This is a genomic window from Colwellia sp. MB02u-6 (assembly GCF_014077095.1).
Taxonomy (GTDB): Bacteria; Pseudomonadota; Gammaproteobacteria; order Enterobacterales; family Alteromonadaceae; genus Cognaticolwellia.
In genome coordinates this window covers 461,371-519,041 of the sequence record NZ_JACGVG010000035.1, presented here as the reverse complement: position 1 = coordinate 519,041, position 57,671 = coordinate 461,371, and the positions used below count along the sequence as shown (strand labels likewise).

Here is a 57,671-nt window from a genome sequence, read left to right as displayed (position 1 = left end):
TATTTTACCCATAGGAAAAACTGGATTGGGTCAACACGACTATTAACTTATCCAGCGTATAACCTAAGCAGGTACTGATGAGTAAAATACCACTAGAAAAGAGTATGCACTGTAATAACCCATAGAGAGGTTTTTCTAACAATGGCTAATATGCTAGATATTTATTGTGGCAGCAACGCCTTAAAAACAATACAAGAACACGGTTTCAAACAAGAACTTTTTACCACTATGCTGGGCGCCAGTGGTGGGCCAAAATGGTTTAGCTTATTTGGCTTAGACAAGTACCTTTTTGGTGAATATTTTAAAGATCGCTGCACTGAATTAAATTTAGTTGGGTCGTCAGCAGGGGCATTTCGCTTTGCCGCCCTTAGCCAGCGAGATCCCGTTGCGGCGATTACGCGCTTAGCGACACTCTATTCACAAACCACCTATTCGGAAAAAGCCAAAAATAAAGAAATTACCGCCAAAGCAATAGCCCTACTTGAAGAAGTCTTAGGTGTTAACGGCAGTGATGAAATTATCAAAAATCCAATATTCAAAGCACACTTTATTGTCGCAAAATGCCATGGCTTAACTTCTTTTGAGCAAAAAACACCGTTAATGTTGGGGTTAATATCAAGCATGGTATTCAATCAAGTCAATCGCGGTTTACTTGCCAAACAATATCAACGCTTTGTTTACCATCATCCGACAAGCCAGTTAACGATTAATGATCCTTTTAATTTTAACACTCAATATCAAGCTTTGAATCACAACAACTTAACCACCAGCTTGCTTGCCTCTGGCTCTATTCCTGTTGTAATGGGCGGTGTAAAAAATATTGCTGGTTCACCAAAAGGCATGTATCGCGACGGTGGTATTATTGATTACCACTTTGATCTTGATATCAAACCTGCATCTGGCCTTACGCTGTATCCACACTTTTCACCAACACCAAAAGCCGGTTGGTTTGATAAAAATTTAGCCCGTAAGGTCAATACTGAGTATTACAAAAACACCGTAATGTTAGTGCCCTCGGCAGCCTTTATTGCTCAATTACCTTTTGCAAAAATACCTGACCGAAAAGACTTTATTAATCTAGCGCCCGCAACACGACTAAAATATTGGCAAAGGGTGTTAAAAGCATCAGAATGTTTAGCGGATGAATTTTCAGCATGCGTAGCTAGGTCAAACACTGAGCGTATTCAACTTATTGAATAAGCTTAATACTAAACGGACTAATTTATTCTGTTTAGTATTATTTGACCACAGCCATTGTGGCTATTTTATGGTCAGATTGAGTTAAGGCTGTGTTTTTTTTGGGATTTCTCGGATAAAATTTATCTGGTAAGCCATTTATGTGTTCAAAAAATCGTGTGTCTTTGTAAGGCAGCTTCATAAAACCAGAAATACCAATACCGGTAATCGTTGGTAGCAACTGTAATATCTCTGTCAAGCATTGCTTAAATTCTGCTTCTTTATCGTGATTTAATAACATTAAATAACTGTGAATTTTAAGGTGTCGTGGCAAGACCTCAAAAATAATACAACCTGTGTGATGGATCTGATTTAAACGCGCTAGCACCACCATTACTTCGTCGGGTAAATGTAAATATTCATCTGGATCGACACCATCTTCAAAGTAAGAGTGCAGTCGTGTTATATCGTCAATATCGGCAATGTCACTGACATCAAAATGGATAACTTGATTGGCTAAGGCTTGAAAGGGTTGCTGTTCATTCTCACGCTCAACATGCAAAGTATTTCTGGCATTGAATAAACAACTTTTAAAAACCCCAATTCTGAATATACCTTGAGCCAAGCGCACCATATTATTCACCGCACTTTGAAATGATGTTTTCAGTTTTGGATCAAATAACGATAAGTTTGAGTCAATATAGACGCCATTTTTTTCCCAACGTACCGCTAAGCCACCCACAACAGGAAAATTAGCTAGGCGGCTAACCGCAGCAACAAACGCCTTCTCAGTATCGCCCATGCCCATCAGAAAATTCTTAAAGTATTTTTCTAATTGCACATCGTCTATATCATTTAATTCGTCTACTTCGGCAGATTCTCGTAGGAAAGATTTACGAGAACCATAAACCACAGTATCCATATTTTTGTGATAACTTTTACACCACACAGGCACTAAAGGCTTAATTTCAACTAGCAAAGGCGGATCGGCCATCACGGTATTTTTTAACAGGGCTAAATGTTTAAAAAAATAGTCACCAGCTTTATTTCGCTGACTTCTGTCTTTGCTAAACATACCAGATAATATTTGCGCCAGTAATTTAGGCAAACCCAAAGATGAAGGCGTGATTACCGCACTACCATAGCGACAAGACTGACCAGAAGCTAAGGCATATAAGGTTGCTGCTAGCCCTTGTTCATCAAAACGGGGCGACGACATTTCACCGCTAATTTGCTCATCACCAATAAAGTAAACATCACCTAAGCGGGCATTACTATTTTGTAAATCACTGCTCATTAAATCCATGACATTATTAGCGGTAGATTGGCCATTAACATCAAGTTGGGCGGGTACTGAAGAGCCCCAATCGACTAGGTAGACTTTCTGAGTTTCAGGGTCAAAAACCACATTGGAAGGTTTTATGTCACCATGAACATAAGGTTTCCCCTTCTCGTGTTGACTAGAATCACGCAAATAAATAAGAATATCGGCAAGTTGCAAAGCAATTTTAACGATTAATTCACTCGGTAAAGGCCCTTCTTGATAGGATAACTTCTCAAGATCTATGCCAGGAGCTCGCTGCATATGGACAATTGATTGACGCTTTATCTTGTAATAACCTATGATTTTAGGAATACGTTCATGAGATAATTCTCGCTGAATATCGGCTTCTTCAGCTAAGCGATCTTGTACGTGTTGTGGCAAATTAATACGGGAAAACTTAAAGACTTGTGATTGCCCATGTTCGTCTTCACCGCCAAAGACAAAACCATAAGCTCCTTTACCAATAAGGGCGATATTTTGATAACCCAACAAAGTTAACTGCTGCTGACAAAGCTCAACCCATTGCTTTAACTTGGTTGCGTCTTCATGATTTAATAAGTAAATCGACTGTTCTTCAGCGATATAAAAATGCTGGAGTTTCTTTTCCGCCACTAGACTTCCTTAACAGTAAACATCTGGATCTAGATAAATTATCATTGAATTTAAGCTTAATTGATATCTTTTACCTGAGTTCTTGTGGCTAAAGTCACTCACACACATTGAGTTATTTAGATTTATCATTTATTCATCATAATTTTTAATAAAAAAAACCTGCGTAATGCAGGTTTTTTTAATCAAAATAATTTAACAAAACTTATGACATATGAACTAGCATATTGCTTGGCTCTTCAAGGAATGACTTCCATAAATTACAAAAACGAGCAATGGTGCCACCGTCAATAGTACGATGATCGCCAGACCAACTCACTTGCATAATTGAACGAGCTTCCACTTCACCTTTGTCATTAAAGCGTGGTAGTTTTTGTAACTTACCTAACGCAACAATGGCAGATTCAGGCTTATTGATAATAGGCGTTGCCACCGTACCACCAATGGCACCAATATTTGAAATAGTGATCGTACCACCTTTCAAATCAGCGGCTGGCACTCGACCTGAGCGCGCGTCATTGGTTAAACGGGTAATATCTGCAGCTAAGTCTAAAATAGATTTTGTTTGTACTTGTTTAACATTAGGTACTAACAAACCTACTTTCGAGTCAACGGCCATACCAATATTATGATCGTCAAAATAAGTTAACTCGGTACAATCTTCATTCACTTGCGTATTCACTAACGGAAATTGTTTCAACGCTAACGACATAGCTTTCATAAAGAATGGCATCATAGTTAATTTGATATCTTGCTTGGCATAAACTTCTTTCAGTTCACCACGCAATTTAATCAAATTGGTCATATCGATTTCTTCACAGTAAGTAAAATGAGGAATAGTCGATACTGATCTAACCATAGCTTTTGCCATCACAGCTTTTATACCGCGAATAGGTTCAACGCGTGTGCCACCAACAACACTAACGTTGCTCACGGCAGCAACGCTAGGATTAGTAGCCACTGCTGGTGCTGGTACTTTGTTAAAAGCTAAAACATCGTCTTTATAAACTCGACCTTTTTTACCACTGCCTGGTACTTGATGAATATTAACGTTTAGCTCACGCGCGACACGGCGCACAGCAGGACTCGCAACAGCTTTTTCATTCACTACTTTTGCTACAACCGCTTGAGTTTCAACAACCTCAGTCTTAACTGGTACATTAGTGGCAGCAGCTTTTGGTGCTTCAACTACAGCAGCAACAGTCGCTGGCCCAGATGCGGCAATTTCAACTGCAAATAAGGGCGCATGAACTTTGGCAATTTCACCTTTGGCATAATAAAGCTTAACCACTTTACCTTTATGCATAGCTGGAATTTGTACCAAGGCTTTATCGGTCATAACGTCAGCTATCGGTTGATCTTCTTCAATCAAATCACCTTCAGCCACTAACCATTCAACCAGTTCACATTCAACAATACCTTCACCGATATCAGGTAAAATAAAGTCTTCTACTTGAGTACCACTTGCAGCAATAGGCGCTGGCGCTACAGGCATTTCAGCGGCTATTTTTTTATCTAATATTGGTGCAACAGCACTTTGGGTTTCATCGCTACCTTCTGGTGTCATCGAAAATAGGGGTTGATGAACTTTCGCTATCTCGCCTTGTGCGTAATAAAGTTTGTCTACTACACCAGAATGCATCGCTGGAATTTGAACTAAGGCTTTATCGGTCATCACATCAGCAACGGGCTGATCTTCTGCAATCACATCGCCTTCAGCTACTAGCCATTCAACCAGTTCACATTCAACGATACCTTCGCCAATATCTGGCAGTATAAAATCAATGCTCATGCTTATAAATCCTAGTAGGTCATAGTGGTTTTAATTGCTTCAAAGATCTTTAAATGATCTGCAGCGTATTCTTTTTCAAGTGCTAATGGATAAGGTGTATCCATGCCACAAACTCGAGCAATTGGCGCTTCTAAGTGCAAGAAACATTCTTGTTGAATAGTCGCGGCAATTTCACTCGCAAAACCAGCGGTTAGAGGTGCTTCCTGACTGACAACAAAACGGCCTGTTTTAGTCACTGAGTTTGCTACTGTTTCAATATCCCAAGGCAAAATGGTACGTAAATCAATGATTTCACATGAAATACCGTCGCTTGTTGCCAATGCTGCTGCTTTCTCAACGATCTCAACTTGAGCGCCCCAAGCCAGTAGGGTGATATCACTGCCTTTTTGCACAACTTCAGCTTTACCTAAGGGTAGTTCGTAGTCTTCTTCTGGCACTTCGCCAACTGATGCACGATACAAACGTTTAGGCTCAAAGAATATTACTGGGTTATCGTCACGAATTGACGCCAGTAACAAACCTTTTGCTTGATAAGGATTACGGGGCACAACAACTTTTAAGCCAGGCGTATGAGCAAAATAAGCTTCAGGTGATTGGCTATGATATAAACCACCGGCAATACCACCGCCGTATGGCGTACGAATAGTCAGTTTACCAACATCAAACTCATTACCACTACGGTAACGAAATTTAGCTGATTCATTAACAATTTGGTCAAAAGCCGGAAAAATATAATCAGCAAACTGAATTTCAGCAATAGCGGTACTACCTTGCGCGGCTAGGCCATTAGCAAAACCAATAACACCTTGCTCAACTAACGGGGTATTAAAGCAACGGCTTTTACCGTATTTTTCTTGTAAACCACTGGTTGCACGGAATACGCCACCAAAGTGACCGACATCTTCACCAAAACAAACCGCACGATCATTTTCTGCCATCACGATATCGAGCGCGTCATTAATCGCTTGTAATAAATTGATTTGCGCCATTACTTAATTCTCCCTGCCGAAAACGGGTAAGCTTTAGGGTGTTTTTTGATATGTTTTTTAAGATCATCAAATTGACTTTGTAGCAAAGGCGGTACTTGGTCATAAACATCAGTAATGAGATCTTCTACTGGCGGCTTGTCAATTTTTTCAGCCACTTTAACCGCGGCTAAAACTTCATCTCTTAGCTTCTCAAACAAGGCTGTTTCTTGTACTTCGTCCCACCAACCTTGGGCAAGCATCCAGTTCTTCATGCGAAGAATAGGATCATGTTCTTGCCATTTAGCTTCTTCTTCACGTGTTCTATAACCTGAAGGATCATCAGACGTTGAATGCGCACCTAAACGGTAAGACATAGCTTCAATTAATACCGGCTTGCCTTCTTTTATGCCATATTCACGCGCCAATTGTACTGCAGCAATCACAGCTAAAATATCATTGCCGTCAATACGTATGGTTTTCATACCGTAACCCACACCACGTGAAGCAATACCATTACCGACATATTGTTCTTCTGATGGCGTTGAAATAGCATAGCCATTATTACGACAAAAGAAAATAACCGGTGCTTGATGAACAGCAGCCATGTTTAAGCCCGCATGAAAGTCGCCTTCAGACGCAGCGCCTTCACCGAAATAACAAATGGTAACCGCATCTAAACCTTGCAGTTTTTGACCATAGGCATAACCGGCAGCTTGTGGGATTTGTGTACCAAGCGGTGATGAAATCGTCATATAGTTCAATTCACGACTACCGTAATGAATTGGCATTTGACGACCTTTACCTAAATCTTTTTCATTGCTGAACATTTGGTTCATAAAGTTTTCAAGGCTAAAACCTCGAAACATTAATGCTCCCTGTTCACGATACTGCGCCATGATCATATCTTGATCTTTCAGGCCAGCGGCACCACCAACACTAGCAGCTTCTTCGCCAAGTGCTGTCATATAAAAACTGATGCGACCTTGGCGCTGTGCTGCCACCATACGTTCATCTAATACACGATGAAAAGCGAGCGTTTTATAGGTTTTAGTCGCCAATGCTTGATCTATATTTGGCATGGCAGCATTTTTATAAATGCTACCATCTTGTTTCAATATTTTAAGGATTGGAATTTCAACTGAATGACCATCAATAAAAGCGGGTTGATGTACAACCGGGCTTTCGCTATATACGTCAGTGTTCATAGCCTTCTCTTTTTTTATTAACCTTGGATATAAGGTGACATTACCTATTCTACCTTGGCTTTAATTAATGAAAGTATAGAAGCTTTCAACGCAAGATGAGTATTTATGTCATTGTTATGAATTGTTGGTTTTAATAATCGTGATCACTTTACCTTTACGTAAACTGAAACACAAGTCTAGTGATCAAAGTGGACTGTTTTACAAGCCTTGCAGCGAGCAGAATTCTTTACAGTTAGAATCGCTATAATCTAGCCTATTGTTCTAAGTCATTGATAAAAAATATTTTAGTTTGAGAAACTCAGTACCTAAATACCGAAGTTCATTTAGGCACTGGTTATTTGTTCCAGACATAACCTAAGTACCTAAATCCATTTAGGCACTGGTTATTTGTTCCAGACATAACCTAAGTACCTAAATCCATTTAGGCACAGGTTATTTGTTCCAGACATAACCTAAGTACCTAAATCCATTTAGGCAAGTGTTGTGGGGGTAACGGTTAGCATCGCACGTTGGCCAATAGCGACATTAGCATTAGGGAAAATAATCGCTTCGCCGTCTTGCTGAGTTTTAACTTCATTTTCACCGTCAATCGCTAGTACATGACCTTTAGGAAAGTCAGTAAAGTTTTCAACATCATCGGCGAAAGTTAACGAAAAATCTTCATGCTGGCGATCAATCACCTGTGATATTTCATAAAGGTTAAAGTCGCTGGCCTTATATGACATCAATTCTAGATTTTCACCTGAAACTAACTTGGTCAAAGTGTCTCTAACCTGAACAAACTGGCTCATATCATTCTCACCAAATGGACGCACTTTACCTAGCTCAACAGTAAAAGCATCAGCGCCAAATTCATGTGATGAAAAATAGCTAAAGGTTGTGGTTGGAGAGTGTGACAACAAAATAGTGCTAACACCGCAGGCATGAAGAAATTGTAACTGACTTTTTTTACGCGGCGCACCATGCAAAAAAGGGTAAACCGCAAATTTGTCACACTTTGAGCCACGAATAGCGGTATGTAGATCGTAATGACAACGGCTGCGTTCTGTACCTACTACTGAGTCTAATTTACTGCCTGCAGTAAAGAAGTCTCGCACCGTGTTTTCTAATAACAAAGCTCGATGACGCTCTTTATTAATTAACCCCGCGCCTTGCCCTTGGTCTTGTGAGTGGCCACCAGAAAATAAACGATTCAGGTTTTCTTCAATAAAGCGCTCAGCAATATTCATAGAGGCCGGATTACCAAAAATAAATAACACCCGCTCTGATAATGCCAACTCACCTCGGATCAATTGGCCAATAATATCGCTGCAAATTTCAATAGGTGCAGTTTCATTGCCATGGACGGCACTCGATAAAACAATATCTTGACTGCTGGTACGATTAATCGGTTCGAAGGTAATTAAGCCGGTATCTAATACCGTAACTTTACTCAAGGTTTGAGAAGCTTGATGTGTAACATCAAAACTAAAAACGCCTCCAGGTAATGACCATTCATTAGCGCGAGTCATTGAGAGAAAATCACCACTTTGTTGTAAAGTTGATGCGAAGGCATTGGTTGAACTTGAAAAATCACTCACGCGTTTTCACCTGTTGTCATAAAAGAGTTTAATTGAGTAGCGTAGATTGGAAACGGCAACGCTTATTAATTGCTGATTGCTAATTGCTAATTGCTAATTACTGATTACTGATTACTGATTAGGCGCTATTGTACTTGATTTGTAACTAAACGTCTTTGCGCTACTAATTTAATCTCTGACGTAGTCGTATCAATTACACCACGTCACAGTAATTAAGTTTACCATCATCTATTAACTATCTATTTGCCAATGTAGCAGAAAATGTAGCAGAAAATGTAGCAGAAAAAACAGGGCTAATTAGCACATGAAGTTATCGCTTTGTGCGCTAATTTATTTCATCAACTCAACACTGCAATTTTTTCGCCACTAACGATTTAACAGCTCAGCATTACTTGGATATTTTTTCAGTAACTCAACCAGTTTACTCGCACCTTCTGTGGGTTTAAGACCGGTAAATGCTCTTCGCAAGGTTTTTATCTTTTCGAGATCCTTAACATTTAACAGCAGCTCCTCACGGCGGGTACTACTTTTAGCCATATCCAAGGCGGGAAAAATTCTTTGTTGTGCCGCTTCCCGTGATAAAACAACTTCCATATTACCCGTGCCTTTGAATTCCTCAAATATCACTTGGTCCATCCGGCTGCCAGTATCAACGAGTATGGTTGCTAAAATAGTAAGCGAACCACCATGCTCAATCTTTCTCGCAGCGCCAAATAATTTTCGTGGTATTGCCATCGCACTAGCGTCAAGGCCGCCCGACATAGTACGACCACTGCTTTTTTGATTGGCATTATGTACTCTTGTCAGCCGAGTTAAAGAATCAATAACAATCATAACATCATGACCTTCACCCGCTTCCTTGCGCGCAATATTAAGCAGGTTATTAGCGACACGAACGTGTTGGTCATGGTTTTCATCCGTAGAGGAAGCATGTACTTGTGCCGACACGCTGCGCTTAAAGTCTGTCACCTCTTCTGGACGCTCATCAATAAGTAAGGCATAAAGCTTTATTTCGGGATAAGCTGTCGCCACTGCTTGGCAAACATCTTTTAAAAGCGTGGTTTTTCCGGAGCCTGGTGGAGCTACAATCAAACCTCGTTGCCCCCTGCCAAGCGGTGTAAACAAATCCATCGCTCGCATGGAAAGTTGCTCAGAGCCTGATGCTAGCTCAAGACACTGATAAGGATTAATGGCTACGCCATTTAAAAAACGCTTTTGTGGGTCATCACAAGATGCATCTTTAACTACTTCATCCACTTGTTTGGGGGCTTTTTTTCTTTTTACCGGTAATGTTAATATTTTTCTTGTCATGATATCGCTTTATAGCTCTGGAGAGTGGAGTGTTCTTTAATCTCTGTATTTTAGTCTAAGGCAATTAAGCGGGTATTATACCCATACAATATTAGCTACCTGCTTAGGTTTTGTTTTATCAAAATAGCTATTAACCCACTAGCGAAAATTGATGAATATTTTCAGCGGTTATCTTTAAAATCAAAATCTATATTAAGCTTAAAGCACTATCGCTCTACTCACCCTACTAGTAACGAAATAGCCATAGCGTTGTAAATTAAAATAAAAAATTCTGCTGTATTATTACAGAAAAGCGTTTTTTTTAGCGAACGTTTTATGTCACCAAAATAAATTAAGCGCTAAGGTAGTATTTTTATAGCGGCTAACTTTCGTATTAAAGTCATGGTTAGATGGAGCCAAGTTGAAGAGCAATTACCAGCAGTTTTGATAATTTATGCCATCATTATCAATGACTATTTTATCGCTTCACTTTACTCATTGGATATAAATAAATATCAGCGGCATAACTGTTAATTTTTAAGGCCAGTTTGTATTGTTCAGGATTACATTAAAAAAGCTGAACTTAATATCGTAATGGCTTTAATTTGCTCACAAAAGTCAGCAACAAAGGATTGAAAAATTCAAATCTCATTTCTGATGGCAATAAAAGACTTAACGCTTTATTTCTCGAAATTTAGGTATAGGTTTAACTTCATGCTTTGCCAATAAATCTGTTGAAAAAGAAATAACTTGACCACGTCCAGTGGCTTTAGCAAAGTATAGTGCCTTGTCTGCATTGCTTAGTAGTTCATCTAAAGTCGTACCATGATTGGTGTATTCGACAATACCAGCACTAAAACTAAGTTGAGTAATATTTTTTTCTGGTGTCAGTATTTCACAACATTTTATTGAATCTAAAACTGTATCGATCAGCTTAGTTAACTCTGCGCCATTGCGCGTGTAACTAAATACACAAAACTCTTCCCCGCCAATACGGGAAAAATAGCAGTCGTTATCTAATGCTAGTGTAACTTTTTCAGCAAAGTACTTGAGCACATAATCACCAAACTCATGGCCATAATCGTCATTAAACTGTTTAAAATGATCAATGTCGAGTACGGAGATAGACCCCTTAGTATTATTTGGGTTTTTGTTTTGGTTTTGGTTTTGGTTTTGGTTTTGGTTTTGAGTGTAGTCATTAAATCTTTTGAACATAGCTCGACGGTTGGCAATACCGGTTAATGAGTCGGTATAGGCCAGTTTAATCAGGTTCTTTTCTTGTGTTTCCATAAGAGAAGCATAAGACTGTAATGAATATTCTAGTTTTTTCAGCTCAGTTATGTCCTGACCAACAATCATGAGTTGGTCTTCATCATAATCACTCATGATAACTTTGATAGTTTTACGCGTGCGTTCAGCTTTTAATTGTATTGTAAATGCATAAGGGCTTTGTGCATTTACAGCTAATACTTGCTCTCTAGAGAATTGTTGATATTTACTCTCAAATAGGTTGAAAATAGCCTCACCACATTCTCCTATGATAGCCTTAAACTTGCTACTCGAATAAGAGGGGGCTAATGTTTGCCTATTACATATTGCAACGACAATGTTTAATTTATTTAATAAATCAAATCCCATTGTTATTATTCCGCGACAATTAACGATTTTCGAGCAGCTATTAAGCTAGTTAAACTCTTGATATCCTCGTCTTCAACTTTAAAATTGTTCAACGTAGCGATAAAAATATTGACCACTTCATTCCATTCAATTTCAGTTATCTTAAATTGACTATGGGCTGATTTGAGCTTTTCATCATCATATTCACCTGGGCCTCCCATCATAGCCGCTAAGTATCTGGTTTGATGGTCGATTAATGCCTTCATACTAATAGATTCAAAAATATAAGCGACAGTATCTGACTCTAAAACTGCATCGTAAAACTCACCCACAAGAGGATATAAAGTAGCAAAGCCACCATATTTTTCAAAATAATTTATTGACGTCATTTAATTTCCATTTCTATTACTAGAATTTATCCACAGCTAAGAAGCTTAATATTTCGCTAAGCTAAAATTTCGTTAACTATATGATTATTTAATCTTTTGCATAGTATTATAAGAACAGAAAATAAAGGATAAAATTTCATTATTTTTTAATTAAAAGTTTCTTGTAGCAGGAAATAATAGATAAATATTAGCATAACATAACGGTAAATAAAGTGGCCCCTGGCAACTTTATTTAACACCATTCTAACCATATATTTTATACTTGTATCACAAACCAGCGGCAACAAAGGCAGCACTAACAAGTTTTTGTGCATCGCTGATAATTAACTGTAAATGCGCATCATCAATAAAACTTTCTGCGTATATTTTATAAATATCTTCGGTGCCTGACGGGCGAGCAGCAAACCAACCATTTTCAGTACACACTTTAATGCCACCAATAGCGGCATTGTTACCAGGTGCATGTGACAATATTTGGCCGATTTTCTCCCCTGCTAACACATCGGTAGTAATAGCATCCGCTGTTAGTGCAGTCAGCACCTGCTTTTGTTGCAAGTTAGCGACCGCCTCAACACGGCCATAACAGGGCTCACCTAATTGCTTAGCTAATGCTTGATATAATTGATAAGGGTCTTTACCGGTAACGGCAAGCATTTCAGCTGCTAGTAAAGCCATCACAAAACCATCTTTATCTGTGGTCCAACAGCTACCGTCACGGGCGATAAATGTCGCACCGGCGCTTTCTTCACCGCCAAAGGCATAGCTAGCATCATGTAAACCATTAACAAACCATTTAAAGCCAACAGGTACTTCTGAAAGAGGACGGTCAATAAGCTTGGCAACACGGTCAATTAGCGAACTAGAGACCAGTGTTTTACCTATTTTACAAGTTTTGGGCCAGTTTCGGTGAGTCATTAAATAGTGAATAGACACCGCTAAGTAATGATTGGGGTTCATCAAACCACCCGTTTTAGTAACTATACCGTGGCGGTCAAAATCAGGATCATTGCCTACGGCAATATCAAACTTATCTTTCAAAGCAATTAAGCCTGCCATGGCATAAGGCGATGAACAATCCATACGAATTTTGCCATCTTTATCTAATGGCATAAAAGCAAAACTGGCATCAACCACTGGATTGACTACGTCTAATTTCAAACCATATTTTTTAGCTATTACCGGCCAATAATGAATACCTGAGCCACCTAAAGGATCAACACCAATATTTATGCCTGCCTTTGCTATCGCATCCATATCAACCACTTGGCTTAATTGCTCAACATAAAAAGTAATAAAGTCTTCACGAGTCAGTAATGCAGATTTTAGTGCTTGGGTATAATCAAGGCGTTTAACGGCAACCAGTTTATTAGCAATAATTTCGTTCGCACGCTGTTCAATAACTTGGGTTATTTCACCTTCAGCTGGACCACCATGAGGAGGGTTATATTTAATGCCGCCATCGCTGGGTGGATTATGCGAAGGCGTGATGATCAAACCATCAGCCTGGCTTGACTGAGTTTTATTATGGACAATAATCAACCTTGAAATAACCGGCGTTGGCGTAAAGCCATCATCGTCTTGAATAACAACAGGGATATTATTGGCGATCAATACTGAAATAGCAGAAGCAAAGGCCGGTTCAGATAACGCATGGGTATCTTTGCCTAAATATAGTGGCCCATTAAATCCTTGCGCTAGACGATATTCAGCTACTGCCTGACAAATAGCTTCAATATGCTGCTGATTAAAGCTTAATTTACCGGCATTACCACGATGCCCAGAAGTACCAAAAGTAACTTTTTGCTCGGCAATTTCAACATTAGGTGTTTTTAAAAAATAATCGCTAACTAAACGACCAAGGTTAATTCTATCTATCGGTCTTGCCAGTTTGCCTGCATGTTGATGAATGGTCATTTAATTTCCTTATCCCTTGTAAAATTTAAGCCGCATACGTTACTTGATCACCAATTGATATAACAATGATCATTAAAGTAAATCGCGAATGTCTTCTAGATCTTGCTCGTTATAACCTAATGCTCGACTAACTTCGGTCAACATCATTTTTTTACGAGTAGTGTTTGAGTTTGTAATCACCCAAAATGGGCTTTCTGGGATTTGACGAGGCTTAGTACTACTGCCACTAGCAACTAATTCTGCTTCACTGGCCGCAAAATATAAACGGTCACGACCTCTGATCTGACAAGCTACTGAAAAATGCTGTCCGTGCACCCGATGTAATGCCGCTAATACCAGTAAAAATCGGCCTACAGCACCACGCTGCATAGCCAACTCTTCTCTATTGATATAATGAAATACTGAGCCATTAACATCAACCGTTGCATCAGCTACTGGCTCTTCAACAACTTCTTCTACAACTTCTTCTACAATTTGTTCAACAAGTTCTACTTTAATTGCGGCTACAACCTCAGCATTTTTTTGGCTGGGTAAGTTAATTAGACGACGTAATATCGACGATGCACTTTCACCAATATACTGGGTATTTGAGACAATGTGTTGATAAAGTTCTTCATCTATTTCGATGTTTTTCATTGATGACCCTAGGAAAATTATGATAGATCGCGCCAAGATTATACTTGCGTTAATAATAAGTCTCTATAGTGGATTAACAAATGATGGAAATATTTTTCAAAAAGTCAGTGGATCAGCTGTCGAAATTAAATATTAGCCAGTACAACCAGCTCGCTCAAATCGATATACTACTTGATTTCAAGCAAATTTAATTTAGATTTCATTACCTCAAAATGTAAAAATAAGCACAATTTCATCCCTTAAATAATACGATAGAGACCCCAATGGCAAAGCTTTTAAACTATCAACAATCTGGCAACGGTAAAAACATTATCCTTATCCATGGCTTATTTGGCCGATTAGAAAACCTCAATATGGTGGCAAAAGCCTTAGCAGAAAATTATCGGGTCACCAGTGTTGATGTCCGTAACCATGGCGATTCATTTCACGATAGTCTGATGAATTACTCAACCATGGCACAAGATATAATTGATATTATGCAGCATCTAGCCATCAATAGTGCCGTAGTCTTGGGTCACTCTATGGGCGGAAAAATAGCCATGGAATTAGCCCTTACTGCGCCAACACTAGTTGAAAAGTTAATTGTTGCCGATATAGCGCCAGCTGAATATCCTCCACACCATAACCAAATAATTGCCGGCTTAAGGTCACTTGACTTTACCACGATAAAACAACGTAAAGACGCGGATAAACAGCTCAGTCAATATGTTGACAATCTAAGCGTACGACAATTTTTATTGCGCAATTTAAGCAGCGAAAATGGCCAATTTTCTTTTAAATGTAACCTTGAAAACATAGCAAAAAATTATCCACAAATAATGAAAGCTTATCAAGGTAACAATAGCTATCAAGGGCCCACCCTGTTTATCAAAGGGGCTAATTCTGACTATATATTGCCCGAGCACCGCACAGCAATATTACGCTTATTTCCACAGAGTCGTGCCCGCATTATTCAAGGGGCAGGACATTGGTTACATGCTGAAAAAACAGTTGCCTTCAATCGCAGCGTTGAAGAATTTTTAACAAATTAATTGATCTAGCGCTAATACTAAACAGTATAACTTTGTGTAATTAGCGTGATAAAATCATTTTATGCTCAGACTCATAGGCGCCAAAATAGCAAAATAATGCTGGCAAAGTGGTTACTCAGGTAACAAAAATAATGTCTTTAAAAGCCGTAATATGCTATAGTGCGCCCTGAAAATTTTAGGGTTAAATATGTTAGCAGAACACTTCGAATTAATTGAAACCATTGGGCTAAATTTATTTTTTGCTTTTATCTTTATTTTCATTGGCTTATCAATGCATGATGTGATGAAAAAAAACGATGTACCTAAGATGGGAAAGATAGTTGTTTATTTTGTATTATTTTTAGGGTGTGCTGGATTTATCGCAAAAGGCATCATTCAGTTTATTTGGGAAAGCCAAGGCGTTGGATAAGTAAGTAATAAAATGGCAAAAGAAGTAGCAGATTTAACGACCATTGACTTATTTAGCGATGAAAAGCGACCGGGGCGACCAAAAACGAACCCCCATTCACGCAGCGTGCAAATAAAAATAAACAAACGCAATCAGGTCAAGCGCGATAAGAACAATGGCTTAAAGCGAATAGAGTTTAAATTACATCAAGATGTATATGAACGCTTAGACGCTTTAGCAAATGATAAAGGTGTTAGTCGAAGTGAATTAATAGAAGCCCTATTAGTCCAGTCGCTTGATGCCAACGATATTAAAATTTAGTTAGCTATAAAAAGGTTACATTAATGGCAATTGTAGGTTTATTTTTCGGAAGTGACACAGGTAACACCGAAGCCGTAGGCAAAATGATCCAAAAAAAATTGGGTAAAAGCCTTGTCGATGTTAGAGATATCGCCAAAAGTACCAAAGAAGAAATCGCTGAGTTCGATTTAATAATTCTAGGTATTCCTACCTGGTATTATGGCGAAAACCAATGTGATTGGGATGACTTCTTACCTGAATTAGAAGAAATTGATTTTACCGACAAACTCGTGGCTATTTTCGGTTTAGGCGATCAAGAAGATTACTCTGAGTACTTCTGTGATGCGATGGAACCATTACGTGATATCGTGGAGTCAAAGGGCGCTATTATGGTTGGTAACTGGCCAACCAAAGGTTATGAATTTGAAGCCTCTAAAGGCTTAGTTGACGAAAACACCTTCATCGGTTTATGTATCGATGAAGACCGTCAGCCTGAACTAACCGCCGAGCGTGTCGATACTTGGGTTAAACAAATCTACGATGAATTATGTTTAGCTGAGTTAGCGGACTAAGGCTTTACACAGTAAATTAAATTGTCTTGAAAAAGGCAGCTATTAGCTGGCTTTTTTGTTTCTATTATAACTAGCACTAATAGCTGGCTCTTTTGTTTCTATTATAACTAGCACTAAAAAAACAGCTATACACGCTTGCAGCCGTCCATCCGTTTCAAGGTATATACACCTATAAGTTGGTATTTATAACGTCAACTTAATAATTAACGCTTGTTTTAGACAATACCTTGTACGATTATATAAATGTAGTTATAAGTATATATAATTAATTTTTAACCCTCATCTAAAAATACCCTAGCAAAAAAATGCAGCCAATGCAGGCATAGTAGAACACAAGCGCTTAAAAGTATGGCAATGGCGACTAACTATAGTCCAAGACACCGAATAATTAGCACTTAGCACTACTGCTCCTAATTAAGCTTATAGTGATTTGATTTTAATAATTGAACTTAATTATTATCATGAATTTTGTTATTATGATCTCACGATGGTTTGGTACTGATGTTTCTAATGAAAATATTTATTTTAAAATCAATTTTGTTGTTTTTTTTAGTGCTTCCTCAACTAAAAGCATTTCAACCACCATCCCTCATTGAAAACATCGCCTTTTATACTGAGATTTATCCGCCAGCCAATTATTTAGTCGATGATGAACTCAAAGGCATTTCAGTAGATACGTTAAAAGCTATCTGGAAAAATTTAGACATACCTGAACAAGAAGTGCTTTTAGTGCCATGGGCACGTGGCTATAAATTTACTTTAAATAAAAGTAATACCGCTTTATTTACTATGTCCAAAACTCAACCGCGTGAAAAGCTCTTTAAATGGGTTGGGCCTTTTTTTCATTCTACTCATATCTTAATTGCCAAAAAATCAAAAAACTTTAATTTTTCCAACTTACAGCAAGTGTTTAATCATACTGTTGCAGCGGTAAAGGATGATATTTCAGGCATTTCGCTGCGTAAAATTGGTTTTCCTGCGTCTAATCTCGCAGAAATTTCACAATTAGAACAAGCCCTTTTATTGATGCAATCAGGTCGTGTAGACATGATGGTTACCACTGTTCATGCTTTTGAGCATTTAGCGAAAAAAAACAATTTACATGCTGATGCCTATCAACAAGTTTGGCAGGTCGACAAAACAGGTAATTACTTGGCATTCAATATCAATACACCCGATCACATAATACGAACCTACCAACGAGCCTTTGATGATATTGCTAAACAGCGATTAACTATTAAACAACAGTATGACTTGTCTCCAGCTGAGTACTAATTAGCAAGTTTATTTACTATAAAAGGACGTTAGTCATAATAAACTTATTTTTTCAGCTACTCATTTTCATTGTTAAAAGTTACTTGACCAGTCACCGCTGAAAATGCCTTACTTCGTTAGATATAAGATAAGTATTTCAGCAATCGACCCACCTTGATTCAAGCTCGCTTTATCCTTAATAAGAATGCTGCCTCTGTTAACTGTTACTGTTAAGCTAAATAAGTCGCGAAAAAGAAATATAATGTCGTCGCAACACTTATCACAATAACAACACCTCTGACCTGCTTTTGTGGAAGTTGGCGTGATATATTCGCCGCCATATAACCTCCTACTAACGTACCACATAACAAAATAGTGCCTTCATACCAGACAATAATGTCATTATAAATAAACAGGATGATGGCAATTAATGATACTGCCGCTGACACTAATAATTTCAATCCATTCATTGCATTGATGTTGCTATGGCCCGCTAATGCTAAATAGCTGAGTATAATGATACCCAATCCCGCGTTAAAAAAACCGCCATAAATAGACACTCCCAAGAGAAGTATTAACAGTAAAAACCCACCAATAGCCGATGCATGTTGGTGCTTAGTCGCTATTTTTTTAAATCCTGCGTTAAGCTGACCACCAAAAATAAACAGTACAGTGGCAAATAATAACAGCCAAGGAATAGCGACTCGAAATACCCCTTCTGATGTTTGCAGCAATAGCCAAGCACCAAAAACGCCCCCCATTAAACTGATAACGATGATGAGCAAGAGTCCATCTTTATGCGCAGCAAGCTCTTTTCGAAAGGCATAAGTACCGCTCATATAACCGGCGCACGACGCAAAAGTATTGGTCGCATTAGCCATAATAGGGGGAATACCGACAAAGATAAGTGCGGGAAAAGTAATAAAACTGCCACCGCCAGCAATTGAGTTAACAACACCACCCAAAAAACCGGCAAGGAACAAAAAAATCAGTTCAAATGACATGAGTAATAATAATCCTATAAAATTAAAATGGGTTAGACGGTAGCATATTATCTTTCCGTCCCGCGGGTACTGGCCAGTAAAATTCTTGTATGATGTTTATGTGGTGTTCAATCGTAACCTGATTTCATCCATTTGAATATTATATATAACGACTGTTTGACTACAGTTTAATCACTAAATAATAGAAATTAATCGACAAAAGAGACAAAAGAGACAAAAGAGACAAAGCGATATAGTTTAGCTGTATCATTTACAGCGTCCATCACTGACGGGTTAATTTGATCTATTTCAAAGATGCCCACCCTCTTGGAAAAAATTAATCATACTTCTAGACTAGCTAGCTTTTTCTTCAAACTAGCTCGCGTTAAGGTTAAATAATCAACTGTATTGACGCTTAACGGTAATGACTTTCAAGGGTAATAAAGTCTAACGCTATTAACTTCTAAGGTGCCAACTGTCGAGCTGATGATCGGTTTTTACGCCCTCCCCACACACACTCACAAGGTGAATCAGTGGCTAAAAATCGCTCATCATAAAACACTTGCTCACCTCCGTCTTATAGCATTACAGCCAAAATACTCTCTTTAATGAGTTAACTGATATCTCAATATATCGATAATTTTTCGCTAACCAAAATTTAGTCTGCTATTACTCTATAAAGCTTACCTATAACAGCGTAGGATGATATAACTTTAGATATAAATTAGGGCTGCACTTAACGTGCACTAACATAAAAAATTATGCAACTAACAGCAAAAGCATCACTGACTAACGCGTTACTTATTTCTATTTGCACACCGAGTTTTAAAGGTGATGAAGCAACCGAGTCACTTGCAGAGCTTGCTCGCTTAGTCACTACTTTAGGCTTTAAAGTAGTAGGTACACAATCGCAAAAGCTGAGTTCTACCCAAAAAGTTAATGTACTCGGTTTAGGAAAACTGGCTGAAATAGCCCAACTTACCGGTAACAAGGGTGTGGTTGACGGCTTAGAAGAGGATGAAAACTTAGAAGAAGATGCAGAGTTCACCCTTAACCCTGTAAATGTTCCATCGGATAACCTACCGTTTGCATGCGCTGATGTGGTGGTATTTGATTGTGATTTAAGCCCATCTCAGCTGCGTAATGTCGAAAATCAGTTAGGCGTAGAGGTGTTTGACCGTACCGGCATTATTATTGAAATATTTAGTCGCCATGCTCGGACCAAGACAGCGAAATTACAAGTTGAAATTGCTCGACTTAATTATGTTGCACCACGCCTTCGTGAAACATCAACGGGTGATAAAGAACGTCAAATGGGTAAAGGCGCTGGCGAAACCACACTAGAGCTAAACCGCCGTGCAGTTCGCGACCAATTAGCCGAACTCAAACGTGAGTTAGCCAGTGTTCAAGACGAAATGAAAGGCCGACGTAGCCAACGTTCTGAGCTTTTTTGTGTCGCTTTAGTGGGTTATACCAATGCCGGCAAGTCATCAATGATGCGCGCCATTACCGGTAGTGATGTCGAAGGTGAGAACAAACTTTTTGCCACCCTCGACACTACAGTTCGTGCATTATATCCCATTACTCAACCACGAATATTAGTGTCAGATACTGTTGGTTTTATTAAAAAATTACCACACGATTTAGTCGCCTCATTTCATTCCACTTTAGCAGAAGCTCATGATGCATCATTATTGCTATATGTGGTTGATGCTGCCGATCCTTCATTTCGTGCACAACTCGATGTCGTGCATGACGTATTAGAAGAAGTGGGTGTTGAAGACAGTAATAAATTACTGGTACTCAACAAATCAGATCAACTGAGCCTTGAGCAACAGCAAGCGCTGATGGAAGAATTCCCTGATGCTATGATGACTTCAACACGTAATCCTGCTGATATCAGTAAATTGCATAAATATATTGTTGGCGTTGCACAGAACGAGATGATTGAAGACGAAGTTATTATTCCCTATACCGCCAAAGGTATCATAGGTGAGATTCGTGCTAACATGAGTGTTATTAAGGAAGAATATGAGTACAGCCATATTAAGCTTACCGTACGTTCAAATGCGATCGATTTAGAAAGATTAAAAAAGAGCATGTTAGGTTTATCAACTGATGACTCATAAAGCATCAGTCATAAATGCTAGTGCATCAACGGCACAGTAATTAACTGCTCTCGCGGGAACACATTAACCTATGTGTTCCCGTTTTTTGTCTAATAATCATAATAAAGCTCACACCTGCTTTACTTTAACTGACTTATCAGCATAAATCATTCAAATTTCAACCCCAAGTATTAGTCACTTTACCACTATTATTACGCTGATTTTTTTCTGCGAATATATAGCTTTCTATTAAGCTTAGCGACAATTTCGCCTTGCGCATCTTTTACATACACCGGAATTTCAGGCAGGTATTTCTCGCCTTGCGCGGTCTGGGTCAAAATATCTGCAATCAAAGCATCGGTAATGATAAATTCTGCAGTTACTATGCCCTTGCCAGGTTTAATATAATCGATATCTGCTGACTTATCCCAAACGATATAATCTTTCCCCAATCGCGCCATCACCAATAACATGCAGAAGGGATCTGTCATTGCATATAACGAACCACCAAAATGTACACCAACCGCATTTTGGTTGAATAGGTTTAATTTTAAACGCACTTTGGCTTGACAAAAATCCTTTGAAACATCAACAACACGAATGCCAGTAAATAAAAATGGTGGCCAGATATTTAGTAATAATTTCATTTGCCAAGCTTTTTTAAACATAGGTTTTCCTCAAAGGTAGTATAAAAACGTGAGTACTCATATAAAGGCTAAGGTTTATAACCTCATACTCATCAGACCAGAAAAGTATTATGACGTTTTAAGCCCATAAAACCAACAAAATAGACAATCATTTACAACTAGCCCTTTCAACCAAGCTCATAACCCCCTATAATTTTCTTTATATTTAAAGCAGATGTAGAGACCAAAATTAATGCCTGAACAAAATGAAGAACTAAAAAGAGCTGGACTAAAAATTACTCTGCCACGCATTAAAATTTTGGCCATTTTACAAAACCCCAATAACCAACACATCAGTGCTGAAGACGTGTACAAACTTTTGCTCGAGCATAATGAAGAAATTGGCTTGGCGACAGTATATCGCGTATTAAACCAGTTTGATGATGCAGGTATTGTCACTCGTCATCATTTTGAAGGTGGTAAATCAGTATTTGAACTAAGTCATAAGAAACATCATGATCACTTAGTGTGTTTAAGTTGTGGTAAAGTGATTGAATTTGAAGACGATGTAATCGAACAACGCCAAGAAGACATTGCAAAATTACATAAAGTAAAATTGACCAATCACAGTTTATACTTGTATGGTGAATGTGAAGACGAAGTAGCGTGCGAGAAGTATCGTAAAGCGCAATTTTAAAGCGTAGTTTTAAAACGTAGACAAAATAACAAATAAAAAGCCCTAGTTATTAAGTTAACTAGGGCTTTTTATTTTCAAGAATAGCGGTCTATATATAGAGTAGTAGCCCAAATTATCGCTCACTTAATAAGAATAAACTGTCTTTGAACAGCTACCACCTAAGCTAAAGTCAAGCTAACACAGTGCAGCTAAACGCTAATCAAACTCACCAACGCTCAATACTCCATTGCACCGCCATCAATACAATGAATAAAGAACCTACCGGCATCACGCCTTTGCTATAGAATTTGGTCTTGCGCAGTAAAATCAATACGGGTAATAAAATAGCTAATATGGCTAACTGACCAATTTCCACGCCAAAATTAAAGGCTAATATACTCAGTAATTGTTGATCAGCAGGTAAACCTAACTCGCCTAATACACCAGCAAAGCCCATACCGTGTAACAAACCAAAAGCAAAGGTTAACCAAGCTAAACGTAGTACTAGAGGCCAAATATTATTCAGGGCAGCAAATAAAACTGATAAAGCAATACCTAGTTCCACCCAACGACTACTTGGGCTTAACCAGCCTAAAGCGGTTGCAGTTAATGTCAGCGAATGGGCTAAGGTAAATGCGCTAATAATCCACACTGTATTAGTCAAAATAACTTTAACACTGGCAATAGCTTGCCACTGCTTGTTTTTACGTTCTAGTACCGCCGGCAACAATAATGCTAACAAAAATAGAATATGATCAATGCCGATCCAAATATGAATAATGCCTTGATAGACAAACTGCTTAAAGGTGGTTTGCCAACTTCCCTCACGTAAATCTATCGCTATTTGTCTGGTGCTATCATCCAAGACAAAGCTGTGCATATTGCTGCCATCACCAATGTTTAGCACCATTTCATGGCTACTATCTAAAGCAAATATCGCACTATATTTTATATTTAATGGCCCACTGATAGCACATTGTCCTGAAAAGTCAGTCACAGCAAAGGCTTCGTTAGCATGATCCTGTAATCGCTCTACAAGATCAAAACGCAAGCTACATGTAAAATTGTCACGACTAAGTAATAAGTTTTCTGCTAAGTAACTAGCGATCTCAGCTTGGCGACTTTTTACTTCTCCCCAGGTTAACTCACCGTTGGCATTGAGATCTAAACCCACCGCCAGTTCCAAATCAGCTAAACTCAATTGCCATTCGCCATTAATGTGACCTGTATCGTCAATTTTAGCAATAATATAACTGGTGCTCAATTGATGAGCTGCCACGGTATTCGCTAATAAGAACGATAATCCGATTAAGCCTATTTTTAACCACTGCTGCATATCTGATCTCACTACTATTACTGCTTATTGGCTATAAGGTTTCTGGCTTATGCCTGCGTTGAAATTTTAAGGGTAGCTTGTGCTGCCATTGCGCGTTTAAGTATGCGTTTATCTGGGCCTAATTTAGCTTGTTGCCAGTTGATTTTTGCCCAGTGCAGGGCTTTAATCGCATCAGGTGCAATATCTAAATAATAACGGGCAATGTCTGCGGCATGAGCGGTATCATTACGCTGCAAGCGTATTTTAATGCGCTGGCTTAGTCGCTGTTGCCACACTTTTTTGTCTAAATTACTGGCTAAGTTACCCGCTTGCTCTGCCAAAGCTAAACGCAGTAATAATGCATCATCAAAGCTGTCACTGCCCAGTACAATAGGCCCTAACTTATCTAATACAATGTTACCTTGTTGTTGCTCCAAATGAATATCAGCCCATAACGCCAAATAACTCACGGGCGCTTGTGCTAAAGGAAAATCTGACAAATGCTGAATCGCCTGCTCTGGTAACTGCTGACGGTGGGCAAGATCAGCCAAAATTTGTTTAAGCCACACATGCTGTTCACGTGGAATGTTACCCGCCATATTAACCACGCGTTGTAGTTGCTGATAACTATGGGCAACTTGTCCTTGTTCTGCATTAACTTCAAGTACACAAGCTGTGCTTAGCAAAAGACTGCCCTGTCCCAACACTTGTAAACAGGCTCGTTTAGCCGCCACTAAATCACCTTGAACCATGTGAATATTGGCTTTCATTAGCCAAGCGGCGACATGATCAGGCTGAAGCTGCAGTATTTCAGAAAGCAGTTGTTGTGCCTGATCAAACTCATGATAGTGCTGCAATACCGTAGCTGAATAAAATTGTAATTCTAAATCGTTAGGAGCAGCTAATAGTAAGGGCTTAAGTAATGCGCTGGCCCGGCCATAATAGCGACTAGCTAAACCTGGTTTACTCGCGTCACTGATCAGTTGTGCGATAAACACTTTTGGTTGTTCTGCGGGTTCAGGCACCGTCCAACTGGCAACAATACTTTGGTCTGATTGGGGTACATAACTTGCTGAATATACAGGGTGTGCGGTAGTCATGAATACCAATACTAAAAAGTAGCTGGTGTAACGTCGCAAGTAAATTAGTATTGGCATATTATTATCCATAAAAGGGCGCCTTCCTTGGCGCAGTCAAGCTCTATTTTACTGTGGAAGTAAATCGTCGTATGCCGCTGGATCCTCAACATCTTGCATAAACGCACGACCATTAACGGCCAAAGGTTTATCATTCGAATGTTGATTAAAAGCTGCACGACTGTAGCTGGCAAAAGACACTTGCTGTGCTTCAATAGTAATGTTGACCGTACCTGTAACTGCAGTGTTTACTCCGTCAGTGACCGAAAAGGTGAAACTGTCACTACCGGTTACTTCGTTATTTGGTTGGTAAGTAAATCCACCATTGCCACTAACAGTAACCACACCTGATGTTGCCTGTTGATCAAGGCTAAAGCTCAAACTGTCGCCATCGGCGTCGGTTGCACTTAACATATCAGTGATCGGCGTTTCTGTTTGAGTAATCAAATCCACCGTTATCGAAGTGGGTGGCGCATTTGGCACCTCGGCCGGCTCTTTATAGCCATCGTTACAACCTGCAAGTACCAAAGTGGTCGCTAAACTTAACGCTATTACCTTAAGTTTAGGTGCTGCGATAATATGCGACGTTATGTTGCGTTTATTATATTGCATTAAAGTGCTCCTTATTCAGAACCAGGTAACGGCGTAGCCAAATATGGAAAGCTATCGCCCATAATAGATGCATCGCTAGGCGCGCCATCTGTGAAAGGTACATTACCAACATTAGCATCTTCTGGTGCACAGAAGCCTAGGTTTGTAGGTTCGCCATTGACTGGAATGTCATGACACAAGGCTCCCATCACTACACGAAGTGCGATATCTACTACGTCATCACCTGGACGACGACCGTTTGGAAAACCAGCTAAATCGTTTCCGGCAACACCAAATGCAGATTGCTCGCTAGCTGGCTTGGCAGGAATACCGGTATTTAGGCGCAACATTTCAGAACCCGTAACAGTTGACTGCTGATTAACACCTGCAACGCCGGTCAAGAATGCCGCAATTAAATCAGTACGTGGAAAGTTTGTTGGTGCCAATGTTTCTAACTCAGTGCCAAGTCTAGTGTTTACCGCATCTTTAAACAGAATGTTCAGTAACTCAGGTAACGTTGGGTGTGTGACATAATTGATAAACTGACCATCATTACTAGGGTGCGAAGTTGAAAATTTATCTTTATCTGCTAAACCGATAACCAACTCATTTACTAGCGGTGAACCCAAACGTGAAACCTGAGTCATTGCACCGCCGTTCACTTCAGTGCTATCGAAACTAGCATTAGGATTCAAAATCCTTGCTTGTGGCAAACTTGCGCTAGTCCAGCTACCAATAACACCATTACCTTCGCCAATTAAACAAGCTGTTGGTACTTCAATAGCAATACTGGTGACGTTTTTATCAGCTAAGTCATCATTCATTGATGACTGAGTAATACCGTCTGGGAAACCTTCTCCATCGCCATTACCACGAACACTGTCACCTTCAACAGGAACAAAGTTCACTAAATCGAATACCTTACCCAAGTTGACAGCAAATGCATCTTTACGCTGACCAACAAATACTTTAGCCGGCACATCACATCCAGGGATACCTGCTGAGTAAACAAAACTGTCTGCATAAGTTTTATACTCTGCAGCGCTGCCAAATGATTTAGTACCGATATAATCTAGTGGCTTGCGAAAGTTTGTTCCGCCAGTATCCATATTGGTGACATTGGCAGTAGTGCCGGTGCGCATCGGGCCTGAAGTCATTTTAACCGTGTATTTTTCTGAGAAATTAGCTGCCCCTTGATTATCCGCAGTGATCTTACCCACATTCTTAAGCGGTACACCAACAGATATTTGTTCACCTTCTGGACCTACCATCAAAGCAATACCCGCATTGTCATTACCTAGCATCTGACTAAAATTAAAACTAAAAGTCATATCTTCAACGGCATCGCCATCGCTGTCGATATGGATGTCATAAGTCGCAGCAGGATCCATTGCGAAATAGTTGGGTCCACCATAGGCATCTTGTAAAGGGATATAATTCGCGATTAGGGTGACATAATCGCCACGCCCTGCTTCGTAACTATTGAATGAATAAAAATCTGTTGAATCTATTGTCGGCATGCGCGTAACATTTGGTGCTTCACGATGACTTGATGCTGTAACAGCTTGAGACAAGGTTGCACTCATAATTACCGAGGCAATAAGCGTTAATTTATATTTTTTCATGACGTTTCCTTTTTTAATTTTATGATTCTTAATCGTACTTTTTTTAGAGTTCATCTAGTTAAACGATTGAGATTAAGCATTGGATGCAAAGAAAGTAATCTTTTTTAAATTAATTATTTTTCCAAGCGATTAATCAGCTTAAATACGTGAATAGGGTATATTTATCAACCCGATTAAAAACTTGTCATAGCTTATATGTCGCTCTTATGTACCGCACTATCTCTATGCCTTTATACTTTTGTGCTCTTTCATTGATTATATTGTTCATCCCGCCTAGGTAACTTAATTAACTAATGCAAACTGGTTTGAAACTAGAAAACAACAATACTATATGCATTTGTGCTTTTATTGGCTAGGTTACCTTTCAACTTATGCAGCTGACACAACTTGTACGAGCTAGTTAAACTTATGCTGTAATCCCGCTCAATATTTTTTAATTATTGACGATGTATCCAACACACTAATAACAGAGCGCTAATGGGTATATTTATTTCAAGGCAGTAAAAAAATCTAAAAAAAAGCGAAACTTGCGTTTCGCTTTTCATCTTATTCAGTACAAATCATGCGGTAAGTGTAAACTCATTAGCGCTTATTAATAAACTAAAGCGTAACCAATTTAGAGGTATATAGCACGGTAGTAGGTGAACCATTAGGCGAGCCACCTAGAGGCTCTAAACTCACCGCCAAAGCAGCAATTTCAATTTGATCAAACAATTGAGGTTTACTTAAGGTCAATTTACCCGTTTTAGGTAATAAGCCTAAAGAGATAGGCGCTCTGCCATCTGCTGGTACTATCCATAATTGATAATCCGCATTAGCCTGCGCCACTAAGCTTTTAGTCGCTTGAATATCAATAGTGTCTTTGCCAATCTCTAGTGCCCATAACAGCTCAGTTTGTTCATTATTCACCAAAGCGAGTTGCTGAGCATCAGGTGCTGATATGGGTTCAACATTGACTAATAATACCGCTAGCACCAAGGCAGCCGCTGACGCTAAACCCGCGATGCTTTGCCATATTCTTGGCTTGGCCTTGGTTATCGACACAATATTATTTTTTTCTGGTTCAGTAACAAACCCTAGCTGCTGCTCGATGCGCAGCCAAACTGAAGCATCAGGTGTCACGGGTCGGATTTTTTCTCCTAAGCCATTTAGCTGCTGCTCCCAAGTGTGGGTTGCCTCGCTGATCGGCGGATGTTGCATCATTAATTTTTGAAAGCGCTGACGAGCAGGTCCGCGCAAGGTACCTAATACGTATTCTGCAGCGAGCGCGTTTTTGAGGTTTTCAGATAAATAATTCATGAGGTTAAGCAACTTTGTAAACTTGTAAGACCGCGTCTTATCCAGCTTTTAACCGTTCCCAAAGGATTATTTAGGTGTTTAACCACCTCCTGATGGGAGCAGCCATTGAAGTAGGCCAAATAAATAGCCTGACGTTGTTGCAGATCAAGCTTTTGCAAGCACTTGTCTAGTAACAATTGTTCTATGTCATGGGTTTTCTCGGGCGTATCTTGATCAACGCTATATTGCTCAATTAATTCATCTTCTTTTCGAATTTTGTTATAGCGCAAAATGTCTAGCGCCCGGTAACGCACTATGCTGATCATCCAGGTCAACACTGTGCCCTTGCCCACTCGGTATTCTGATGCGTTATGCCAAATACGCACATAAGCCTCTTGCAAAGCTTCTTCAGCTAATTCTTTACGAGCTAACATTTTCAAGCTAACCGCATAAAGCTGTTTACTGGTGGTTTGGTAAAGCGCTGAAAACGCCTTTTTATCGCCTTGAGCTATAGCGCCAAGTAAGGCTAGATGCTGTTGATGTTCCATTATTTATGGCTCTTTTCTGAAGGAATAATTTACTGACGAGCAAAGATAATATACTAACTGATAATGATTTACCTACAATTCCATTTAGCTTCAACCGAGAAACCCCTTTTAAAACAGACTAAAAACGCCCGATTGGAAAATAAATAAACGTGATTAAATAGGGCTATTATCTGGCTAAATTTATGACACAACTGTTCAGTATTCACCAACACTATATTGCACAGAATCACTGTTGATATTTAATTGATAATCGGTAAATAGCTTTAACAGAAGGCTTGGTAGGTAGTTTCATCAGAATAAATAGCTTATTAGTATCACAAATTCAACAGTTTTATTGTTGCATAGAGCAGTGCTAAGCTGATAAAAATGAAAACCATTGCGGCCAAGGTAAATATACTTTTTGCTAGCCGATGTTTCATCCGGGCAAACCAACCTTTGGGCATATCGTCAATATTTGGCGTATTAACTAATAAACCTAATATCGCACTTAATAACAAGCTCCATGTGGCTAATAACAAACTCGGTACACCATAGCTATTTTGCTCGGCAATCGAGCCTTTAAGAAATAAAATCACAATAAACACTAAGCAGGCAACAAAGGCAAAATTTAATAACGGCTTGATAATAAACAAACGCTGCGCCAACTTTTTAACTGTCATACTTTATGCCTCTTTAACTTAGTTTTAATGTCACTTTCATATTAGGTTCATGTGATTAGCCACACAGTCATAGCATAGTGTGATTATCTCGACAGCTTAACGTTTTTGCCCACAGACTCAAACCACTAGTTTTATTATTTACCATAATTATCAGCCCTTTTTCTGGACCTAAAGTAGCATTCTACAACTTAATTTTATAAGCCATGCTGGTAAGCTGAAATGATTTTATTGGCCTCTTAATTGTCAGCTTTGATTTTTACTTTTTACTTTTTACTTTTTACTTTTTATTATGGAAATTTAACATGACTAAATATTTATTGATGTTTATCATAATTACCATCAGCTTGTTAAGTGCTAACAGCCTAGCTAAGCCAACGGCATTAACTGAATTTGGCCTTAATCCTGGTGAGCTAAGCGCCAGTTATTTTCAAGGCGCTAAAGATAATAAAAACCTTATTGTCTTGTTACACGGTTGTGCTCAACAAGGGCAAGTGCTCGCACAACAAAGTGGCTTAATGGCTTTAACAGACAAAAAAAAATTTTCGCTACTTATTCCACAGCAAAGCCAAGACAATAATATTCAAGGCTGCTTCAATTGGTTTTCTTCACAAGATATAGCGCAAAACCAAGGTGAAAGCCTGTCAATAAAAAACATGATTACCAGTGTTAATGCTGACCATCATTTTAACAAAATATATATTATAGGATTATCAGCCGGTGGTGCAATGGCAAGTTCGATGTTGGTTAATTACCCACAACTATTTACTGCTGGCGCCATTATTGCTGGCATACCCTACCCTTGCGCCCATAATTTAAGCACAGCTATTGCCTGCATGCGCAGCGGCCCCTCACAAGGCCCTGAGCAATTAACCCAATTAGTGCATCAAATAAACAGCTCAACAAACTATTGGCCTACGCTGTCAATTTGGACCGGTTCTCAAGATACAGTCGTTAACCCAAAAAATTCACAACAACTTGCTATCCATTGGGCCGAGCTAACTCAGTCATCAAAAAAGCCTATTATCTCAAAGCACCAGGGCTATAAAGTTAGCCAATGGCAAGGACAGAACAAGCAAGTGAATGTCGAACTCATTGAAATTGAAAATATGGGCCATGGCATTGCTGTAGCGCCACAAAAAATTGATGGCGGCAGTGAAGCGCCGTTTGTCATTAACACCCCTATTAGCACAATATTGTACTTACTTGAGGCTTGGAAGATATAAATTATTAGCTAAAACCCCACGATAGCAAAAAATAATTTAATATTTAATATATTAAATTACAACAACTTAAATACGAAAAACAACAACATACTACTATAGTACAAATTGTCTTATGGCAAATTTACTATAAAGTTTTAAGCATACTAATGAAGAAATAAAAACAGCGCAAATTAGCGATTGATTAGATTTAAAACATAGGGAGATATTATGGAGCATTACCACCTAAGGCTAAGTGTTTTGGCCATCACCATTTCAGCCGTACTGACCAGTCAAAGCATCTTGGCCGCAGCAGCGAATGAACAGCTAAGCAATGCTCCAACATTGGAGCGGATTGAAGTCACCGCTCGAAAAGCATTAGAAAGTTTACAATCTGTACCTGTCGCAATCACTTCTATTGGTGCTGAAGAACTAGCGCAAAATGGCATTAGTGTGATGACAGAAGTTCAACAGTTTTCACCAAATACTACCTTACAAGCCAGTCGTGGTACTAACTCAACCTTAACTGCTTTTATTCGTGGTGTTGGTCAAGATGATCCACTTTGGGGCTATGAACCGGGTGTCGGCATTTATGTTGATGATGTTTATATTGCCCGTCCACAGGGAGCCGTATTAGATATTCTTGATGTTGAACGTATTGAAGTATTACGAGGTCCTCAAGGTAGTTTATATGGTAAAAACACGATTGGTGGTGCTATTAAATATGTTACTAAAAAAATGTCTGGTGATGTAGAACTTGATCTTAAAGGAACCTTTGGTACTTACGATCGTAAAGATTATAAAGTTGCGGGTAAAATCCCAGTGATAGCTGATAAATTATATGTTGGCTTTGCTTTGGCTGACCTAAAGAGAGAGGGTTATGGGGAATTTTTACAATCTGCTTTACCGGGTCAAAACTTAGAGAACTATAATAAAGATATTTTTGCGGGTCGTATTACCATTGAGTTCGAACCGACAGAGGATTTATTCTTGCGTTTTAATTACGATAAAACCACCGACGACTCAAATGCCAAAGGCGGCTATCGTTTACTGCCAAGCATATTGACTAATGCGCCAGTACCCAAGAGTGTTTATGACTCTTACACCAGTATGCCTACGTGGAATAGTGTTGAGTCAGAAGGCTTCAGCCTAACAGCTGAATATAGGATCAATGATACTTGGTCGGTTAAATCAATCACCTCAAGCCGTGATAATTATTCAAAAACAAATATTGATTTTGATAACACCGCCGAGCGTATTTTTGATGTCCCTGCCATTTATGATGATGAGCAATTTACTCAAGAATTTCAGCTAAACTATAACTCAGATAATTTAGCCTTTGTCTCTGGTCTATACTACTTTGATGGTGAATCATGCGGCCACTTCGACGCTATTTTAGAGGATTTCGGCAAGTCTTTGGATTTAACTGGGTTAACTCGAGAAGTGACGGGTTGTAATAACAGTGAAAGTTATGCTGTTTATGCTCAAGGTTCGTATAGTATCAGCAATAAATTCTCCATGACCTTGGGTGCGCGTTATACCAAAGAAGAAAAAATAGCTAACGTTAATAATGGTGTGGTATTTGAAACAGTTTATCCAGAGAGTGGCTGGGTACCCGGTTATGAACGTGGTGATGTTCAATTCCCTGAAGTGCTCAATGATAAAGAAGATTGGTCGCGCTTTACCCCGCGTGTAGGCGTAGAGTATCAATACTCAGACGACATGATGTTTTTTTCCAGTTATTCACAAGGCTTTAAATCAGGTACTTTTAATCCAAGAGCCAGTGGTCCGGAACCAGCAGTAGATCCAGAAGTGGTAGATTCATTTGAAATTGGCCTGAAAAGTGAGTGGAATAATAATTTAAGGGTTAATGCGACAGCCTTCTACCTTGATCATAAAAACAGACAATTTGTTACGGTATTACCCACAGCAGACAACAGTGCATTAAGTCAACGTTTAGGTAATATAGGGACTTCGACAGCCTCAGGCTTAGAATTAGAAATTGAATATGCTGTAGCAGATAACTTAAATGTGTTTGCCAGTTTAGGCTTGATTGACTCATCTTTTGACGAAGTAACATCATTTGACAATGACGGTAACCAGATAGATATTAGCGACAGCTTCACTATTACTAATACTCCTGAAACTACCGCTAACCTTGGTTTTGCTTATAATATCGAAACATCAGTGGGTAGTTTTGTTGTTAATGGTAATTACTATTACCGGAGTGAGTATGACTTAAACGTTACCGAAAACTTATTAACTCAAGACGGCTATGGTCTGCTTAACTTTGGTGTTAATTGGTATAGCAACAACGGAGACTGGACTGCAGCACTGCATTGGAAAAATATTACCGACGAAGGGTACTTAGTCGGTAACTACGCCTTCTTAGGCGCACAAAATAATGATGGCAGTTATCAACCTGGTTTAGGTGGTGATACGACACTGATTGGTTATTACGGGGATCCTGAAACCCTTTCATTGACCATAGGTTATAGCTTCTAAAATCATGCTCTTTTCAACGCATATAAAGCGCTGGTTTTTACTGGCATTTTTTTAATAATAAAAAATTAAGCCGTCGCTTAAATTAGTTCCCGCTTTGGGAATAAAGCTAATAGACTTGATAATACGTTCATTATTTTCAGTGTGTTGGGCGACCTCCTAGTGTTGTACTCATATAAAAGGCTGTTGTAATGAATCAAGCAAAAGTAATTATCGCCGACGATCACCCCTTGTTTCGCACAGCATTAAAACAAGCCATAGTTGAATGTATTGAGGATGACGAAAGCTTAGAAGTAGACAACTTTAACGATCTACTCAAAGCGGTTAGCCTTAACAACAGCTTAGAAATTGTTTTTCTAGACTTACATATGCCAGGTAATGATGGCTTTACCGGCTTAACCCAACTGCAAAACCATTTTCCCGATATTGTGGTGATCATGGTCTCGTCAGACGACAACTCTGAAACCATGCAAAAAGCGATTAACTTTGGTGCAGCAGCATTTATTCCTAAATCGGCTGATTTAGCCACCATAGCACAAGCCATTGATACTGTTTTGGCTGGGGGGATTTGGTTACCAAAAAACATCGAATTTAATGCTGACCAAAAAATAGCTTTAGCGCACCAGAAACTGGCCAAACAATTAAGCCAACTCACCCCTCAGCAATACATAGTATTAAGCCAAATAGCCGATGGTCTGTTAAATAAGCAAATTGCCTATGATCTCGACATCAAAGAAACTACAGTTAAAAAGCATGTTTCCGCGATATTATTAAAATTAGCAGTAAACAACCGCACATTAGCTGGCCTAGTATATCAGCAACTCATGCTAAGCCCTTCACAGCATTTGAATGTGTCTTAATCTCCCTAAAACAGCTGTAAAGCTTATAAACTCCTCGCGTTTAACAACAATTTTTTTCTCAAAACTTTCATGCTCTTTGGGCGATAGTTACTGGTTTAAATCCCTGGCGGTGCTAATGTTAATCTAGATAAAACAGACAGCACAAGGAAATAATAACACCTGCCGCTTGGCTGTAAAACGAACGATTTTACAGCCATATTGTAGCTGGTTAGCCTTTTTTATTAGTTACTTAGCGCAAGGTAAGCGCTTCAATTAATTCACTGTTAAATGGATAATGACATGAAAGTAAAATACGCAGCGGTAGCCTTGCTTATCACCACCTTAAGTGGTTGTGCTACACAAAAACTCATGACTGAGCAGGAAATGTTAGTACAACACCCAACATTGGCTCAGGCTAAAACCAGCATTGAGGCTGCCAAGCGTGAAAAATTAGCACTCTACTCGCCCGCACAGTTGAAAAATGCCGAAAACATTTATCAAAACGCACTTGAACAAGCTTAAAATAGTAGCCCAAAAGTAAATGATAGTGCCAGCGAAGTTATAGCGCATATTGAAATGGCGAAGAAACAAGCCGTAAAAGCAAAATATGTTTTTGAGGAGGTTTTCAATGCCCGAGACCGAGCGATAAATGTCAATGCAAGCTCAGCTGCACCGACTGCTTTTAAAAAAGCGGAAACGGAACTGGCAAAAGTATTAGCCTTACTTGAAGTTGGGGAGGATGAAAAAGCAACACGCGATGTCAATGCCTTGCGCAATCAATATTTAGACATAGAGCTAAATTCGTTAAAGCGTAATATGCTCAGTGTTGCTGAACAAGCACTAACTAACGCCAAGAAAAATGATCTAGCTGATATAGCACCTAGCACTATGGCGATGGCAGAAGATGAATACCGCCTTGCTTTAGCGACAATAGAAGCCGATCGAACTGACACTCAAGAAGCTAACGTACATGCTAACCGGGCAATATGGTTGGTAAAAAAGGCTAAGGGTATAGTCGATATTGAAACTGCCTTTAAAAATGCCAACTTTGATGTAGAACAAAAAATCCTTTGGTATCAAGATCAACTTAGCCAAGTCGTTAAATCTATTGATACTGATGTTGGCTTCAACCAGCCAAACAAAGAAGTGGTGAATAAGCTAAGTGCAGCAGTAGCAAACGTTGTTGAAGAACGTAAAACCTTGTTAACGGGGATGGAATCAGCCGAAACAAAACAAACTCAGTTAGCAAAAGATAAAGCAGAAGCTAAGATGGAATACGAGCAGGCACAGGCGCAAAAAAGAGCTGATGATGAAAGATTCTCCAGAGTACAGTCAATGTATAGCCCTGAAGAGGCCAATGTATATCGTCAGTTAAACAATGTGCTTATTCGCGCCCAAGGCTTTGCTTTTAAATCAGGTAGTAGTGAAATAGAGTCAAGTAATTTTGCTTTACTGAATAAGATTATCGAAGCCATTAAGAATTTTCCTGGTGCTAACGTCATGGTTTCAGGACATACTGATAACCTTGGTAGCGAGGAGCTGAATATGACCTTGTCGCAAGCACGTGCCCAAACGGTTGCTAATTTTATTACCCAAGTGGGCCTTATTCCCAAAGATAGAGTAAATTCTAGTGGCTTTGGTAAAAACAAACCTGTGGCATCAAATGAAACCGTAGAAGGTCGCGCTGAAAACAGACGAGTAGAGATATTAATCATTAATGATTAATGAGACCTGCGATAAAAGCCGGCTTAAGACTATTAAGCAGGCTTTCTTATTTGAACGCTAGTTATTTGAACACTAGTTATTTGAAAGTCATAATTACCTAAAGATCATAGTTACCTAAAGATCATAGTTACCTAGAAACATAACATCTAAAATAAATAGTTAATTGAACGGTTTTTTGTGACTGAACTCAGCTTTTAAACGCAAGCAGAAATATGCCCTTAAAACAAAGTACAGCAAGATGATTAATCTTGAGGCGAACTAACTTTGCCCTTTTCTTTTTAGGACCAAATATACGCTAAACAATAGCAGACTTTTTACTGATCAACTTTATCTCTGTGCTTAAGATTATCTCGGCGATAAAATCTACATAGTGACTATGTTAAATAGCACAAGGGCTATAAAAATATTCGGGAGAAAGCTTGCTTAGTCGTACACAGAATAGCACTAATAAAAAAAGCAACTCAGCTTATACCAGTAATTGCAGCATTATGCGCTTTAATGCTAATGACTTAACGGGTTTGCGTAAAAACAAAAACTCAGCATCACTGGTATGTTGTCGAACGCTTTCTGATGGGTCAGCAGAAAAAATTATCACTGGTAGTTGCCATTGTTGTGCTCGCAACATGGCTCGCACTAAATCAACGCCATTATTGCCATGTTCAAGGTGATAGTCAGCAATAATAATATGAGGGATAATCTCGCCATTGGCTAATGCTTGCTGGCATGACGGTTGGTCATATGCAGTTAACACACAACAACCCCAATCACTCAGCTGTGAGGCCATTGCGGTTAACATCAGTTGGTCATTATCGAGCAATAATACCACCATGTTATTAAAAGATTTTTTGAGTGAACTTTCGGCTATAGCCTCCAAACTTTTATTTAACTTACCTTTATGGTGTATTTTTGCGTTAACGATGGCGGCCTCACTAGTACTGACGCGCGGTATTTCAATACTAAAGCACGTACCTTTACCGAGTTGAGATTTAACGGAAATTGACAAACCGAGTAATTTTGCTATGCGCTCTGATATCGCCAATCCTAAGCCTAACCCTGGTATTTCACGGTTTTGCGCTAAACGTTCAAATTCACGAAAGATGGTTTTTTGTTGTGCTAACGCGATCCCTGGGCCGTTATCCCAAACCTCAAGCCGTATCATGGTTTTGCTGCGTCGTATGCCTAATAAAATGCGATTATGAATCCCCGCTTTTGCCCCCTGCTTATCATGGCAATAATGTACGGCGTTCGATAAAAAGTTTTGTACTATTCGCCTTAGCATGCGTTTGTCAGAATGCACAACACATTGGCTAACTTGATATGAGAAACGTATGCCGGCTTGCGCGGATAAGGCCGCAAATTCATTCTTGAGTGGCTGTAATAAGTCATCAAGGGCGAATTGACTTTTTACTATTTTTTCAGAGCTACTATCTAAGCGAGAAATCTCAACTAAGTCTGACAACAAGGCTTCGACCACGTTTAATGAATCATCAATGTGCTGAGCAAGTGCGGTGAGTTCCTCACCTTGTACTTTGTTTTTTAACATCGAGGTAAATAAAGATAAGGCGTTAAAAGGCTGCATAAGGTCGTGACTTGCTGCTGCTAAAAATCGACTTTTACTACTGTTGGCCGCTTCGGCTTCAGCTTTGGCGTTTTGTAATTCCTGGGTTCGGCTTGCCACACGTTTCTCAAGATTTTCGTTGGCTTTTTGTAAGGACTTTTCCGCTTCTATATGGGCGGTAATATCTGAAAATGTACTGACAAATCCGCCAGCAGGCATCGACTGTCCACGAATTTCTAATACCATGCCATTAAGCATTTTTCGTTGAAAATGATGGCTATCACCGTTTTTCATATGCGCGATACGTTTGGTGATCATCTGCTCATGATTAGCACCACCAACAATAATGCCTCGCGCAATATTAAAGTTTAACAAGGTTTCAATTGGTAGGCCGGCTTGAACAAAACCTTCCGGATAATCAAGCAATTGAATATAACGCTGATTCCACGCCACTAATCTCATATCCGCATCAACCACACTGATGCCTTGTTCAATATTTTCAACACCCGACTGCAATAACTCGCGGTTAAAACGAAACAGTTGATTTGCTTCATCCACAATACTCACCACATCTTCAAAGGGCATTTGTGCTGACCTTAATACCGCTTTCATGACCATACGTGTTGAGGCTGAGCCCAGTACACCAGAAAGTTGCACACGGGTATATTCAATCAGATTTACTGGTTCAACGTCAGAGGATACTTGATTGACTTGATTAGCCTTTGCGATCAACATAAAGGCATCAGCGGCGTTTTTATCGATAAAGCGCATTAATAAACTGTGAAGATCTTCTGTACTTAACTTACTCTCAACTTGCTGTTGAGCTTTACTAATGAAAATGTCTGCTTGTAATTTTTCACCTAGACTGCGTTGGGTCAATAATGAAACACCAACAAAGCAAACGATATTACTCATTAAGCTATAGAATACGCCATGACTGGTTAAGTCTAAAAAATTGACGCCAAACAGCGCAGTTGGCTTTAACCAAGCAAGGCCAAAAACGCCATCTTGTACCCACACTAAATTAGGAGCTATGATGGGTAAAAGTAAGGTATAAAACCACATCAAACTGCCAATAATTAAGCCAATTAATGCGCCTTTAGCATTCGCTTTGCGCCAGTACAAAGCGCCGATAATCGCCGGTGCAAACTGTGATAACAACACAAAGGAGAGTAAGCCAATACTGGCTAAATGACTTTGCTGATTAATACTACGTTCAAAGGCAAAGGCAAGTAACAATATGGCGATAATGGTCAGTCGGCGCTGCTTTAACAACAAGCTAGAAAATTGCGGTGCACCTTCCTTACTGAAATAGTGAAATTTTAAGGTTATTGGCGTTATAACTTCGGTTGAAATCATGGTGCTAAGCACAATAGCAGAGACAATCACCATACTAGTTGCCGCCGCTAAACCACCAATATAAACCACAATACCTAACCAAGCTTGCTGAAAAAACATCGGCAAGGTAAGCACATAAGTGTCGGCATCAACACTGCCGCCAGGAAAGGTAATTAAGCCCGCAATTGCTATGGGTAAAACAAAAATGTTAATTAAAATAAAATACAGTGGAAACAACCAACGGGCCGTTTTTAGCTCTTGTGGGTGATGGTTTTCTATCATCATCATATGAAATTGCTGTGGTAAAACAAAAATGGTTATTGCGCCCAATATCGCCTGAGTCACCGCAAGATAAACTGAATTACCGTCAGTAAATAAGCCCTGACTTTGTTGCTGAGCAGCTAAGTCGGCAAAACCATCAAAAACAAAAAAAGTCGCGAAAATACCCACGGCAGTTAATGCTAATAATTTCACCACTGAGCTAAAGGCAATGGCTAAAACTAAGCCTTGATTTTGCTTACTGGCAGCAATTTGCCGAGTACCAAATAAGATACTGAATACAATTAATACGATGGTAACGACAAAAGCGGTACTGATACCTGATTGAAAAGTGCCGGTGAGTAAATCAAAGCTGGTGCTAATAGCGCGTAGTTGCAAGGCAATATAAGGTATGGTGCCAACTAAAGCGATTAGCGCAACACTAATCGCTATTTTAGGCGAGCGGTCATAACGAAAGGCAATAAAATCGGCGATTGAAGTAAGGTTTTGTCGCTTGATAATATTTAACATTTTCAGCAACATTGGCCAAGCTAATACCAGACAAAGCATGGAGCCAATATAAATCGGTGCAAGCCAAGCGCCTGTGGTTGCGGCTTGACCCACTGTGCCGTAAAAAGCCCATGAGGTGCAGCTAACCGCTAAAGATAAGCTATATACCCACGGCTTACAGCGCCATTGTTCAGGTGATTGATTTTGGCCTTTATGAGCAACTAAAAACAATAGGCACAAGTAGCCAATAGAAAGAGCGGTGATCAACCACGTATCAATAGATAACCAAGCTAACAAATTCATTCCTTTGTTTTAACAATTGTATACTCGCATCAACACTTATCTCATCTAACATATCATGCGCGTTTGTTGATGTTAGTGCACTAAGGTAGTACTTATTTCCCTAACATCCTAGGGTAATCTAACCCTTCATTGTTAATCAGTTTGAAAGTTATTATAGATGAAAATCACTAACAAATATTTAGTAGAAGCTATTGTTTTCTTTAGTTATGTATTATTTGCCATGGCTTGGGTCGGTGGTACCGCTAGCATGCAAAGCATTATGCTTGCACTTGACGTGCATAGCTTAGCGTCAGCAAGTTTTATTAGTGGTGCAGTCACTTTAGCTAAAATTGTTGGCACTTTCATTGCCGCTTGGATAGCGATTAAACTCGGTATTAAATATGCTTTTTTTGTGGCCAGTTTATTAATCACCATCGGCTTATTAACCCCTTACGCACCAAATTATGAATGGCTGTTACTCAGTCGATTTTTAATGGGGCTGGGGGGTGCTTTTATGGTGGTGTATTTTAATCCTATCGTTTTACAGTTTTTCAAAGCAGAAGAACGCTCAACCATTAATGGCATTAACGCCGTGGCTTTTAATATGGGTACGGCAATAATTTTGTGGCAAATGCAGAGTATTAATCAGCTTACCGGTAGTTGGCAAAATAGTTTAACGCTATTTTCTGTGCTTAGCTTGGCTGTTGCCCTACTTTGGCTGTTGGTTAAAGTTGAGCAACCATCAAGAGCAAGCAGAGATGAAAACGCTTTACCAGCACATTACACTTACCGCCAAGGTTTAACAGAGCGTTTTAATTGGCTATACGGTCTAGCCTATTCAGGTATTTTAGCCTTTTATATTTGTTTGTTCACCTTTTATCCCAAGGCCGGTATTGTGCAAAGTAAATGGGTGATTGGCTTTGGTATTGTCGGCACTATCTTCGGTATTATTTATAGTAAAAACGTGCCCTTACGCTTGCCGGTTATACGTTGGTCGGGCTTAGTGGTTATTATTAGCACCACCGTATTTTCGTTTAGTGATTTATATTGGCTACAAACTTTTGCTGCTATGGTGTTAGGTTTTTTTATATTTTTCCCCGTCACCGCACTCGTTTCAATTCCACACGAGCTACCAAAGATGACTTCTACTCGTATTACCATTGTTTTTAGTATGTTTTACTCAATTAGTTACATAATATCGACGATAATTCTCTGGATATTCGGTCGCTTGGTCGATACTAATCAAGGTGATTACACCGGATCGTTTATTTTAATCACAGTACTGAGTTCAACCTTATTTATAGGTAGTTACTTTTTACCTGAAACCGGTCATAAAACTAAAACACTGCCAGAAGGAAGTTAATATGCGAGGAAATGTATCGAAAAGTTTAGTGCCGTTACTTGAGCAAGTTAATATTGCTATTGGGCAAGCTAAAGCAAGTGGCGCAGCATTTGAGCCAGCCATTATTAGGCAAAATTTGGAAAATTTATCCGCTTATATGATACCAGGTCCTGAATTAGCACTAATAGAAGACAAAATCATGACGATAAATGAGCATAATATTGCCGCGCGCATCTATCATCCAAACACAGAAAAAGCACTACCAGTTTTACTGCACTTTCATGGCGGCGGCCATATGTGTGGTAGCATTAATTTATATGATCCCATTAGTCGTGAACTGGCTATTGCCACCAATGCCATTGTTATTTGTATTGGTTATCGCTTAGCACCAGAGCACCCTTACCCTTGTGGTTTAGACGACTGTCAATATTTGTTAGAAAATTACCCCGCGCTACTAAAAGATCACCGCCATAGCGGCCAACTATATATTGCTGGAGACAGTGCCGGTGGCGCAATTTGTGCCAGCTTAGTGATGAACAACATTGACCAGCCTAATATCAAGATTGATAAACAGATATTGATCTATCCCAGTGTTGATTACACCATGAGTTGCCCGTCAATTAACGAAAATGGCCATGGTTTTCTGCTAGAGGCAGATAAAATGTATTGGTACTTTGGGCAATATTTCAATCTTAAAAATCAAAAGATTAGCGAGAAAATAACTAAGCAAACAAAGGCACTGATAACCAAGGCATCACCTTTACTTGGCGTGTTTGATCGCCGAATGCCCAAAACCTTAGTCATAACCGCAGGTTGTGATCCCTTGCGAGATGAAGGTATTTTATATGCTGATAAAGCCAAACAAGCTGGTGTTAGTGTTGAACATTATCAATTTGATGAACTGATCCACGCCTATATGTTGCTGTCAAAACTGATACCAGAGCAATATCAGCAAACTTACTTGCTGATTAAACAGTTTACTAATAAGTAAGTAATACTCCCTGTCTTATCCATAGGTTAATAAATAATTAAACCTATCTATGCCTTGAATCAAGTAATAGCTTTCATGGCATAATTCGCTTATTGATCAGTTTAACGCGGTAAAGTTAGTTGAGCGAATAAAACACTTAATATAAGCCGATTGACTAAAAACCACCAAAAAAAAAGATACAGTAGCGCTTGGCGCTAGATTGTTGTCAGTCGATATATACTCTATCAATAAACATTTAACATCAACAAAAAAACGCTTTATAGTTCAAGATCAAATACCACACTAATTGACGCTGAAAAAACCATACTCTCTTGTAAGTAACGCCCAGGTTTTGCAGAGCTATCAGCCATACGAACACTGGTTTTATAACCTTCATTATTGGCGCCATACCGCTGCTGAATTTGAGTTGAGTTAGCATTGATACTGTAAATTGCCGCTAAATTTACGCCAAAGGCCTTTGCCAGTAATTGGCCTCTGCTTTTCGCATGTTCAACCGCAAGCGCATTAACTTCTTGCTGTAGTGACTTTTCGTTGGAAGATTTTAATTCGATATTGCGAATAGCATTAATTTTTACCCTTAAAGCAAAGTCCATAAAGGCATTCAACTTCTCAATATTTTTTAATGTCACTGTTAAGGTTCTCCGGGCAAGATAACCTTCAATTGTATCTCGCTCATCACGGTTATAAGCGTAACGCACTTCGGTTGAGATATTTGATGCCGAAACATTTTTTTCATCAACGTCAAAGTCAGTTAATCCGTTCAGTAAATTGTTTACCCGTTCATCGACTTCTTTTTTAGCCGCTAAACTGCTTTTTTGTTCACTTTCAACATTTAGATATACCACGGCAATATCTGGCATCGCCAGCATTTGTGCACTGCCCGTCACGCTAATATGCCTGTTACTGGGTAAACTGGTATTCGAAAAAGCTAAGGTAGAAAAGATAAACAGCACAACACAAGTAAATAATTTCATAAAATATCCTATTAAAAGCCATTTATACTTGCACAGTAAACACAAGCTCGGTGACTAAGTTTCTAAGTTATTGGTCGTTTCTTTTAACAAGACACTATTTTATACAATATAAATGAACATTAGCAGAACAAATTTTTTTTGATTACATCATGACAAATAAATAATCATTAAAGTCATATTTCACTCGATTTGTTGGGTAAAATAATCTACCGTGCACATTTTAGCGCCAAAGTAAGTCGTTATTGTAGTAATTTACTGGACAAAACATGATCGAATCTCTTTTAGAAAATAAATCTTTAGTCACCGCTGTATTAGCTATCGCTATAATTACGGTAAAGTTAGTTATTACACGCTTAATTAAACATCGCGCGAAAAAGAAAAAATTAGATAAACGCTTAAGCGTTAATTTACTAAATAATCTATTCAATTTTGCACTCATTTGTGTGGTGTTTAATATCTGGTCTGTTGAGATTCAAAAGTTTGCTTTTTCAATTGCTGCATTTGTTGTGGCAATAGTGCTTGTTACACGCGAGTTTATTCAATGTCTTATTGGCTTTATTTATGTGGTATCAAATCGTCCCTTTCGTATTGGTGATTGGATACAAGTGGGTAATTATTGCGGTGAAGTGAACTCTATTGACTGGATCAATTTAACGCTATTAGAAGTTGATATCAGTAATTATCAATTTACCGGTAAAACACTTTACATGCCCAATAATCAATTGGTGACATCAGCAATTAAAAACTTAAACTTCCTTAAACGTTACGCCGTTCATCACTTTACTATTACCCGAGATGGCAGCGTTAACCCATTTGATTTTATTGATGCGCTAAAAGTCAAAGCTGACACCTACTGTGCCGACTTTAATGATGTTGCCGTAAGATATAACCAAGTGATTGAAAGTCGATTAGATATAAAAATTGCAGGACCTGATCCTCATATTGAAGTCGCCACGTCAGAGCTTGGTGATACACAGATTATTTTCACTATTTTTTGCCCCACCGAGCGCGCCATGGAAATTGAAAACAAACTCACCGCTGATTTCATGAACTTTTGGTTTAGTGCAAAAAGTCATAACTAATCGTTATTTTTTTAAAAATAAGCCTTGATCTTGAGATACAGTTTCAGCATTAGCAAGAAAGTCAGAACAAGACGTGCTGCGCTATAAAAAATCAATATCTTAGCTAGTTCAGCCCTTATAGCGAATGAATATTACTACTTATTTTCGCGTTAACTGTTTAAACTAGCTAGTCTTTCAAATAGGTTCTCTGCATGTTTTTCCGCTTTATCGCGCTTTTTTTTACCTTATTTTTAACATTCACCTCCTATGCTACTGACCTAAATAGCGTAAATAAAAAGTTATCGGCTAATATCGCTAGCGAAATAAAAAAATTTAGTATTCCAGGCGCCGCGTATGCCATTATTAAAAAAAATCAAGTTTTTGCCATGCAAAGTTTTGGCTATACTGATAAAGCGAAAAGCCAAAAAGTAGATCATAATACAGTGTTTCGCCTAGCCTCAGTATCTAAGCCTTTTGCTGCTACTATTACCACTATGTTGGCACAAGAGCAGCAGCTAAAATTATCAGACCCAGTCACTAAGTATGTGCCTAACTTTACTTTAGCCACCGAAGGCGCTGCAGACAATATCCAATTAAAACACCTGCTCAGTCATTCAAGTGGCTTGATGCCAAATTCCTACGATAATTTACTACATGAAAATTGGAGTATGGAAAAAATAATTAGCCGGTTTGATCGTATTACACCGATTTGCCAGCCCGCAAGATGTTACGGCTATCAAAATATTGCCTACGGATTTTTACAACCCGCCATTGAAGCGGTTAGTGCTAAAAGCTACGCCACTTTGCTCCAAGAAAGAATTTTTTCGCCCTTAAAAATGGCCAATGCCTCAGTGGGTATTGAGGTGTTTTTACAAGAGCAAAACACCGCTAAGCCTCACATTCTCAGAAAACGGATAAAAACAAGTAAAAAAAATAGAGCAGGCAGAAATATCACACGCTATGTTTGGCGTACAGTAGATGTTGAGCCTGACTATTATAAAGTGGCTCCCGCTGCAGGCATTAACGCCAGTATTGCTGACTTATCAAAATGGTTAATTGCCAATTTAGGTCATAACCCTGAAACACTTTCTCCTGCACTAATCGCTGAACTGACGACACCACGTATTAAAACAAAAAAAGATTTGCGCCGCCGATATTGGCGTAAACATTTAACTGATGCTCACTACGGATACGGCTGGCGCATTTATCAATTTGACGGTCATCCTATTATTTATCATTCTGGCTGGGTTGCTGGCTTTCGTGCCGATATTGGTTACTCGCCCGAGTTAGAGATAGGATTTGCTATTTTAATTAATGCAGAGTCAAATGTGATTAACAAAATATCGAGCAAATTTTGGTCACAAGCTCATCAATTACTTGTCAACAATGATAAAAATAAATCTTAACGTCTTACTCAGGAAGTAGCAAAATTGCGCTTTGTTGCTTGCAAATAGCTCGCTTTTAAATAATAACTTAATCTAATGCCGTTTAAGTCAGTAACGAGTACTTAATTGGACTTTATCTCCAGTAAAATTCAATAGCTGCAAATAATCAAAACGGCGTCAATATAAAGTTTTAATAGACTTCTTTAATAATAAAGACACTTTGCTGAAAAATAAAACATACCCGTTGCACTTTAAGGTGTGTATCAATCAAAAATGACACAACAAAACTTATACTAAGCACTTACCCCCCTGAAATTTTCATTATGCTGCTGGCTTTACCACTCTGGCTACTGTTTAAATTTTAGTTATTACGCTAAGTTATTAAAAGTCTAATTAATAGCTATACAAAGACTAAACAGGCAACAAAATTAGGGGCTGTAAAGGGTGTTCTTACACTATATCAGTTTGCATTGCTGCGTTTGTTCGACTATTTTTATTTAATTAATGTAGCGAAGTAAGTCATATTTATTTTTGAAATCTGGTTCATAACAAGCTTTAAAAGGCACTGTTGAAAGTGTCAATGCTAAATTAACATCAGATTGAATCAGACAAGAAAGACTGGTTGTTAGCCTACCGTATTTGTACCTAGTACATTATCGGGTAGTTGTTCATTTTTTATCACCGCCACGGTAATTACTTTTACACAATAAGTGTCTAAGAGGAAGGATCATGGAAACAATGAGTGTTAATGGAAAATTAATTCCTACCAACGATAATGAAAATATCACTGACCAATATCTAGGTCATTTTCTAAAAGTGAGCTACAGCCAAGAAATTTCTGGTCACCCCGTATTTAGTAAAGACCGGGTAGATGTCGAGCTAGACGGTATTTTTAGATTTTATTTACCGCTCAAAAACCTAGTGATTAATGAAGCCATTAAGATAGCCATTTTTGCACCTGATGGCGAAATGCTAGGCCAACAAAATTATAGTTACACCAGTTTAAAGGCAAGTAATGTGCCTATTAATGTTGTTGATGAAAGTCCGGTCTTCAACATCAAAATCAATGCTAAAGTTATTGCTTTTAATATTGACTCACCGGTAGAGAAAGCAATAAAAAAAATTACCGGTAAAGTCATTGATAGCACAGCAGAGCAGGCAACAGGCGGTTTACAAGTTGTGATTATGGTCAGTGATGACCCTGTTGCTTTACTTGATAGTAGCAGTTTTCATGCGATATTTTCTGCTACAACGGATAACCAAGGCTACTTTTATGGTCAAGTGCCGAATAAAAGCATTCAGCAAGCTTTCGGTGTTATTGCAGGTAATCTAACTCAGCCTATTGTGATTGGATTAGACGACAATAGGCTACCCAACAATATTTTATTAGTCTCTGATTTATCAGCTTTAGAGCAAGACAATGACTGCGCCTGTAATGAAGCCGTACCCCTTTTACCCGACAGTGATGACCTAGTAAATTCAGGTGCTTTTTCTCAAGACATAGGCGGTAAATGTGTTGACTTTACCGTGCCTAATAGAACATTAGAAGAAACTAGCTTTTATCATACCGTTAGAACAACAGAGCCTGAAATTAGAGGTTTTACTATCACAGTCAAAGACAGCAAAAAATTTAAATTTGAATTATTTGAAATATCAAAAAATATTTTCACTACCATCAATAAATTAAATGATTCGTTTTCTTCATTATCAATGCAGCCGTTAGTTATAGAAGAAGTTGCGATGAAAGATGACACCGTAAATATGACAAGAGTTATGGCATCGCGGCTAGGTGAAAAAACAGCCCCTACCTTGCCAAATTATATGCTAAAAATGAACTTTGCTGATACGCAACAATTAAAAGTTCACACTCATGACTTACAGAGCATTAATAAAAACTTAGTATTTTCAGACCTTTTAAGCATTCTTAAACAACAAGAGCAACGTAGAAAGAAATTATCGAGTTTACAACATAAACTTGCCGCCGCGTATTGTGGGAAAAATGGTGTGGAAAGTGCCAAAACCTTTTGTGAAACCCTCACAGCAAAAGACACTTTAAATCGCGAAGAAGTTCGCTCACTATTAGGCCATATTGAAAAAAACCTCGGTTTGTTAGAGCTTTCACCCGCCAATAGAAAACACTTTACTCAAGCTATTTTAGCGCTTGAAAAGCTTGTTAATAACACACAAGTAACGGCACAAATGTTAAACAACGCCATTAAAGTGGTAGAGCAAACAATCCTGTTAATCGATGATGTGCCAAATTCAGTTAACCAAGAAAGAATGTTAGGTGACTTAAGGCGATTAATGATAGAACTTGCCAATGCCAGTGAGACAACTCAACTGGGATTTGAGCCTTGCCCTACTGCAACTAAACCGACCACTATGGGGATTATGTGTTTAACCATAGAATTTGAAAAAATAAAAACTACATTAAAAAACACTGTCCTACTTTCCTTACCTGAAATAGCCATGATTCGCGAATATTACCTTATATTTCAGGATAGCATCACCGCCTTTATTGACTTATTGGACGAGTATTATAACTTCTACCGTAATGGCAGCACTTTTGTGAACGAGCTAGTTGATGACTACTTTTACCGCCATTATGATGAAATAAGAAGTCGATTATTGGGTTTAATGAAACAAATTAGTTCGGGCATTAGCCAAATTGAAAACATTGAACAGGCTTATATTGTCAACCATCCCGGTCGAGTTAATTTAACGGTAGAAAGTAGTATTAATTGGGATGAAAACATTACTATTCATGAAAATACCACCATAGCCAATGGCCATATTTTACATATAAAACAAATTTGGAAAGCGGCGGGATTCTCTTTAGGCGATTGCTTATATAGCATGCCGCTAGCGCCATGTCAGGAGAAACAAATTGCCATAGTGGATTGGGATCGAAAGGAAACCTCCGCCCGCACCGAAGCTCAAGTTGTGAGTGACGAAATAACCGCAGATATTATTCGCGATCGAGATATTACCGAGATTATGCATTCATCGCTAAACGAGTCACTTGTCGCAAACTCGAGTAATAGTACTAGCTCAACCAGCGCAGGCATTGGTGGTGGTATTGGTGGTTTTATTGCGCCCGTAGTGTTTGGTGTCGCCGGCGGTATCTCGCATTCTGGCGCTTCTTCAAAATCCAACGCATCACAAAATTCAGCACGAAATGTTTCTGGTAGTGCCTTAAACCGATTAAAAGATTCCACCTCACAATCAGCTTCTAGCGTACGAAGCCAACGCAGTACAGTGGTACAAACAATAGGTCAAAATGAATCGGTTAATGTACAAACTGAAGTGATTAAAAATAACAATCACTGTCATGCAGTCACCATGGAATATTTTGAGGTTTTAAAGCATTATGCCATTGAACAAAAATTAGTTGATGTTCAAGAATGTCTTTATGTCCCTCTACCCATGAGCCTTTTTGATAATCAAAAAATATTACGCTGGAGAAATACCTTAAAGAGAGCGGTTTACGGTAAAGCCTTACATAGAGGCTTTACCGCTATAGAACGTATTGAAGATGACTATATTAATGCTGACTTACCTGATGGGAGCTACATTGATGAAGTAATTCAAAACTTCTCTGGTTACTTTACTTTGTCATTTGAATTAGCCCGCCCCTTTATCCGAATAATAGAAGAAGCGACAAAAACTGAAGAGTATGATCTGTTGATATTATTCCCTTGGTTTAATGGTCGCATGGTACTAAATTTAGAGCGAGAGGTTCCCTTAACTGAAGCTGAAAAAGACACCATTTTTGAGCAGGAATACGCACCAAAAATTATAAAAAAATTCATTGATACACTGCAGTTTGACGCTATTGCTGATGATGGCAGTGAACTGCAACTCGATTTAGATATGACGATTTTATCAAATTATCGCCAAGGTGCCCCCTTAAAAGTCAATATTGCCAGTAAATCTATCCCCACAATTACACGGGCACAAATCAATCACTTACGGTTACGGGCCAATACTAATGTAAATTCATCATCTAAGATTATTCTTCGCTCACTTTATTTACATTATAAAACAAAACATTTAAGTGAATATATTCTTCGCAACCATAGGGTTAATAACGACATTATTAATTCAATGCAGATACAGAACTTATTTGACATTATGAGTGTAACTGATGCAGCGTTAATGTATGTTCCTGCCAATACTAATGAATTACGTAATCCTAAAAAAGAAGACAAAGCGGCTGCTTCAGCATTAATTAGCTTTCTCAATGAACATATAGAGATGGCGCATAAAGTGATTTGGTCAAGTATGGATGCAAGCCGTTTATTTGGCTTGCTAGATGGTTTTATTGCTCCCTACAGTGGCGGTAAGAGTGTCGCGAGTGTGGTTGAGAATAAAATCATGGGTATTGTGGGTAATAATTTAGTGTTGAAAGTTGTACCAGGTGAACGTTTAGACCCGACATTTAGGGGCGTTGACGACTTACTGGCCTATTATCAACCCACCACGGCACCCGATCCTTTTAGAGTCAGTGTGCCAACAAAAGGAGTCTATGCTGAGTCGGTAATGGGTCAGTGTAATAGCTGTGAAAAAATTGATGAATCACGCCATTGGCGCTTTAATGATGAGCCTTGCGGCACAACACCCACAGCAATTAATCCTATTAATACTGGTAGTCGACGCAATGACCTGGGTAACTTACAAGCGAAAGATTTCCCTGCCAGTATCATTAACATGCAAAATGTACCCACAGCGCCAGACCCAACCAGCTTGGGTAGTGCTTTTGAGCTATTGTCAAAAGGTGATGCCTTTAAAGATATTACCGGCCTAACAGGCACACAACAAAACGCACTAGCGGCGCTGCAAACCACCTCAAAAAGTGTTACTGATTTAGCCAGTATTTCAAAAGACTTTGCCGGTTTATCTGTGATGGCGAATCAGAAAAAAGATGGTGCTAAATTGATTGAGCAAATCAAGAAACTTAACAAAGAGGGTTATTTAACCGATGATGAAGCTCATGAACAAATTACCAAGGTGCTTGACTCATTTACCGACGCAGCTAAAAGTGTCACTAAAAAAGCAGACGACCCAATAACAACCAAAGAGATTGAAGATGTTGCAAAAACCTCTGACAGCAATAAAGTTGATGTCGCGGTTGATAAAAAGTCAGGTACCATCACAACAAAATCGAATAGGAGTAAACCTAGGGTTAGTGCAGCCAAAGCACAGAAAGTGGTGCTAGGTTTTAACCTTTCTGATGATAGTGCTTTACCAATGAATGGTTTATTAAGAGCTGACATCAAGTTATTGCTACCTGATGCAGAGCCGGTCTTAATAAATGATTTAATTGTCGAAGCTGGATTAACCAGTGTAACAACACAAATGCCAATAAAGTCTGGCGTTAAAGGTCAGGTGCATGTGAAGTTTTTCTCCGCATTTAATCCTTATCAAGCCGCTAATTCGTCAGCAGATATTGACTTAAATAACCCATTCAAAGGCAGTGTTAGCTTTACTATTACTAACGATGGCCAAGCACTAGTCTTTAATATTGTCCCTAAATCGATAGAGTACACCATCATTTCATCGAGCAAACAAGCGGCAATTCAAGCGGTGAGTAATAGTGAAAAAGTTACTAAAGGTGGAAAAATATATGCCGAAGCAGAAGGCAGTATTCCTTTTATTTCTACTGTAAAAGCTGGTGTTGAAGTCAGTGGTAGTTTAGAAAATGATACCACCATCATCGATACTAATATGGTTGAAGGTGAATTAGGCATTTCATTTAAAATGCGACTACCTACAGGGGGGTTAATCATTACCAAAGGTTAAGGCAATAAATGCAAAGTAAGACAAACTGCCCGTGTAATACTGGCAGTTTAATCAAGTAGATTGTAAGTGACGAGCAGGTGATTTTATTAAACCTAAGATGATGGCTTTAGTGCTGAGTAAAACTCAGTCAAAGCAGTGTTAATCCAACAAAAAAATCAGCAAAAACTTTCGATTTTAAATAATAAAAAACACTAAATCACTTTACCTGTGGAGTTTGTTAAATCACTTTTCTCTAGCAACTACTTGCTTAGACCTTGAATATGTCTGTAAATAAAAATCAGACCTTATAACAAAGTCTATTTTACTATCTAGATTAATAACCATTAACTTTACTGACCGCTTTGGGTATTTGGCCAGTCTCACGAAAACTCGTAATGTTTTTAGCGACAATATCACAAGCACTATTAAGGTTTGTTGGCGCAGATATATGAGGCAAAATAGTGATATCAGGGTGATGCCAAAGCTCGCTATCAGCGTTTAATGGCTCATGTTCAAAAACATCAAGCACAGCATGGCTAAGGTGATGACTGTTTAGCGCATTTAACAGTTCATCGGTATTAATGACGCCACCACGGGCAAAATTAATTACCGCACTACCTTGAGGTAATTGCGCTAACAATTCTTTATTCACCATACCGCGTGTTGCAGGCGTTAATGGTAGTAAACAAACTAAAATATCACTTTGTGCTACCATTTCAGCCAAGCCATTATTGCCACTATAACTGCTAATATTTGCTATTTTTTTAGCCGTACGGCTCCAGCCCATGACCTTAAAACCATTTTGTTGTAATTGCTTTGCGCTAACTTGGCCTAATGCTCCTAAGCCAAGAATACCAATACGCCGTTCACTTGCTGGCACAAGTTGATGTTGCTGCCAGTGCTTATTTTTCTGCTGCTTAGCATATCGTGGCATGTCTCGATGAAGATATAAACTCCAGGCTAACACCGCTTCAGACATGGCTCTACTAAGTGTTGGGTCAATTAAACGCACCACGTCAATCTGCGAGTGAGCCAATGACATCATCAAATGTTCAACACCGGCCCAAATACTATGTAACCATGTCAAATTTTCAAATTCAGCCAATAATTCAGTATTAGGGTTGGCAACAATAGCTAGTTGACAGTGTTTTTTTTCTGCCGATTTGACCTCAGAAAAAGCAACAATATTTTCATCAGGCAAAGCCTGATTAAGTGCTGTTATCCAAGTAATTTCTTCATTTTTAGGTAATTGACTAATAAATGGGATCATATGGCTTTGCGTTTATGTTAAAGAGATTTTATTATATTACCCAACATTTACCTAAACCAGACAATGTTTTAATTTTTTGATAAATAAAAAGTTATACTTTTGCTCTGGCATCCAACGCCCAACTAAGGTATAACGGCGCTATGAAAGTACCTAAACGCATACAGCCACTTGTTAATGATGGCTTAATAGATGAAGTAATAAGCCAATTAATGAGTGGAAAAGAAGCCACTGTTTATATGGTTCGTTGTGGCGACGAAGTTCGCTGCGCTAAAGTTTACAAAGAAGCCATTAAGCGTAGCTTTAAAAAAGCAGCGCAATATCAAGAGGGGAGAAAAAGTAGAAATAGCCGTCGTGCCCGAGCGATGGAAAAAGGGTCAAAGTATGGTCGCGACCAACAAGAGTCTGCTTGGCAAAATGCTGAAGTTGATGCGCTTTACCAACTAGCAGAAGCTGGTGTTCGTGTACCGCAACCTTTTGGCTGTTTCGACGGTGTTTTATTAATGGAACTTGTCACCAACGATGCTGGTGATGTAGCCCCGCGCTTAAATGACGTGGTAATGTCAGCGGAACAAGCTCAAGAAGATCACACACTGGTTATGCATTATGTCCAGTTAATGCTCTGTGCCGGTATTATTCATGGTGATTTGTCAGAATTTAATGTTTTAGTTGATGATTATGGCCCGGTCATTATTGATCTACCACAAGCGGTAGATGCATCAGCCAATAACAATGCCAAAGCTATGTTAATGCGCGATGTTACCAATATGACTAACTATTATGGTCAATTTAGCCCGATGTTAAAACAAAGCAAGTATGGCCAGGAGATGTGGGCACTGTTTGAAAGTGGAGAGCTAACACCAGAATTAGCACTGACCGGCTTATTCAAAGAAGACACAGCCAGTGCAGACGTTGATACAGTATTAGAAGAAATTAAAGCTGCATTTGAAGAAGAAGAAGCCAGAATAGAACGTATTAGTGACGCTAATTCGGTCGATAGTGACTATTAATATTGATGATAAATGGTCACTATTTTTTTATTTAGTTTGATTAAGCCCAACTTTTTTTTCGGCTTAATCAAACTAAATAAAATTGAATAAAGTAAAGCTGAGTAAGGTTAGCTATGTAAATCGCCTACTACAGAAACACTGCTAATAAAAGAACATGATACCCACAATAATCAAGCTCGCTAAAAATATCGTTTCACAGCCCATTAACAACACCGGTCGCCAACCAAGAGAAAACACTTGTTTTAATGAAGTTTTAACACCGATTGCCGCAATAGCAATCACTAATAAATTACTCGACAAACTCCGAATGAAAGCAATGAGCCAAACTGGCAGGACACCCACATTTTTTAAAAATGCCAGCACAAAAAACATAATCAAAAAGCCTGGAATAAAGACACTAACACCCCCCGACATTTTGCTGTTTTTTTCTTTAAAAGCAAAAAACACCATCATGACTATTGGCATTAACAACGCTACTCTGAGCAGCTTAATATAAGTTGCTACGTCGCCTGCTTCAGGCGATATGGTATAACCAGCACCAACCACTTGAGCAACATCATGAATGGCGCCACCAATAAAAACCCCGGCCAATTCATCTGAGAAACCTAAGTAACTGGCTACAACAGGATAAAGTATCATTGATAAAGTGCTAAAAGTGGTAATACCTATCACGGTAAAAGCAAAATACTTTTCTTGAGATTTATCGTTTGGTAGCACTGTTGAAATCGCGGCTGCCGCTGAGACACCACAAACCGCCACCGCGCCACCAGACAATACCCCAAAAATTTTCGACAAGCCTAAAGATCGCGCAAACAACACCCCAAAAACCATGGTCAACGCCATGCTCACCATTACAATTAAGGGCGGAGTAATACCGAGTGAGACAATATCAGCAAAAGCAATACGCACACCTAATAAGCCAACACACAAACGTAATAGCTCTCGTGAGCAAAAGTTAACACCCGCTTGAATATTTACCTTGCTGTAAAATGAATGCAAACTCAAACCCATTAATAATGCAAAGAGTATAGTCGGCGCTTGATAACGCGTGGCAACTATTGTGGCAAGAATGCCAACCAATACACATAAGGCAATACCTAATAATTTAGCTTGTAAATTCATTAGCATTTTTAGTTTAACCGTAAGATTTTTTTGCTAAAAAAGAGGTTGTAAATTGTACCACTAGTGATAACACTTATATTGATTTTTCTAATACTAAACATTAAAAAGCCTGCAAGTGCAGGCTTAAAATATAACAAATTATAGGGTTTAAAAATTAAACATAATAGCGACTAACTAAACCAGTTGTTATTATTACCTTTAGCCGCAAATCCCACTACTATCAAAGTAATAATAGTTGGCGTTATCATACCGCAAAGCCCGAAGACGATATCAGCAGTGTAGAACCAACAAAGTATCACAATAATTTCTGGATTTGGCTAACCGTTTGCCATAAGACATAGCTAATAATCATTTAAAACCACTAAATTTATAACACAGATATCAGCTTGTTAAGTGCTACTATTCACCCCAAATATCTTTCGATTTAAGTTTTAGCACTTTACGTTCACCGGGTTTGCGTTCAACTTTAGTTTTATTCGGGTTAACATAAATTTTACTGGCCTTAGCATTAGCCGAATTATAATTTTTATCCGCTAAAACCTCTTCTAACTTATCTTTAACCTCTTCAACTACTGGGCTTTTTACTTGTTCTTTCGCACGACGTTGCACATGAAATTTCTTGTCAACGCCCTGTAAGAAGTTGCGTAATACCTGATCTTTACATTCACGATAATTTTTATGATCTGGCTTGCGAGAAAACGCGCTTAGCTCGGGCTTATTTAAACGAAAGTTTGCTGATTCCAACATAGCGATAATATCTTCTGCTTTTAAATTAAAAGCAATTTTCAATTTAGTGAGAATAATATTATTGTTTAAACGCTTTTCAACCTTGGCTGGTTCACCTTCTTTTTTACCGCGACGCTCATTAATAAAGCCATTTAAAAATGCGGCAAACGTAGTATCAGGGCAATTAACATAAGCAGGGTCTTCTTCTTGCTTTAGCCAGTTACTTATTTGATCTCGGGTCACGGTTAAATCACCGGCAGCAAAAATAGCAATAACCTTTTGATCGTTAAAATTAAAGGTATATCTCAGGCGACGTAAAACATCGTTGTTAGTCACAAACTTCTCCAAAAATCCAACGAGTGTCGCTGGTTAGTTTTACTTTCAGGCTAAATAGGCTGACACAGCCTATGAGCGACTAGCAAAACTCTAGTGATTCAATTACACGATATTATACACGCTTTAAATAAGCAGATCTTTACCTGCATGCGCTATTTATTAATTGAATAATGTAAAAGCATTACGGCTTTAAATTTAGCGGTTAAAGATCAGGTAAAACTCATGTTAAGATACAGGTATTTTTGATGTAAACGGCATTTACTGGTGCAAAGACTAAAGCTTAAAAGCACCAAGGTCACGGTGCAGTAAAATGCTTCACTATGCATTCTTTTCAACGCAATTAAATTACGAGCAGTCATGAGCAAAAATGTTAATCTCTTCAATCCGGTATTAGCTAAAAGCCGGGGTAAAAGTGCCGATAAAAAAGTTTGGCAAAACCTACCTGGTAGTAGTGCCACTGTCGCTATTTTTCATGGCGCGTTATCAACGCAACAGCCCATACTACTACTGACTCATGATACGCCATCGGCATTGCGCTTAGAGCAAGAGCTAACCAGCTTAAATCAACAAGCTCAATTACCTATTTGTTTATTTCCTGATTGGGAAACCTTGCCGTACGATACCTTTTCGCCACACCAAGATATTATTTCCCAACGTTTAGCCACCTTGTATCAATTATCGCGTATGGATAAAGGCATTGTGATTGTGCCCATTTCCACTTTAATGCAACGTTTAGCACCAAAACAATACATTGAAGCCAATAGTTTAATCATCCAAAAAGGCGATAAAAAAGATTTACATCAATTAAGACAAAGCTTAGAAGCCAGCGGATATCGCTGTGTTGATCAAGTGATGGAACACGGTGAGTTTTCTGCTCGTGGTGCCATTCTTGATATATTCCCTATGGGCAGTAAAACACCGTTCCGTTTAGACTTTTTTGATGATGAAATTGACGAAATTCGCTTATTTGATCCAGAAAACCAACGCTCTAGCGACAAAATAGATGGCATAAATTTATTGCCCGCACATGAGTTTCCAACCGATACTAACGGTACCAACTTATTTCGCAGCCAATACCGCGAACAATTTACCAGCACGATTGACAAAGCATCAATTTACCACCAAGTCAGTAATGGCATTATGCCCGCGGGCATAGAGTATTATTTGCCTTTGTTTTTTCAGCAAACCAATACCTTATGTGATTACCTTACTGATAATACCTTAGTGATTATCAGTGGCGATATTGATAAAGCCTTAGCGCATTACTGGACTGATATTGACTATCGCTATGAAGACAGGCGCTACGATCCCACTCGGCCACTATTGCCACCCAAGCATTTATTTCTCAATAGTGAAGAGCTCTACAGTGCCTTAAAACCTTTTGATCGAATCAATTTAAAACCCGAAGTCATCGAAGACGAATTAAAAGCATCACAAGTGCAGTTTGACGTACACACCTTGCCAGATCTGACCATAGATCATAAATTAAAGCAGCCATTTGAATTACTCAATAACTTTGTTAACAGCAAAGAAACACCAAACAAACTCTTATTTGTTGCAGAAAGCCAAGGTCGACGTGAAAGTGTATTAGAGCTACTAGAGCGTAATCAAACAAAGCCAAGTATCTTTAAGAGTATTGAAGATTTTGTTAATAGTGACGCGCTCATAGGTATTACGGTTAACGCTTTAAGTGCCGGCTTTATTTTTCAAGCCAAAGGCAGTGCGAAAAAAAATGCCATTGCCTTAATAACAGAAGCTGAATTGCTCGGCGATCGCGTCCGTCAAACTCGCCGTCGTAATAAACAACAAGAAATTCAAAACGACGCGATATTTAAAAATTTAGCTGAGCTTAGTATTGGCCAACCTGTGGTACAT

Annotated in this window: 44 protein-coding genes and 1 pseudogene (2 of these 45 only partly in view); 21 read left to right on the top strand and 24 right to left on the bottom strand. The window is 38.8% G+C overall.

Annotated elements, in window-relative coordinates:
* Both H4J46_RS11800 and H4J46_RS11795 read left to right on the top strand, forming a co-directional pair.
* On the top strand, positions 1 to 14 hold the end of the coding sequence (locus tag H4J46_RS11800; protein ID WP_182233669.1) for an anti-phage deoxyguanosine triphosphatase. It extends 1,300 nt beyond the left edge of the window; 14 of the gene's 1,314 nt are visible here — the last part of the coding sequence; its start codon lies beyond the left edge, outside the window; the stop codon is at positions 12 to 14.
* A gap of 136 nt (positions 15 to 150) precedes the next feature.
* Positions 151 to 1,200: a patatin-like phospholipase family protein gene (locus H4J46_RS11795; protein ID WP_182233722.1), complete on the top strand. Its 1,050-nt coding sequence runs from the start codon at positions 151 to 153 to the stop codon at positions 1,198 to 1,200.
* Positions 1,201 to 1,237: 37 nt separating this feature from the next.
* Here H4J46_RS11795 and H4J46_RS11790 read toward each other — a convergent pair whose 3' ends face one another.
* From H4J46_RS11790 to seqA, 10 genes are all read right to left on the bottom strand, one after another.
* On the bottom strand, positions 1,238 to 3,112 hold the full coding sequence (locus H4J46_RS11790; RefSeq protein ID WP_182233668.1) for a protein kinase domain-containing protein: 1,875 nt from the start codon (positions 3,110 to 3,112) through the stop codon (positions 1,238 to 1,240).
* Positions 3,113 to 3,314: 202 nt separating this feature from the next.
* On the bottom strand, positions 3,315 to 4,901 hold the full coding sequence (locus tag H4J46_RS11785) for a dihydrolipoyllysine-residue acetyltransferase (RefSeq protein ID WP_182233667.1): 1,587 nt from the start codon (positions 4,899 to 4,901) through the stop codon (positions 3,315 to 3,317).
* Positions 4,902 to 4,912: 11 nt separating this feature from the next.
* Positions 4,913 to 5,890: an alpha-ketoacid dehydrogenase subunit beta gene (locus H4J46_RS11780; protein WP_182233666.1), complete on the bottom strand. Its 978-nt coding sequence runs from the start codon at positions 5,888 to 5,890 to the stop codon at positions 4,913 to 4,915.
* The gene (locus tag H4J46_RS11775; RefSeq protein WP_182233665.1) at positions 5,890 to 7,074 is read right to left on the bottom strand and encodes a thiamine pyrophosphate-dependent dehydrogenase E1 component subunit alpha; all 1,185 of its coding nucleotides are present in this window, start codon (positions 7,072 to 7,074) and stop codon (positions 5,890 to 5,892) included. The genes H4J46_RS11780 and H4J46_RS11775 overlap by 1 nt, the downstream gene beginning before the upstream one ends.
* 470 nt (positions 7,075 to 7,544) lie before the next feature.
* Positions 7,545 to 8,654, bottom strand: coding sequence for a succinylglutamate desuccinylase (gene astE, locus H4J46_RS11770; protein WP_310650237.1), 1,110 nt, complete (start codon positions 8,652 to 8,654; stop codon positions 7,545 to 7,547).
* Positions 8,655 to 9,020: 366 nt separating this feature from the next.
* Positions 9,021 to 9,965, bottom strand: a complete 945-nt coding sequence (rho, locus tag H4J46_RS11765) for a transcription termination factor Rho (protein WP_182233664.1) — start codon at positions 9,963 to 9,965, stop codon at positions 9,021 to 9,023.
* Between the two features lie 651 nt (positions 9,966 to 10,616).
* Positions 10,617 to 11,582: a GGDEF domain-containing protein gene (locus H4J46_RS11760; protein WP_182233663.1), complete on the bottom strand. Its 966-nt coding sequence runs from the start codon at positions 11,580 to 11,582 to the stop codon at positions 10,617 to 10,619.
* A 5-nt stretch (positions 11,583 to 11,587) separates the two neighbouring features.
* The gene (locus H4J46_RS11755; RefSeq protein WP_182233662.1) at positions 11,588 to 11,950 is read right to left on the bottom strand and encodes a group 1 truncated hemoglobin; all 363 of its coding nucleotides are present in this window, start codon (positions 11,948 to 11,950) and stop codon (positions 11,588 to 11,590) included.
* 267 nt (positions 11,951 to 12,217) lie between these two features.
* The gene (pgm, locus tag H4J46_RS11750; protein WP_182233661.1) at positions 12,218 to 13,864 is read right to left on the bottom strand and encodes a phosphoglucomutase (alpha-D-glucose-1,6-bisphosphate-dependent); all 1,647 of its coding nucleotides are present in this window, start codon (positions 13,862 to 13,864) and stop codon (positions 12,218 to 12,220) included.
* Positions 13,865 to 13,936: 72 nt separating this feature from the next.
* The gene (seqA, locus tag H4J46_RS11745) at positions 13,937 to 14,500 is read right to left on the bottom strand and encodes a replication initiation negative regulator SeqA (RefSeq protein ID WP_182233660.1); all 564 of its coding nucleotides are present in this window, start codon (positions 14,498 to 14,500) and stop codon (positions 13,937 to 13,939) included.
* A 263-nt stretch (positions 14,501 to 14,763) separates the two neighbouring features.
* Between seqA and H4J46_RS11740 the strand changes: the two genes are divergently transcribed.
* The 5 genes from H4J46_RS11740 to H4J46_RS11720 all read left to right on the top strand — a co-directional run bounded on the left by H4J46_RS11740 (position 14,764) and on the right by H4J46_RS11720 (position 18,066).
* Positions 14,764 to 15,531 (top strand): alpha/beta fold hydrolase, encoded by a 768-nt coding sequence (locus H4J46_RS11740; RefSeq protein ID WP_182233659.1) that lies wholly within the window; start codon positions 14,764 to 14,766, stop codon positions 15,529 to 15,531.
* Positions 15,532 to 15,718: 187 nt separating this feature from the next.
* Complete coding sequence (locus tag H4J46_RS11735; protein ID WP_146878424.1) at positions 15,719 to 15,940, top strand: DUF2788 domain-containing protein; 222 nt, start codon at positions 15,719 to 15,721, stop codon at positions 15,938 to 15,940.
* Between the two features lie 12 nt (positions 15,941 to 15,952).
* The gene (gene ybfE, locus H4J46_RS11730; RefSeq protein WP_182233658.1) at positions 15,953 to 16,240 is read left to right on the top strand and encodes a LexA regulated protein; all 288 of its coding nucleotides are present in this window, start codon (positions 15,953 to 15,955) and stop codon (positions 16,238 to 16,240) included.
* Between the two features lie 23 nt (positions 16,241 to 16,263).
* Positions 16,264 to 16,791 (top strand): flavodoxin FldA, encoded by a 528-nt coding sequence (fldA, locus tag H4J46_RS11725; RefSeq protein ID WP_182233657.1) that lies wholly within the window; start codon positions 16,264 to 16,266, stop codon positions 16,789 to 16,791.
* 510 nt (positions 16,792 to 17,301) lie between these two features.
* Positions 17,302 to 18,066, top strand: coding sequence for an ABC transporter substrate-binding protein (locus H4J46_RS11720; protein ID WP_182233656.1), 765 nt, complete (start codon positions 17,302 to 17,304; stop codon positions 18,064 to 18,066).
* A 209-nt stretch (positions 18,067 to 18,275) separates the two neighbouring features.
* On the opposite strand, the gene H4J46_RS11715 is transcribed toward H4J46_RS11720, so the two are convergent.
* Positions 18,276 to 19,049 (bottom strand): sulfite exporter TauE/SafE family protein, encoded by a 774-nt coding sequence (locus H4J46_RS11715; RefSeq protein WP_182233655.1) that lies wholly within the window; start codon positions 19,047 to 19,049, stop codon positions 18,276 to 18,278.
* Positions 19,050 to 19,789: 740 nt separating this feature from the next.
* Here H4J46_RS11715 and hflX point away from each other — a divergent pair.
* Positions 19,790 to 21,157, top strand: a complete 1,368-nt coding sequence (gene hflX, locus H4J46_RS11710; RefSeq protein WP_182233654.1) for a GTPase HflX — start codon at positions 19,790 to 19,792, stop codon at positions 21,155 to 21,157.
* A gap of 191 nt (positions 21,158 to 21,348) precedes the next feature.
* On the opposite strand, the gene H4J46_RS11705 is transcribed toward hflX, so the two are convergent.
* Positions 21,349 to 21,804, bottom strand: coding sequence for a DUF4442 domain-containing protein (locus H4J46_RS11705; RefSeq protein ID WP_182233653.1), 456 nt, complete (start codon positions 21,802 to 21,804; stop codon positions 21,349 to 21,351).
* A gap of 211 nt (positions 21,805 to 22,015) precedes the next feature.
* On the opposite strand from H4J46_RS11705, the gene fur reads away from it, so the two are divergent.
* Complete coding sequence (gene fur, locus H4J46_RS11700; RefSeq protein WP_182233652.1) at positions 22,016 to 22,459, top strand: ferric iron uptake transcriptional regulator; 444 nt, start codon at positions 22,016 to 22,018, stop codon at positions 22,457 to 22,459.
* Positions 22,460 to 22,664: 205 nt separating this feature from the next.
* Here fur and H4J46_RS11695 read toward each other — a convergent pair whose 3' ends face one another.
* The 7 genes from H4J46_RS11695 to H4J46_RS11665 all read right to left on the bottom strand — a co-directional run bounded on the left by H4J46_RS11695 (position 22,665) and on the right by H4J46_RS11665 (position 29,590).
* On the bottom strand, positions 22,665 to 23,774 hold the full coding sequence (locus tag H4J46_RS11695; protein ID WP_182233720.1) for a HupE/UreJ family protein: 1,110 nt from the start codon (positions 23,772 to 23,774) through the stop codon (positions 22,665 to 22,667).
* Between the two features lie 47 nt (positions 23,775 to 23,821).
* Positions 23,822 to 24,922 (bottom strand): lipopolysaccharide assembly protein LapB, encoded by a 1,101-nt coding sequence (locus H4J46_RS11690; RefSeq protein WP_259365809.1) that lies wholly within the window; start codon positions 24,920 to 24,922, stop codon positions 23,822 to 23,824.
* Positions 24,923 to 24,958: 36 nt separating this feature from the next.
* Positions 24,959 to 25,501, bottom strand: a complete 543-nt coding sequence (locus tag H4J46_RS11685) for an Ig-like domain-containing protein (protein ID WP_182233651.1) — start codon at positions 25,499 to 25,501, stop codon at positions 24,959 to 24,961.
* Positions 25,502 to 25,512: 11 nt separating this feature from the next.
* Positions 25,513 to 27,105 (bottom strand): DUF4331 domain-containing protein, encoded by a 1,593-nt coding sequence (locus H4J46_RS11680; RefSeq protein WP_182233650.1) that lies wholly within the window; start codon positions 27,103 to 27,105, stop codon positions 25,513 to 25,515.
* Positions 27,106 to 27,705: 600 nt separating this feature from the next.
* Entirely contained in the window at positions 27,706 to 28,404 is a 699-nt protein-coding gene (locus H4J46_RS11675) for an anti-sigma factor domain-containing protein (RefSeq protein ID WP_182233649.1), read from the bottom strand.
* The gene (locus tag H4J46_RS11670) at positions 28,401 to 28,931 is read right to left on the bottom strand and encodes an RNA polymerase sigma factor (RefSeq protein ID WP_182233648.1); all 531 of its coding nucleotides are present in this window, start codon (positions 28,929 to 28,931) and stop codon (positions 28,401 to 28,403) included. Before H4J46_RS11670 ends, H4J46_RS11675 begins: the two co-directional genes overlap by 4 nt.
* A 314-nt stretch (positions 28,932 to 29,245) precedes the next feature.
* Positions 29,246 to 29,590 carry a hypothetical protein gene (locus H4J46_RS11665; protein ID WP_182233647.1) on the bottom strand — a complete coding sequence of 115 codons (345 nt, stop codon included), beginning with the start codon at positions 29,588 to 29,590 and terminating at the stop codon, positions 29,246 to 29,248.
* Positions 29,591 to 29,892: 302 nt separating this feature from the next.
* On the opposite strand from H4J46_RS11665, the gene H4J46_RS11660 reads away from it, so the two are divergent.
* The 5 genes from H4J46_RS11660 (at position 29,893) to H4J46_RS11640 (ending at position 35,855) form a co-directional block, all read left to right on the top strand.
* The gene (locus H4J46_RS11660) at positions 29,893 to 30,813 is read left to right on the top strand and encodes a PHB depolymerase family esterase (protein ID WP_259365808.1); all 921 of its coding nucleotides are present in this window, start codon (positions 29,893 to 29,895) and stop codon (positions 30,811 to 30,813) included.
* A gap of 207 nt (positions 30,814 to 31,020) precedes the next feature.
* Positions 31,021 to 33,294, top strand: coding sequence for a TonB-dependent receptor (locus H4J46_RS11655; protein WP_182233646.1), 2,274 nt, complete (start codon positions 31,021 to 31,023; stop codon positions 33,292 to 33,294).
* Between the two features lie 188 nt (positions 33,295 to 33,482).
* Complete coding sequence (locus H4J46_RS11650; RefSeq protein WP_182233645.1) at positions 33,483 to 34,151, top strand: response regulator transcription factor; 669 nt, start codon at positions 33,483 to 33,485, stop codon at positions 34,149 to 34,151.
* A 279-nt stretch (positions 34,152 to 34,430) separates the two neighbouring features.
* A complete protein-coding gene (locus H4J46_RS11645) occupies positions 34,431 to 34,652 on the top strand; it encodes a hypothetical protein (RefSeq protein WP_182233644.1) in 222 nt (73 codons plus the stop codon).
* A 54-nt stretch (positions 34,653 to 34,706) separates the two neighbouring features.
* Positions 34,707 to 35,855, top strand: coding sequence for an OmpA family protein (locus H4J46_RS11640; RefSeq protein ID WP_182233643.1), 1,149 nt, complete (start codon positions 34,707 to 34,709; stop codon positions 35,853 to 35,855).
* A gap of 466 nt (positions 35,856 to 36,321) precedes the next feature.
* On the opposite strand, the gene H4J46_RS11635 is transcribed toward H4J46_RS11640, so the two are convergent.
* Entirely contained in the window at positions 36,322 to 39,822 is a 3,501-nt protein-coding gene (locus H4J46_RS11635) for a PAS-domain containing protein (protein ID WP_404851785.1), read from the bottom strand.
* Positions 39,823 to 39,979: 157 nt separating this feature from the next.
* On the opposite strand from H4J46_RS11635, the gene H4J46_RS11630 reads away from it, so the two are divergent.
* On the top strand, positions 39,980 to 41,164 hold the full coding sequence (locus H4J46_RS11630; RefSeq protein WP_182233641.1) for an MFS transporter: 1,185 nt from the start codon (positions 39,980 to 39,982) through the stop codon (positions 41,162 to 41,164).
* A gap of 1 nt (position 41,165) precedes the next feature.
* Positions 41,166 to 42,134: an alpha/beta hydrolase gene (locus tag H4J46_RS11625; RefSeq protein ID WP_182233640.1), complete on the top strand. Its 969-nt coding sequence runs from the start codon at positions 41,166 to 41,168 to the stop codon at positions 42,132 to 42,134.
* Between the two features lie 257 nt (positions 42,135 to 42,391).
* On the opposite strand, the gene H4J46_RS11620 is transcribed toward H4J46_RS11625, so the two are convergent.
* The gene (locus H4J46_RS11620) at positions 42,392 to 43,108 is read right to left on the bottom strand and encodes an SIMPL domain-containing protein (protein ID WP_182233639.1); all 717 of its coding nucleotides are present in this window, start codon (positions 43,106 to 43,108) and stop codon (positions 42,392 to 42,394) included.
* 266 nt (positions 43,109 to 43,374) lie between these two features.
* Here H4J46_RS11620 and H4J46_RS11615 point away from each other — a divergent pair, with 266 nt between their 5' ends.
* From H4J46_RS11615 to H4J46_RS11605, 3 genes are all read left to right on the top strand, one after another.
* Positions 43,375 to 44,190: a mechanosensitive ion channel family protein gene (locus tag H4J46_RS11615; protein WP_182233638.1), complete on the top strand. Its 816-nt coding sequence runs from the start codon at positions 43,375 to 43,377 to the stop codon at positions 44,188 to 44,190.
* Positions 44,191 to 44,381: 191 nt separating this feature from the next.
* On the top strand, positions 44,382 to 45,575 hold the full coding sequence (locus tag H4J46_RS11610) for a serine hydrolase (RefSeq protein ID WP_182233637.1): 1,194 nt from the start codon (positions 44,382 to 44,384) through the stop codon (positions 45,573 to 45,575).
* 708 nt (positions 45,576 to 46,283) lie between these two features.
* On the top strand, positions 46,284 to 51,356 hold the full coding sequence (locus H4J46_RS11605) for a hypothetical protein (protein WP_182233636.1): 5,073 nt from the start codon (positions 46,284 to 46,286) through the stop codon (positions 51,354 to 51,356).
* Positions 51,357 to 51,669: 313 nt separating this feature from the next.
* On the opposite strand, the gene H4J46_RS11600 is transcribed toward H4J46_RS11605, so the two are convergent.
* Positions 51,670 to 52,605: a glyoxylate/hydroxypyruvate reductase A gene (locus H4J46_RS11600; protein WP_182233635.1), complete on the bottom strand. Its 936-nt coding sequence runs from the start codon at positions 52,603 to 52,605 to the stop codon at positions 51,670 to 51,672.
* Positions 52,606 to 52,745: 140 nt separating this feature from the next.
* Here H4J46_RS11600 and H4J46_RS11595 point away from each other — a divergent pair, with 140 nt between their 5' ends.
* Positions 52,746 to 53,612 carry a PA4780 family RIO1-like protein kinase gene (locus H4J46_RS11595; protein ID WP_182233634.1) on the top strand — a complete coding sequence of 289 codons (867 nt, stop codon included), beginning with the start codon at positions 52,746 to 52,748 and terminating at the stop codon, positions 53,610 to 53,612.
* A gap of 141 nt (positions 53,613 to 53,753) precedes the next feature.
* Here the strand turns inward: H4J46_RS11595 and H4J46_RS11590 are convergent, their stop codons facing one another.
* Both H4J46_RS11590 and H4J46_RS11585 read right to left on the bottom strand, forming a co-directional pair.
* On the bottom strand, positions 53,754 to 54,740 hold the full coding sequence (locus H4J46_RS11590; protein ID WP_182233633.1) for a YeiH family protein: 987 nt from the start codon (positions 54,738 to 54,740) through the stop codon (positions 53,754 to 53,756).
* A gap of 606 nt (positions 54,741 to 55,346) precedes the next feature.
* Positions 55,347 to 55,796 (bottom strand): annotated as a pseudogene (locus tag H4J46_RS11585) (DUF1456 family protein); the annotation flags it as partial.
* A 357-nt stretch (positions 55,797 to 56,153) separates the two neighbouring features.
* Between H4J46_RS11585 and mfd the strand changes: the two are divergent.
* Positions 56,154 to 57,671, top strand: partial view of a transcription-repair coupling factor gene (gene mfd, locus H4J46_RS11580; RefSeq protein ID WP_182233631.1) — the 5' end (the start) only. 1,992 nt of this gene lie beyond the right edge of the window; only the first 1,518 of its 3,510 coding nucleotides appear in the window; its start codon is at positions 56,154 to 56,156; its stop codon lies off the right edge, out of view.

What these genes read in the sequence shown, in the direction of transcription:
- H4J46_RS11795 (WP_182233722.1), top strand. Translation starts at nt 151, where the DNA reads ATGCTAGATATTTATTGTGGCAGCAACGCCTTAAAAACAATACAAGAA.
- H4J46_RS11785 (WP_182233667.1), bottom strand. Translation starts at nt 4,901, where the DNA reads ATGAGCATTGATTTTATACTGCCAGATATTGGCGAAGGTATCGTTGAA.
- H4J46_RS11780 (WP_182233666.1), bottom strand. Translation starts at nt 5,890, where the DNA reads ATGGCGCAAATCAATTTATTACAAGCGATTAATGACGCGCTCGATATC.
- H4J46_RS11775 (WP_182233665.1), bottom strand. Translation starts at nt 7,074, where the DNA reads ATGAACACTGACGTATATAGCGAAAGCCCGGTTGTACATCAACCCGCT.
- rho (WP_182233664.1), bottom strand. Translation starts at nt 9,965, where the DNA reads ATGACAAGAAAAATATTAACATTACCGGTAAAAAGAAAAAAAGCCCCC.
- H4J46_RS11760 (WP_182233663.1), bottom strand. Translation starts at nt 11,582, where the DNA reads ATGGGATTTGATTTATTAAATAAATTAAACATTGTCGTTGCAATATGT.
- H4J46_RS11755 (WP_182233662.1), bottom strand. Translation starts at nt 11,950, where the DNA reads ATGACGTCAATAAATTATTTTGAAAAATATGGTGGCTTTGCTACTTTA.
- pgm (WP_182233661.1), bottom strand. Translation starts at nt 13,864, where the DNA reads ATGACCATTCATCAACATGCAGGCAAACTGGCAAGACCGATAGATAGA.
- seqA (WP_182233660.1), bottom strand. Translation starts at nt 14,500, where the DNA reads ATGAAAAACATCGAAATAGATGAAGAACTTTATCAACACATTGTCTCA.
- H4J46_RS11740 (WP_182233659.1), top strand. Translation starts at nt 14,764, where the DNA reads ATGGCAAAGCTTTTAAACTATCAACAATCTGGCAACGGTAAAAACATT.
- H4J46_RS11735 (WP_146878424.1), top strand. Translation starts at nt 15,719, where the DNA reads ATGTTAGCAGAACACTTCGAATTAATTGAAACCATTGGGCTAAATTTA.
- ybfE (WP_182233658.1), top strand. Translation starts at nt 15,953, where the DNA reads ATGGCAAAAGAAGTAGCAGATTTAACGACCATTGACTTATTTAGCGAT.
- fldA (WP_182233657.1), top strand. Translation starts at nt 16,264, where the DNA reads ATGGCAATTGTAGGTTTATTTTTCGGAAGTGACACAGGTAACACCGAA.
- H4J46_RS11720 (WP_182233656.1), top strand. Translation starts at nt 17,302, where the DNA reads ATGAAAATATTTATTTTAAAATCAATTTTGTTGTTTTTTTTAGTGCTT.
- H4J46_RS11715 (WP_182233655.1), bottom strand. Translation starts at nt 19,049, where the DNA reads ATGTCATTTGAACTGATTTTTTTGTTCCTTGCCGGTTTTTTGGGTGGT.
- hflX (WP_182233654.1), top strand. Translation starts at nt 19,790, where the DNA reads ATGCAACTAACAGCAAAAGCATCACTGACTAACGCGTTACTTATTTCT.
- H4J46_RS11705 (WP_182233653.1), bottom strand. Translation starts at nt 21,804, where the DNA reads ATGTTTAAAAAAGCTTGGCAAATGAAATTATTACTAAATATCTGGCCA.
- fur (WP_182233652.1), top strand. Translation starts at nt 22,016, where the DNA reads ATGCCTGAACAAAATGAAGAACTAAAAAGAGCTGGACTAAAAATTACT.
- H4J46_RS11695 (WP_182233720.1), bottom strand. Translation starts at nt 23,774, where the DNA reads ATGCAGCAGTGGTTAAAAATAGGCTTAATCGGATTATCGTTCTTATTA.
- H4J46_RS11690 (WP_259365809.1), bottom strand. Translation starts at nt 24,922, where the DNA reads ATGGATAATAATATGCCAATACTAATTTACTTGCGACGTTACACCAGC.
- H4J46_RS11685 (WP_182233651.1), bottom strand. Translation starts at nt 25,501, where the DNA reads ATGCAATATAATAAACGCAACATAACGTCGCATATTATCGCAGCACCT.
- H4J46_RS11680 (WP_182233650.1), bottom strand. Translation starts at nt 27,105, where the DNA reads ATGAAAAAATATAAATTAACGCTTATTGCCTCGGTAATTATGAGTGCA.
- H4J46_RS11675 (WP_182233649.1), bottom strand. Translation starts at nt 28,404, where the DNA reads ATGAATTATTTATCTGAAAACCTCAAAAACGCGCTCGCTGCAGAATAC.
- H4J46_RS11670 (WP_182233648.1), bottom strand. Translation starts at nt 28,931, where the DNA reads ATGGAACATCAACAGCATCTAGCCTTACTTGGCGCTATAGCTCAAGGC.
- H4J46_RS11665 (WP_182233647.1), bottom strand. Translation starts at nt 29,590, where the DNA reads ATGACAGTTAAAAAGTTGGCGCAGCGTTTGTTTATTATCAAGCCGTTA.
- H4J46_RS11660 (WP_259365808.1), top strand. Translation starts at nt 29,893, where the DNA reads ATGACTAAATATTTATTGATGTTTATCATAATTACCATCAGCTTGTTA.
- H4J46_RS11655 (WP_182233646.1), top strand. Translation starts at nt 31,021, where the DNA reads ATGGAGCATTACCACCTAAGGCTAAGTGTTTTGGCCATCACCATTTCA.
- H4J46_RS11650 (WP_182233645.1), top strand. Translation starts at nt 33,483, where the DNA reads ATGAATCAAGCAAAAGTAATTATCGCCGACGATCACCCCTTGTTTCGC.
- H4J46_RS11645 (WP_182233644.1), top strand. Translation starts at nt 34,431, where the DNA reads ATGAAAGTAAAATACGCAGCGGTAGCCTTGCTTATCACCACCTTAAGT.
- H4J46_RS11640 (WP_182233643.1), top strand. Translation starts at nt 34,707, where the DNA reads ATGGCGAAGAAACAAGCCGTAAAAGCAAAATATGTTTTTGAGGAGGTT.
- H4J46_RS11635 (WP_404851785.1), bottom strand. Translation starts at nt 39,822, where the DNA reads ATGAATTTGTTAGCTTGGTTATCTATTGATACGTGGTTGATCACCGCT.
- H4J46_RS11630 (WP_182233641.1), top strand. Translation starts at nt 39,980, where the DNA reads ATGAAAATCACTAACAAATATTTAGTAGAAGCTATTGTTTTCTTTAGT.
- H4J46_RS11625 (WP_182233640.1), top strand. Translation starts at nt 41,166, where the DNA reads ATGCGAGGAAATGTATCGAAAAGTTTAGTGCCGTTACTTGAGCAAGTT.
- H4J46_RS11620 (WP_182233639.1), bottom strand. Translation starts at nt 43,108, where the DNA reads ATGAAATTATTTACTTGTGTTGTGCTGTTTATCTTTTCTACCTTAGCT.
- H4J46_RS11615 (WP_182233638.1), top strand. Translation starts at nt 43,375, where the DNA reads ATGATCGAATCTCTTTTAGAAAATAAATCTTTAGTCACCGCTGTATTA.
- H4J46_RS11610 (WP_182233637.1), top strand. Translation starts at nt 44,382, where the DNA reads ATGTTTTTCCGCTTTATCGCGCTTTTTTTTACCTTATTTTTAACATTC.
- H4J46_RS11605 (WP_182233636.1), top strand. Translation starts at nt 46,284, where the DNA reads ATGGAAACAATGAGTGTTAATGGAAAATTAATTCCTACCAACGATAAT.
- H4J46_RS11600 (WP_182233635.1), bottom strand. Translation starts at nt 52,605, where the DNA reads ATGATCCCATTTATTAGTCAATTACCTAAAAATGAAGAAATTACTTGG.
- H4J46_RS11595 (WP_182233634.1), top strand. Translation starts at nt 52,746, where the DNA reads ATGAAAGTACCTAAACGCATACAGCCACTTGTTAATGATGGCTTAATA.
- H4J46_RS11590 (WP_182233633.1), bottom strand. Translation starts at nt 54,740, where the DNA reads ATGCTAATGAATTTACAAGCTAAATTATTAGGTATTGCCTTATGTGTA.